The following is a 45,286-nucleotide window of genomic DNA, read 5'->3' as shown; positions in this document are numbered from 1 at the left end:
CTGATCCCGGTTCTGTGCATCGGTGAAACCGAAGCAGAAAACGAAGCGGGCAAAACTGAAGAAGTTTGCGCACGTCAGATCGATGCCGTTCTGAAAACCCAGGGCGCAGCCGCTTTTGAAGGCGTGGTTATCGCTTACGAACCAGTTTGGGCGATCGGTACCGGCAAATCTGCGACCCCAGCGCAGGCTCAGGCCGTTCACAAATTCATCCGTGAGCACATTGCTAAAGCCGACGCGAAAGTGGCTGAGCAGGTTATCATTCAGTACGGCGGTTCCGTGAACGCAGCTAACGCCGCTGAACTGTTCACCCAGCCGGACATCGATGGCGCGCTGGTTGGCGGTGCTTCCCTGAAAGCAGACGCTTTCGCGGTGATCGTGAAAGCAGCAGAAGCCGCTAAACAGGCTTAATTTCCCGCCATGCGAATAAAACCCGGACAGCGCCTGCGCTTCCGGGTTTTTTTATAGTTTCCCCAGCACCTGATACCACGCATAATCCAGCGGCACCAGCAGTAGATAGCTCGCCACCGCCAGCGTCAGACACAGCAGCATTCCGGCCCTGGCCGGCACTTTTCCCAACGCCATCGCGACCACAATCGGCGACGCCTGATAGGGCAACAGCGGCGTGGAGTACCCCAACACCTGAATCATGATGACGCTGAGCAGAGGAAAGCCCGTCGCATCGGCAAAGCTTTGCGCAAAGGTGGTGTAGAGCGCCGGTACGCCGTTGGCGGTCATAATGAAGTTCAGCGCGGTAGTGATGCCGGTCAGCGCCAGGAAACTGGTAAACGGGCGTTGTGCATCGAGCGGCATCACCTGCAACAGCGCCTTACCGACTGCACCACCAATGCCGGTTTGCGTCACGGTGATGGCGAGTCCCAGGATGCCCGCCACGTAAATACAGGTTCGGATATTCACACCCGCTGCAAACTCTTCACCGCTGATGAAGCCCACCCGTGGCAGAAGCGTTACGCAGGCCGCCGCTAAGCCCGTCCACGCCGGGCCAATGCCGTGCCAGCTTTCGCTAACCCATAGCCCCAGCACGACGGCCAACAGCCACGACAGGCGCTTCTCTGCCGCGCTCATCGGCGCTGGTGGAGTGACATCGCCCGGAGGATGTGGTTTACCGGGGAACAGCCAGCAAATCAGCGCCACCAGCAGCGCGCCTTTCAGCCAGCCAAGTACCGGCGTGTGCAGCAGCAGATAAGGCAGATAGTTCAGATGAATGCCATATGCGCCCTCTGCCGCGCCGCTCATCACCAGGTTTGGAACGTTGGCCGGTAAAATGGTGGCGGAGAGCTGAAAGGTGCCGAATCCCACGGCCAGCGCCAGGCCATACCAGGCGCGACTTCCTTCCGCTATACCTGCTCGTGATGCCATCGCCGCCACAATCGGCATCAGTAACGCAATGCGTCCCATGTTCGAGGGCATTACGAACGCCAGCGCATAGCTGAGCAGCACCACGCTTGCCACCATGTGAAACCATGAATCCGTTAGCTTCGCCGAAAGCGCGCGCGCAGCGCGGTCGGCAAGGCCCGTTTTGCGGATGGCGATGCCGAGTACAAATCCGCTGAACACCAGCCAGAATGCCGAAGAGGCGAAGCCGCCAAAGATAACGTCCGGTGGGGCGATTTTGGCCGCCATCGCCACGGTAAAAAACAGCAATGCGGTGATGAATTCTGGCAGAAGCGACGTTGCCCAGAGCACGATCGTGACGCCAACAATCAGCGAAGGTAGAAAAAGCGGGTGGGATAGCCAGAGCGACATACCTGTCTCCTGTCGTTTTTTTCAGCAAGTCTACGACGACAGGAGAGAGAGGTAAACGCCAGAAATGAGGGGGTTATTGCAGAATCGTGCAGCGATGATCCTGAATTTCCTCCGCAGAGGCGCGGTTTAAGGTCAGCAGATTGCGTTCCGTTGCCAGCAGGACGAACGTACCGTCATTCTGCTGCGCCATAGCCAGCGCGAAGCGGCCCATATGGTCGCGGGCTTCCGGTACTTCTTCGGCCAGCATCAGGAACGGACTTTTCTGCGCCAGCTCGTTTTCCGTCACGCGGCGGGCAAGATAGCGGTGATTACGCAGCCCGTCGGGTAGCGGCAGCCAGCGACTGCTGATCGAGGCCATGCTGGCATTAAGCTGTTCACGTACGTCCGGGCGCAGGCAAGAAATATGAATATGAAAATGATTCTGCGTACGGCCGGTGCGGGAATTTAGGGTCAGCGATACCGCTGAATCGGGCACAGGTGAACCGTGGCGCGAGCTCATCACCTGCCGGTTCTGCCAGGCCTGCCAGAAGAAGTTAGGCGTATGCGGGTTCAGCAGCAGCGGACTTTCAGTGCCGTTAATACGATAAGTCGGCATTAGCAGGTATTGCAGCGGGCCGTTGCGGTCTTTAAACAGGACATAGCCGCCCTGCAGATTAACTGCTTCGCACGGCGCGGGGGACTGATTCTGCTGCTGGTTCGGCACGCACTGGTCAATAACAAAATGGCGCAACGCATTGGGATTGCCCGAATGCAGCCAGTACCAGCCTCCGGCAGCCGCTACCACGATAATGATTGTCAGAGTCAGATACTTGATGCGCTTCATTTTCGTTCCCTGTGAATGTTCGTGAGCGAAAGGTTAACGCAAAATGATGACCAAATAAAAACGGCCCCGCAGGGCCGATTTTATTAACGTGATTATCGCTGACTAATCTGATCGAAGGTGCCGCCGTTAGAGAAGTGCTCTTTCTGCGCTTTCGTCCAGCCGCCAAACTCCTGATCGATAGTGAACAGCTTCAGCTTCGGGAATTCGCTTTCGTATTTCTTCGCCACTTCTGCATCCCGCGGGCGGTAGTAGTTTTTCGCCACGATATCCTGGCCCTGTGGCGAATAGAGATACTTCAGATAGGCTTCTGCGACGGTGCGGGTGCCTTTCTTATCAACGACTTTGTCCACCACGGAAACGGTCGGTTCGGCCAGAATCGATTCGCTTGGGGTGACGATTTCAAACTTGTCTTTGCCCAGCTCGTTGGTGGCCAGCAGCGCTTCGTTTTCCCAGGCAATCAGCACGTCACCAATCCCGCGCTCCACGAAGGTATTGGTAGAGCCACGAGCGCCGGAATCCAGCACTTCGACGTTTTTATACAGAGCCTTCACGAAATCCTGTGCTTTAGCCTGATCGTTGTTGTTGTGATGCAGAGCGTAACCCCATGCCGCCAGATAGTTCCAGCGCGCGCCGCCGGAGCTTTTCGGATTCGGGGTGATCACCGACACGCCTGGTTTAACCAGATCGTTCCAGTCATGAATTTGTTTCGGATTGCCTTTGCGCACCAGGAATACGATGGTTGATGTGTACGGCGCGGAGTTATCCGGCAGGCGCTTGAGCCAGTCTTTATTAATGCGGCCACGTTCGGCGATGGCGTCTACGTCGTAGGCCAGCGCCAGCGTCACCACGTCGGCTTCGATACCGTTGATCACTGACGTGGCCTGCTTGCCGGAGCCGCCGTGCGACTGGCGGATGACGACATTGTCGCCGGTTTGCTGTTTCCAGTAGGCGCTGAAGGCCTTGTTATAGTTGTCATACAGTTCACGAGTGGGATCGTACGACACGTTAAGTAACTGAATATCTTTTGCCAGAACGCCGGCGGATGCCAGCAGAAGCGTTAACCCCAGGCCAAACTTGTTCATCGACCGCTCTCTTTTTTGTGGTGGTGTGATGCTGGTAGCCTGCCAGAAACCAAATCAATGATTAAAGAATAAAAAAAGATTGGTTATAACCATATGCAATAACACTCCTGCTGTTTCCCCCGGAGATAAAGTTGAGAGAGGGCTGTGGTTGCCAGTTCTTCTTCAGAAAACTTTATATGTGATCGGACAGGCAGGGAAATTTCTTATTTTCAAGCCGTGCAATCATTCATGAAAGTTCGCAATGCATATCTCATGGTGAGTGGAAAAAACTTTTTTGAAAATAAAAGAGAATGAACGATCTGTGCTGTTTTTATTTTATCATTACTGATGAATATGACCCTTTCATCCTGCCTGTATTTTTAGGAAAATTCATATGAACTCGTTAAATTTCAGATCGAATGATGAAATTTCTTATTACCCTTTCATCATATAACCCTCCCCTTTTAATTTAGGAATATTCATGCGACTTTGTGAAAATTCAGATCGAATTATAGGGTTGCTCATTTGCAATGCATTAATAATGCTTCAAACGTAACGGTTAATTGCAAAAGGCTAATTGTCAGGTTATTCTAGCCGCGCTCGCTGCATGCAATACATTGCATGAAATAAATCGCAAGAAATACATGGCCTCAAGGGTTGGCTATGGCTTCAGGTCACTGAAAAAATAATATTTTTACTTCAACTTTCGCAGAAACAGCCTTCATGAAAGCACACTCTATATGTAACGACAGAATATGATGAAGAAATACCGAATTAAACAAGTCGTATCAGTATTATTTTCGCTATTGCTCGCGGGCTGCACGGTGATTCCAGGCCAGCATCTTAGCACCTCGGGGAAAGCACATATAGAGACGCCAGAAGGCCATTACGATATTAATAAACTGGTGAGCATTTACCCTTTGTCGCCTCAGCTTATCGAGCAGTTACGCTCTGCTCCCGTCATTTCGCGTCAAAACCCCGGGCTTGAATCGCTTATCGGGCGTTATGAATACCGTATTGGCGTGGGTGATGTGCTTATGGTTACCGTTTGGGACCATCCGGAGCTGACTACTCCTGCAGGGCAATATCGCAGCGGGAGCGATACGGGCAGCTGGGTGAAATCTGATGGCACTATTTTTTATCCCTACATTGGCAAAATAAAGGTTGCGGGGAAATCACTGGATGAAATTCGGGACCAAATAAGTCGTGGTCTGGATAAGGTTATCGAAAGCCCGCAGGTAGACGTCAGCGTCGCCTCGTTTCGTTCACAGAAAGCTTATGTTACCGGTGAAGTATCAAAGTCAGGCCAGCAGGCGATCACTAACGTTCCGCTTACGGTTATGGATGCCATCAATGCCGCCGGTGGTCTGACGGCCGACGCCGACTGGCGTAACGTCGTGCTCACCCACAACGGTACCGATACCCGAATTTCGCTGTATGCCCTCCTCCAGAAAGGTGATTTAACGCAAAACCACCTGCTTTATCCCGGAGACATCCTTTTCGTGCCGCGCAATGACGATCTCAAAGTCTTTGTTATGGGTGAGGTAGGTAAACAAAGCACGCTGAAAATGGACCGCAGCGGCATGACCCTCGCGGAGGCGCTGGGCAGCGCCGAAGGTATCAGCCAGAGCATGGCAGATGCTTCCGGGGTATTTGTTATTCGCCAGAAGAGCAAAAAGGATGACGGTAAAATTGCCAATATTTACCAGCTCAATGCGCAGGACGCTTCCGCCATGGTGCTGAGCACAGAATTCCAGCTTCAGCCCTACGACATCGTTTATGTCACTTCAGCGCCGCTGGTGAGGTGGAATCGCGTGGTATCTCAGCTGGTTCCCACCATCTCCGGCGTTCACGATCTGACCGAGACCGCCCGCTATTTCCGCACCTGGTAACGCTGATGCCGAGCAAAATTCTGGTGGTTTGTACGGGGAATATTTGCCGCTCGCCAATGGGAGAGCGGTTCTTCCGGGTTCTGCTACCGCATAAAAAGATTGATTCTGCCGGGACGGTCGCACTGATCAACCACGGTGCCGATGCAGACGCTCAGCGCATGGCAAAAAAATTCGGCATCTCGCTCGACGGGCACCGGGGGCGCCAGTTCACGCCGGAGCTCAGCGTCAGATATGACCTGATTCTGGTGATGGAAAAAGCGCACTTAAGACAGATCGCCCACATTGCGCCAGAGGCGAGAAGCAAAGCCATGCTGCTTGGATACTGGTTCAACCAAATGGACATTCCCGACCCCTGGCACAAAAGCGATGAAGCCTTCGACCATATCTTTCAGCTCATTGAGCGGTCATGCCAGGCCTGGGCCAGCAAATTCACCGGTTAACTTTAGGAAATCACTCGATGTCTTCTGCATCAACCGCAACCCAAAAGCCTCAGGAGAGCGTCCGGGAAATCGATCTGCTTGCTCTCTTAGCTGAACTTGCCGAACACTGGAAGTGTATTGCTTTCGTCACGGCTTTGTTCACGCTGGTTGCTCTGCTTTATGCCTTATCCGCAACGCCTCTCTACCAGGCCAATGCGCTCATTCAGATTGAACAAAAGCAGGGAAATGTGTTGTTGGGCAGCCTGAGCCAGATGCTGCCCGATAGCCAGCCGCAGTCAGCTCCCGAAATTACCCTGCTGCAGTCACGCATGCTGCTTGGACAAACTGTCGATGCGCTGAATCTTCAGACGCAAATCATGCCGAGGCAGATGCCGATCGTCGGCAAAATAATGTCAAAAATCACAGCTTCTGAGCCGATGGAGATCAAAATTGCGGAATTTGAGCTGCCTATGACCAGTACAGGGAGCGCAACCGCAACGCTGAAAGTCATTTCAAAGCATGAGTATCTGCTCTCAGGTGAAGGGTTCGAGATTGCCGGCCAGACGGGAAAGCCGCTGCAAAAAGAGGGCGTTTCCCTTCTGGTGACGGCCATCAATGCTGAACCCGGATCCAGGTTCACGCTCACCCGATACACCCGTCTGAAAGCCATTACCGATTTACAGAAAGCCTTTAGCGTCCAGGAACGAGGCAGAGATACCGGGATGCTCGACCTGACGATGGTCGGCGAAGATCCGGAGCTGATTACGGCGATTCTCAACAGCATCAGCGACAGCTATCTCGCACAGAATATCGCCCGCCAGGCCGCGCAGGACGCAAAGAGCCTTGAGTTTCTTGACTCGCAATTGCCGAAAATACGCAGCGATCTGAATAGTGCTGAAGACAAGCTCAACGAGTACCGCAAACAGAAGGATTCCGTTGACTTAAATATGGAAGCCCGGTCAGTACTTGAACAGATAGTCAACGCCGACAATCAGCTCAACGAGCTGACCTTCCGGGAAGCAGAAGTGTCGCAGCTGTACAAAAAGGATCACCCGACCTACCGGGCCTTACTGGAAAAGCGTCAAACGCTGCAAAACGAAAAAGTAAAGCTGAACAAGCGTATCAGCGCCATGCCAGCCACTCAGCAGGAAGTACTGCGCCTGAGCCGTGATGTCGATTCCGGTCGCGCCGTCTATTTACAGCTCCTGAATCGTCAGCAGGAACTGAACGTGGCTAAATCCAGCGCGATTGGCAACGTCAGGATCATTGATGACGCCATCACGTTACCCAGCCCTGTCAAACCGAAAAAGGCGCTTATTGTTCTTGTCGGTATGATGATGGGAGGCGCATTTTCCGTAGCGGGCATTCTGCTAAAAGCGGCGCTTCATCAGGGGCTGGAATCTCCTGAACAGCTCGAAGAGGGAGGGATTAGCGTTTACGCCTGCGTGCCTTACTCTGAATGGTTGGGCAAACATAGCGGCAGAAGCAAAAAGAGCACGCCCGATATCCTTCTGGCAACGCAAAATCCGGCAGATATTGCGATAGAGACTATCAGAGGTCTGCGTACCAGCCTGCACTTCACCATGATGGATGCGAGGAACAACCTGTTGATGATCTCCGGTGTAAGCCCGGGCTCAGGGAAAACCTTTATCAGCAGCAACCTGGCAACCGTGGTGGCGCAAACGCAAAAAAGGGTCTTACTGATTGATGCCGATATGCGAAAAGGTTATTTACATCAGCTGTTTGGCGTGGAAGAAACTCCCGGGCTTTCCGACATTCTCAATGGCAAAGCTACCTTTGCACAGACCGTTGTCACCCTTCCGGAAGCGGACATCGACTTCATTACTCGCGGGCACACGCCTTCCAACCCGGCGGAACTGCTGATGAGTCCAGGCTTCAAAAGTTTGCTCGATGAAGTGTCGCCTCTGTACGATCTGGTCATCATCGACACGCCGCCAGCGATGGCGGTGACAGATGCAACAGTGGTGGGCCGCTATACGGGCACCGTTTTGATGGTCGCGCGTTTTGAAGACAATACAGCCAAAGAAGTTATTGCCAGCACGCGCCGGTTTGAACAGGATGGCGTGTCAGTTGAAGGATGGATCCTGAACGGTATCCGCAAGAAAACCAGCGGCTATTATGCGTACGGTTACAGCCCCCATCCTTACGCTTATCACGATAAAAAATGAGTAAACGCTGGCAGCAAAACAAAACACCCTTCTGACGAAGGGTGTAGTGGGAAATCAGACTTCTTCCATGCGGCCCAGCAGCGCCTGTAAACGCTCCTGCCAGCCGTGCTGCTGTTCTTTCAGCTGGTTGTTTTCGCGTTCCAGATCTTCGCGGCTGTGCGCAGCGTTCTGCACTTCCTGAGCCAGCGTATTGTTCTTCTCTTTCAGCTCTTCGATTTCCATCTGCAGCAGGGTGATGGTATCAATCGCCTGCTGTACTTTAGATTCCAGTTTCTCAAACACTTCTAATGACATCGTCATACCTCTCCTGAATTTGCAAGGCGTTGATCTCGGCCCGGAACCCCGGCGACGCCTTAACGAAAATAAGCGCACTGCTGTGCCTCGATTGTATGGAGCGCCGTGCTCCCTGTCCAGCGCCGGGGCGCGCAGATTGCGGTTTGCAACACTTTTCAGCCTCGTCCTGGAACGTTCGCCGCAAAATCCCCTCAATTGTTAATCTGTTCGTTACATAAATGAGCCCGCTTGCGGATTGACAACGGTCAAAATGCGCACTTCATAGCGCGAAAACGCTCATTTTATTGACGAGGTACACAGATTTTGATTTCGATATTTCTCGTTTTTGTTCGTTAACGATAAATTAACACTATGCCTACATGGCAACATGGTCGTCTCCGACCTCCATGTTCACAATAATCATTAATCCATTAGTCTTCAGGATCCGATCATGAGTCAAACATCAACCTTAAAAGGCCAGTGCATTGCCGAGTTCCTTGGTACCGGGTTGTTGATCTTCTTCGGTGTTGGATGCGTGGCCGCGCTAAAAGTTGCAGGCGCGACCTTCGGTCAATGGGAAATCAGTATTATCTGGGGCTTAGGGGTGGCGATGGCCATTTACCTGACCGCAGGGGTTTCCGGCGCACACCTTAATCCGGCCGTTACCATTGCCCTCTGGCTGTTTGCCTGTTTCGACGGGCGTAAAGTTGTTCCCTTCATTGTTTCGCAATTTGCCGGCGCGTTTTGCGCAGCGTCGCTGGTTTACGGGCTTTATTACAATCTTTTCATCGACTTCGAACACACGCACAATATGGTGCGCGGCAGCGTCGAAAGTCTGGATCTGGCAGGCATTTTCTCCACGTATCCCAATCCGCATATCAATTTTGTGCAGGCCTTCGCGGTAGAAATGGTCATTACCGCTATCCTGATGGGCGTTATTCTGGCGCTGACGGACGACGGCAACGGCGTACCGCGCGGACCGATGGCACCGCTGCTGATTGGTTTGCTGATTGCGGTTATTGGTGCATCCATGGGGCCGCTGACCGGCTTTGCGATGAACCCGGCGCGTGACCTTGGCCCGAAAACGTTCGCCTGGCTTGCCGGCTGGGGCGAAGTGGCCTTTACCGGCGGCAAAGACATTCCTTATTTTGTGGTGCCGCTGTTCGCACCGATTGTCGGTGCATCGCTCGGTGCCTTCGGCTATCGCAAGCTGATTGGCCGCCATTTACCGTGCGACGTCTGCGAGGTGGAAGAGAAAGAGACCACCGCCAGCACCACACAACAGAAAGCTTCGCTGTAATCTGACTACGGGACTTAGCATTATGACTGACAAAAAATACATCGTTGCGCTCGATCAGGGTACAACCAGCTCCCGCGCCGTTGTCATGGATCACGACGCCAATATCGTCAGCGTTTCGCAGCGCGAATTCGAACAAATTTATCCGAAGCCAGGCTGGGTTGAGCACGACCCGATGGAGATCTGGGCTTCGCAAAGCTCCACGCTGATTGAAGTGCTGGCGAAAGCCGATATCAGCTCCGACGAAGTGGCTGCCATCGGCATCACCAACCAGCGTGAAACCGCCATTGTCTGGGATAAAGAAACCGGCAAGCCGATTTATAACGCCATCGTCTGGCAGTGCCGTCGTACCGCTGATATCTGCGAGCAGCTCAAGCGTGATGGCATGGAAGAGTACGTGCGCAAAGCGACAGGTCTGGTGATCGACCCGTACTTCTCCGGTACCAAAGTGAAGTGGATACTCGACCACGTGGAAGGCGCTCGCGAGCGTGCCAAACGCGGTGAGCTGCTGTTCGGCACAGTCGACACGTGGCTTATCTGGCGTATGACTCAGGGCCGCGTGCACGTTACTGACTACACCAACGCCTCGCGCACCATGCTGTTCAACATCCACGATCTCGACTGGGATGACAAAATGCTCGATGCGCTGGATATCCCGCGCGCCATGCTGCCGGACGTGCGCAAATCCTCCGAAGTCTATGGTCAGACCAACATCGGTGGTAAAGGCGGCACGCGTATTCCTATCGCCGGGATCGCCGGTGACCAGCAGGCGGCGCTGTTCGGCCAGCTGTGCGTTAAGGAAGGGATGGCGAAAAACACCTACGGCACCGGCTGCTTTATGCTGATGAACACCGGTGAAACGGCGGTGAAATCCGAGCATGGCCTGCTGACGACTATCGCCTGCGGTCCGGCCGGTGAAGTGAACTATGCGCTGGAAGGTGCGGTGTTCATGGCGGGCGCGTCCATTCAGTGGCTGCGCGACGAAATGAAGCTGATTAACGACGCGTTCGATTCCGAATATTTTGCTACCAAGGTGAACGACACCAACGGTGTGTACGTGGTTCCGGCCTTCACCGGTCTCGGCGCACCGTATTGGGATCCATACGCTCGCGGGGCAATCTTCGGCCTGACGCGCGGCGTGAACTCCAACCACATCATTCGTGCGACACTGGAATCCATCGCCTACCAGACGCGCGACGTGCTGGAAGCGATGCAGGCGGACTCGGGTATTCGACTGCACGCCCTGCGTGTGGACGGCGGCGCGGTTGCCAATAACTTCCTGATGCAGTTCCAGTCAGACATTCTCGGCACGCGCGTTGAGCGTCCGGAAGTGCGTGAAGTCACAGCGCTTGGCGCAGCGTATCTCGCCGGGCTGGCGGTTGGCTTCTGGCAGAATCTGGACGAGCTGAAGGAGAAAGCGGTGATTGAGCGTGAGTTCCGTCCGGGGATTGAAACCACCGAGCGCAACTACCGCTACAGCGGCTGGAAAAAAGCGGTTAAACGCGCGATGGCGTGGGAAGATCACGAGTAGCTGCAAGGGCTGAATGCCCGGTGGCGCTTGTGCTTACCGGGCCTGCAAAGCAGCATATCGCGTTGATATCGCAGGCCGGGCAAGCGTTAGCACCGCCCGGCTTTTTTATTAGCCAAACATCGGCAGCATCAGTAAAAGCAGGTATAAGCCCTCAAAGCGGCGGCCCTTCGTCAGAACCTGAAAAAGCAGAATAAAGGACTGTAGGCTTATTCATCCTTAGTCTATTGAAGGCAACCGTTTGCTTTTGCCTGGCAGTCCGTTAAAATCCCCCCTTTTCCACCACGGGATTGCCTCTGAAAATGTCAGTGAACACCATCGAAGCTGAAAATGCGCAACCGATTGCGCAGAAAAACAACAGCGAGCTTATCTATCGTCTTGAAGACCGTCCACCGCTGCCGCAGACGCTGTTTGCCGCCTTCCAGCACCTGCTGGCGATGTTTGTCGCGGTGATCACGCCGGCGCTGCTGATTTGCCAGGCGCTCGGTTTACCGGCGCAGGATACGCAGCACATCATCAGCATGTCGCTGTTTGCTTCAGGCGTGGCGTCCATTATTCAGATCAAAGCCTGGGGGCCGGTGGGCTCCGGTCTGCTTTCCATTCAGGGCACCAGCTTTAACTTCGTCGCGCCGCTTATTATGGGTGGCACTGCGCTGAAAACCGGCGGTGCAGACGTACCGACGATGATGGCGGCGCTGTTCGGCACCCTGATGCTGGCGAGCTTCACCGAGATGGCGCTTTCCCGCGTGCTGCATCTGGCGCGCCGTATCATCACGCCGCTGGTGTCCGGCGTGGTGGTCATGATTATCGGCCTGTCGCTGATTCAGGTAGGGTTGACGTCTATCGGTGGTGGCTACGCCGCAATGGCCGATCACAGCTTCGGTGCGCCGAAAAACCTGCTGCTGGCGGGCATCGTGCTGGCCATTATCATTGTGCTGAACCGCCAGCGTAACCCGTACCTGCGCATCGCCTCGCTGGTGATCGCCATGGCAGCAGGCTATGCCGCTGCCTGGGTAATGGGTATGCTGCCGGAAACGGCGCCGACCAACAGCCCGATGATAATGGTGCCGACGCCGCTCTATTATGGCCTCGGTATTGACTGGAACCTGCTGCTGCCGCTGATGCTGGTGTTTATGATCACCTCGCTGGAAACCATCGGCGACATTACCGCCACCTCCGACGTTTCCGAGCAGCCCGTCTCCGGCCCGGTCTATATGAAGCGCCTGAAAGGCGGCGTGCTGGCGAACGGCCTGAACTCCTGCGTTTCAGCCATCTTCAACACCTTCCCGAACTCCTGCTTCGGCCAGAACAACGGCGTGATCCAGCTGACCGGCGTTGCCAGCCGCTACGTGGGCTTTGTGGTGGCGCTGATGCTGATCGTACTCGGCCTGTTCCCGGCGGTGAGCGGCTTCGTGCAGCACATTCCTGAGCCCGTTCTTGGCGGCGCAACGCTGGTGATGTTCGGTACTATCGCCGCTTCCGGCGTGCGTATCGTTTCCCGCGAGCCGCTGAACCGTCGCGCAATCCTGATTATCGCGCTGTCGCTGGCCGTCGGCCTTGGCGTGTCTCAGCAGCCGATGATCCTGCAGTTTGCTCCGGACTGGCTGAAAAACCTGCTCTCCTCCGGCATCGCTGCGGGCGGTATTACCGCCATCATCCTGAACCTGGTCTTCCCGCCAGAGAAGAACTGACCTGCATCACGGCGGCGCTCTGCGGGCCGCCGTGAAACCTTCTTATACGAATCCCTCCTTGAGGATTGCGCACAAATCGTGCATAACTCCCTTATGTGCCCTTCACTGGATGGAAGACGATGAAATTTATCGGGAAGCTGCTGCTCTGGCTGCTCATCGCGCTGTTGCTGGTTGTGCTGGCGTTCTACTTTTTGCTGCAAACCCGCTGGGGGGCGCGTGAAGTCAGCGGCTGGATTTCGGCCAATACCGATTACCACATCGCCTTTGACGCGATGGATCATCGCTTCTCTTCTCCCTCGCACGTCCTGCTGAGAAACGTCACCTTTGGCCGCGACGGCAAACCCGCCACGCTGGTCGCCAAAACGGTGGATATCGGCCTCGGCAGTCGCCAAATCACCGACCCGCTGCACGCCGACACCATCACCTTGCAGGACGGTACGCTGAACCTGTCGCCTTCTACCGCGCCGTTCCCGTTTGAAGCCGATACGCTGCAGCTCAGCAATATGGCGTTCAACAGCCCGGAAACCGGCTGGGTGCTGAGCGCGCAGCGCGTCACCGGCGGCGTCTCGCCGTGGGTACCGGAAGCGGGGAATGTGCTTGGCAAGCAAACGCAGATTCAGATGAGCGCAGGCTCGATGACCCTGAACGGTATTCCGGCGGAAAACGTGCTGATTCAGGGCAGCATCGATAATGGCGTAGTCACGCTTGGCACGATTGGCGCAGACATTGCGCGCGGCTCGCTCACCGGAAATGCGAAGCGCAACGCCGACGGCAGCTGGCTGGTCGACAGCCTCCGCCTGACCGACATCCGCATGCAGAGCGACAAATCCCTGAAAGATTTCTTTGCCCCGCTGACCACCGTCCCGTCGCTCACTATCGGCAGCCTGGAAGTGACGGACGCGCGCCTGCAAGGGCCGGACTGGGCAATTGCTGATTTAGATCTCAGCCTGCGCAACCTCACCCTGAGCCAGGGCGGCTGGAACAGCGACGGCGGGCGCCTGTCGATGAACGCCGACGAATTTATCTATGGCTCGCTGCATCTGCTTGATCCTATTTTCAACGCAGAGTTTTCGCCACAGGGCGTGGCGCTGCGCCAGTTTACCTCGCGCTGGGAAGGCGGCATGGTGCGCACCTCCGGAAACTGGTTACGCAACGGTAATGCGCTGGTGCTGGATGACACCGCTATCGCCGGGCTGGAATACACCCTGCCGTCGAACTGGAAAACATTGTGGATGGATCCGCTCCCCGCCTGGCTGCAAAGCGTGACGTTGAGCAAATTCACCGCCAGCCGCAACCTGGTGATCGACATCGACCCGACCTTCCCGTGGCAGGTTACTTCTCTGGATGGCTACGGCGACAACCTGCAGATCGCGAAGAACGGAAGCTGGGGCGTGTGGAGCGGTAATGCTGCGCTGAACGCCGCCGCTGCTACTTTTAACCGTGTGGACGTGCGCCGTCCTTCGCTGAAGCTGGTCGCCAGCCCGTCTCAGGTGAACATCACCGAACTGAGCGCCTTCACCGAGAAAGGGATTCTGGAAGCCACGGCAGGCGTGTCGCAGCTGCCGCAGCGTGAAGCCGCCATCAGCCTCAACGGTCGCGGCGTGCCGCTGAATATTCTTGAAGCCTGGGGCTGGCCGGTGCTGCCGATTAGCGGCGACGGTAATCTTCAGCTGCGCGCCAGCGGGAAGGTGCAGGCCAGCACGCCGTTAAAACCGACCGTTAGCGGGCAGCTGCACGCGGTGAATATGAACAAGCAGGAAGTGACGCAAACCATGACCAACGGCGAAGTGAGCACCGCGACGCCGGTTGTGCCAGCGCCAACGGAGGCGGCTCCGGTTCCAGCCGCTCCGGCGCAGTAATTTCCCCCTCACCCTGACCCTCTCCCTCAGGGAGAGGGGATAAACCTGGTTTCGTCTTCGACTCCTGTCATCTTTTCTCCCTCGCCCCTGTGGGGAGAGGGCCGGGGTGAGGGGAACAGGCCGCACTTTCTTCTCCCTCTTCCCGCTGGGGAGGGTCCGCACCGATAGTTGCCAAAACGTTAAATGCGTCACAGTTAAAATGCTACACTGCGCAACTTTCCTTCCGAAATTGCGCAGGTGAACGATGAGCGAATGTACCGAAACCCTTCCTCGCAGTGAGGCGTTGACCCGCCCAAACTGGTCGGCGGTCTTTGCCGTCGCGTTTTGCGTTGCCTGCCTGATTACCGTTGAATTTCTGCCGGTGAGCCTGCTGACGCCGATGGCGCAGGATCTCGGTATTACCGAAGGTGTTGCGGGTCAGTCGGTCACCACCACCGCGTTCGTGGCGATGTTCGCTAGCCTGTTTGTCACGCATATCATTGGCCGCACCGACCGTCGCTATGTGGTGATCCTGTTCTCCGTGCTGCTGACGATCTCCTGCCTGCTGGTGTCGTTTGCTTCCAGCTTCAGTCTGCTTCTGCTGGGCCGCGCCTGTCTGGGGCTGGCGCTCGGTGGCTTCTGGGCCATGTCTGCGTCACTGACGATGCGCCTGGTGCCTGCACGCCTCGTGCCGAAAGCGCTGTCGATTATTTTTGGTGCGGTGTCTATTGCGTTGGTGATCGCTGCCCCGCTCGGCAGTTTTTTAGGCGGCATCATCGGCTGGCGCAACGTCTTTAACGGCGCGGCTTTGATGGGCCTGCTATGTGTTCTCTGGGTATGGAAAGCGCTGCCGTCGCTGCCGGGAGAAAGTGGGCAAAAGGCCAATATGTTCGGGTTGTTAAAGCGTCCGGGCGTGCTGGCCGGGATGACGGCCATTTTCATGGCCTTCGCCGGGCAGTTTGCATTTTTCACCTACATTCGCCCGGTGTTTATGACCCTTGCCGGGTTTGATGTCGACGGCCTGACGCTGGTGCTGCTGAGCTTCGGGATTGCGAGCTTTGTTGGCACGTCGCTGTCCGCGCCGATCCTCAAATACTCGGTGAAAGCGGCGCTGGCCTGCGCACCGCTTATTCTTGCGGTGAGTGCAGCAGTGCTGATTTTGTGGGGAAGCGAGAAAGCCGTGGCGGCCACGGTGGCCATTGTCTGGGGATTTGCCTTTGCGCTGGTGCCGGTTGGCTGGTCAACGTGGATCACCCGCTCGCTCTCGGACCAGGCAGAAAAGGCGGGGTCGATTCAGGTGGCGGTGATTCAGCTCGCCAACACCTGCGGGGCGGCGATTGGCGGCGTGGCGCTCGACCATTTCGGCCTGCTGTCACCGCTTATGCTTTCAGGTTCGCTGATGCTGCTTACCGCGCTGCTGGTGGCGACAAAAGTCCGGATGAAATAACCCTTTCTGCCCGGATCACATATCCGGGCACTGAATCTGCCCGATGGCATTCCAGTAGTTCTTCTGGTTATTCCGATCCAGCGCGATGGTCGCGTCGCGAACGTGCATTTTGTTCTCTTCACTGGCGAGAATTTTATTGCTGAAGTCAGCGTCGCTCATGTTTTTGCCCGGGGTGCAGGTTTTCTTCACGTCCTTCATCACCTGCTGCTTTTGCTGCTCAAACTGCAGGCTCTTCATCGGCGAATCGGCGAACGCCGCCGGGACGGCCAGCGTCGCCAGCAAACACAGAAATGGAACGGTTTTCATTACGTAGCCCTTCTTCTGCAACATCATCCCTTAACTCTATATCCTCGCATCCTGATGCGCAAATTTTCGCCAGATAATTTATTTTTAAATCAGTGAATTAGGAAAATTATCGTCCAAAGGCATGATTGACAGCCTCTGCCGTCAACCAAGCCGGGCGTGACGACGCGAATCCAGCGAAATCAGGATAACCGAGGAGAGGATCAGCAGCGTGCCAATCCAGTCCGGCAGCGCGAAGCTGACGCCGAGCAGCAGCACCGATAAAAACGCGCTGCTCAGCGGTTCGGCACAGCTGAGGATGCTGGCTTTCGGACCACCGATCATCTGCGCGCCTTTCAGATAGAGACTGAACGTCAGCGACGTGCCAATCACCACCAGATAGAAAAACGCCAGTAGCAGGCTGCCGTTAATCACAAAATGCATCCCGTCGCCCACATAAAACGGCAGCAAAAACGCCCCGCCGATAAGCATGCTCCAGCCAACGATCGGCAGCGTGCCATAGCGTGCGATAAGCGTCGAAGGATAGGTAGTATAGAAGGCGGCAGCGAAGGCCGACGCGATGCCCCAGAACACCGCAGCCGGAGAAACCGAAAGCGAAGTCGGATCGCCGTGGGTCACCAATAAAAATGTGCCGATAAGTGAGGTGAAAATGGCGGCAAACACCAGCCCGCCGGGGCGGGATTTCCGCGCGAGGGCGAACCAGGCCACGATGATCGTCGGCGACAGAAACTGAAGCACGGTCGCCGTCGCGGCGTTGGATTTTTCGATGGTCATCAGGAAAGTGAGCTGCACCGTCAGCGCGCCGACGAGGGAAAACAGCAGCAGGCTCAGCGCATCTTTGCGGTTTTTCAGGATGCGGAAAATGTTATCGCCGTGGACGAAGCCGAGCATCAGCAAAATCAGCCCCGCGAAAATCAGACGCACCATCGTCAGGAACGGCGACGACATCTGACTCTGCTCCATAATGTACTGCGCACACACGCCTGAACTGCCCCAGAGTATGGCGGCGATCAGCACGTTCAGCATCCCTTTGCGGGTGGCTCCCATCTTGTCCTCAACAACCTGATAACGTTGCGGCGATGATAGCACAGGGTGGAGCGGACCGATTGCCGCCCTCTGATTTAGGGTAGTATGAGCTGTCGAAACCATGATGAGGGAGAGCGGCGATGAAAATCGAGGTAAAAGAGCAGATTACCCCTGAGGATCAGGAAGAATTATTTGATGGACTGCGCGCTTATAACAGCCAGTTTATCGATATCAGCGACTGGTACAGCCTCGGCGTCTATGCCCGCGATGACAACGGCGTGATGCTCGGCGGCCTGATTGGTAAACGCAAGGGCGACTGGCTGTGCATTGATTTTCTGTGGGTCAGCGAAGCGGCGCGCGGCACCGGCCTTGGCAGCGAGCTTATCCGTACCGCTGAAGCGCGCATTCTTGAATGGGGCTGTCGCCATATGCTGGTCGATACCGCCAGCTTCCAGGCGCTGCCGTTCTACCAGAAATGCGGCTTCACCCTGCACAACAGCATTCAGGACTTCCCGTATCAGGGCATGCAGCGCCACTACCTGACCAAATCGCTTTAACCGCCGATCCCCTGACCCATGATCGCCAGCGCATGGCGTACGATGGCGTCGGGGGAGATATTTTTCATCCGCTCATCGGTGCGCAGCCGGGAGAACGGCACCAGCACCAGGCTAATCAGCGTGGTGGTGAGCAGTTCCGGCGACAGCGAGCGATTCAGTTTCCCGCTCTCCTGCCAGCCGGTGATGATGCTCAGCATTTTGTGGAACTTCTCATCGCCGAAGCGGGCGTGCATGTGCTGGCGCAGAATCGGCATCTCGCCAATCATCTCCTGCATCCACAGCGGCGCGAACCAGTCGTTTTGCTCCGCGAGCTCCGCCAGCACTCTCACCATCAGCGTTAGTGACCTTACCGGGTCGTCCGGATATTCGCTGAACGCCAGGCTAATACGATTGCGCAACGGCATAAAACGCTCTTCGAGCAGCCTGTCGACCAGCGCTTCTCGGGAGGTGAAATAGTAGTGCAGCATTGCCGGGGTGACGCCCGCCTCTTTGGCAATCGCGTTCAGCGACACGCGCGCGATGCCCTGGCGGGCAAACAGCATCAGCGCGATGTCCATCAGCTGTTCCCGGTTGTCGGCCCCGGCTTTCTTCCCGCGCGGGCGACCGGGACGGCGTGGATTATCGGATTGTTCTTTGTCTTTCTGTGCTGACATTCGCGGAGGATCCCTTGACCGGATTCATAACTTACATGAATATTAATTGTGCATTTAATTAATTTCAAGTGAGCCTTCTATGGCGTCTCAACCCATGACTCAATCCGGACACGTTCCGGCCACCGGCGTAAAATCCATTCGCCTGCTGTTCAGCGCCCTGCTGCTGGTGATGCTGCTTTCGGCGCTGGACCAGACCATTGTCTCGACCGCGCTGCCGACGATTGTTGGCGAACTCGGCGGCCTCGATAAGCTGTCGTGGGTGGTCACGGCCTACATTCTGACCTCCACCATCGTGGTGCCGCTGTACGGCAAGTTTGGCGATTTGTTTGGCCGCAAGCGGGTGCTGCAAATCGCCATCGTGCTGTTTCTGGCGGGCTCCGCGCTGTGCGGGTTGGCGCAGAACATGACGCAGCTGGTGCTGATGCGTGCGCTGCAAGGGCTGGGCGGCGGTGGCCTGATGGTGATCAGCATGGCGGCAGTGGCGGACGTGATCCCGCCTGCCGAGCGCGGGCGTTATCAGGGGCTGTTCGGCGGCGTGTTTGGCCTGGCGACGGTCATCGGCCCGCTTATTGGCGGCTTTATCGTTCAGCACACCTCCTGGCGCTGGATTTTCTACATCAACCTGCCGCTCGGCCTGTTCGCGCTGCTGGTTATTGGTGCGGTATTCCACAACACCGGTAAGCGCAGCGAGCACCAGATTGACTGGCTGGGCGCACTTTATCTCAGCATGGCGCTGCTGTGCATCACGCTGTTTACCACCGAAGGCGGCACGGTGCGCGAATGGAGCGACCCGCAGCTGTGGTGCATTCTGGCCTTCGGCCTGGTCGGTATCGCCGGGTTTATCTATGAAGAGCGCCTGGCGTATGAGCCGATCATCCCGCTCTCGCTGTTCCGCGACCGCAGCTTCCTGCTGTGCAGCCTGATTGGCTTTATTATTGGCATGTCGTTGTTTGGCTCCGTCACCTTCCTGCCGCTCTATTTGCAGGTGGTGAAGGACGCGACGCCGACCCAGGCAGGCTTGCAGCTGATCCCGCTGATGGGCGGCCTGCTGGTGACGTCGATTATCAGCGGGCGAATTATCAGCCGCACGGGGAAATATCGCCTGTTCCCGATCCTCGGTACGCTGCTCGGCTTCTGCGGTATGGTCTTGCTGACCCGCATCACTATCACCTCGCCAACGTGGCATCTGTATCTCTTCACCGGCGTGCTCGGCATGGGCCTTGGGCTGGTGATGCAGGTGCTGGTGCTGGCGGTGCAGAACTCGGTTGCGCCGAATCTTTACGGCGTGGCGACCTCCGGCGTGACGCTGTTCCGCTCGATTGGCGGCTCCATCGGCGTGGCGCTGTTTGGCGCGGTGTTTACCCACGTTTTGCAGTCGAACCTCTCGACGCTGCTGCCGGAAGGTGCAGAGATGCCGCGTGGGATGAACCCGGTTGCCGTACATCATCTGCCGGATGCGCTGCGCGCCGATTATCTGGATGCTTTCGGCGCGGCTATTCATGCTGCCTTCCTGATGGCTGCATGCATTATGGTGCTGGCGTTCGTGCTGTCGTGGTTCCTGCGGGAATCGCCGCTGCGGAAGTCGCACCACTGATCTCCGCCGGGAAGTTTCCTCTTCCCGGTTTCGTTTTCTCACGGTTGTGCCAGGATGAGGGAACATTATTGCCGGAGGATCACCATGCCTGAGTCACGTCCGCCTTTCCCCCCGTTTACCCTTGAATCTGCCATCCAGAAGGTCCGCGCCGCGGAAGACGGCTGGAACAGCCGCAATCCGGAAAAAGTCGCGCTGGCCTACACGCCGGACAGCAGCTGGCGCAACCGCAGCGAGTTTGTGGATGGTCGCGATGCCATCGTCGCGTTTCTCGACAGAAAATGGCGTAAGGAGCTGGAGTACCGCCTGATCAAAGAGCTGTGGGCATACACCGACAACCGTATCGCTGTGCGCTTTGCCTACGAATGGCACGACGACAGCGGCAACTGGTTCCGCTCTTACGGTAATGAAAACTGGGAGTTTGACGACAACGGCCTGATGAGCAGGCGTTACGCCTGCATCAACGATATCCCGATTGAGGAGGGGGAACGCCTGTTCCACTGGCCTCAGGGGCGCCGTCCGGACGATCACCCTGGCCTCAGCGCGCTGGGGCTTTGAGGGAATGAGCGGGGGTTTTTCCCCCGCTAACTGACTGCACTTGCCGATATATCTCGCCTACAGTGGTGCCTGACATCTCATAATTCAAAACGATGAAAGGTACGTTTATGCGCAAAATGAACACGTCACTCTGTCTTCTCGCCCTTTGCCTGGGCTTCTCACTGCAGGCCAGCGCGGCCAACGACTGCGGCGTACCGCAGCTCACCACCTGCCCGGCGCCGGTGGATGCCAGACTGCCAGACGTAAAAGATATGCTGACCTGGGACCAGCAGCAGCGCGTGATTGGTTTTCGTAACGACTATCGCTCCTACGCGGGCGACGTGTTTAAGGCCAGCAACCCGCAGCCAATCCCGGTGATGGCGCGCTCGCTCAGCGGTGCCACCTATGAGTATCAGGGCCAGCGCTACGATCTTCAGGATTACATTAAGCGTAACGACGTGACCGGGATGATGGTTATCAAGGACGGCAAGGTGGCGTATCAGTATTACGGCCACGGCAATACGCCGACCACGCTGTGGACGTCGCGCTCAGTCGGGAAATCGGTTGTTTCTACGCTGGTGGGTGTGGCGGTAAAAGAGGGCAAAATTGCTTCGCTGGACGATGAAATCGTCAAATACAACCCGGACGTCAAAGGCACCGCGTGGGAACACGTGACCGTGCGTCAGCTGATGCAGCACACCTCTGGCGTGACCTGGAATGAAGACTACACCAACCCGCAGTCTGACTTTGCGAAACTCACCCAGTGTGAGGCCAACAAAGATACCTACGACTGCGTGAACGCGCTGGTGAAAGATCCGAAACGCCCGGCGTATGCCAAACCAGGCGTTGCGTGGTCCTACTCCTCCGGCGGCGCATGGCTGCTCGGTGACACGCTGGAGAAAGCCACCGGTAAATCCCTTGCTCAGAACCTCCAGGAAAAAATCTGGCAGCCGTACGGCATGGTGCATGACGGCGTATGGCACAGCTACCAGCCGGGTAAACATGATGTGGGCGCGCACGGCTTCAACGCCACGCTGGAAGACTGGGGGAAATTCGGCTTGTTTATCATGAACAACGGCGTATTGCCGGACGGCAGCAAAATGCTGCCGGATAACTGGGTCAAAGATGCCAGAACCTGGAATAAAGCTGACAAATCCGTTTCCGCTGCGCACCCGGACGGCACTTACGGTTACCAGTGGTGGAACAACAGCGTGCCGGCCAACGCGAAAGACGTCAGTCCGAAAGAGGGCCTGGCAAGCCAGGATACCATGTGGGCGTTGGGCATCTTCGGCCAGGTGATTACGGTCAACCCGGCGCAAAAACTGGTGATCGTGCAGTGGTCCGCATGGCCGAAAGCGGAGCCGTCCTTCAGCGCCCAGCCGCTGGAAGCGTCGCTGATGTTTAATGCGATTGCGAATACGCTGGCGAAATAATTTCGCCAAACCGTAGGCCGGACAACAGCTAACGCTGTCCGGCCCGCTTTCTGCCCGGCGGCGCATGGCTTGCCGGGCCTACAACACCCTCAGATGCGAATACGTTGGCGAAATAATTTAGCCAGATTAATGAGGCCAGACACGTAGGCCGGATAAGCGTTAGCGCCATCCGGCATGCATTCTGCCCGGCGGCGCATGGCTTGCCGGGCCTACAAACTGCACCAGGCAATTCCCTCTCCCTTTGGGAGAGGGCCGGGGAGAGGGGAAACATCTCACCTTATTCACCCGTTATCGCGTTTTCGTCTTAACCATTCCTTTTCGTTTTTATCCCCGCCGCAGCAAAATCGCTATAGTCATTTTTCATCCAGGAACACTTTATTAAACAAGGAACTCCGGCGTGAAACTCTCCCTTCCTCATTTTGGCGCACTGCTGCTGGCGGGCCTGCTGCTCGCGGGCTGCGACCAGAAAAGCGATAGCAGTAAACACATCAAAGTTGGCGTGATTAACGGCGCGGAACAGGACGTTGCCGAAGTGGCGAAGAAGGTCGCCAAAGATAAATATGGCCTCGACGTCGAGCTGGTTGGGTTCAGCGGCTCGCTGCTGCCAAACGACGCCACCAACGCCGGAGAGCTGGACGCCAACGTGTTCCAGCATCGCCCGTTCCTGGAACAGGACAATAAAGCGCACAACTTCCACCTGGTGGCGGTCGGCAACACCTTCGTCTTTCCGATGGCGGGCTATTCCCGCAAGATCAAAACCGTTTCGGAGCTGAAAGACGGCGCGACCATTGCCATCCCGAACGACCCGACCAACCTGGGCCGTGCGCTGTTGCTGCTGCAAAAAGAGAAGCTGATTACCCTCAAACCTGGCAAAGGCCTGCTGCCGACGTCGCTCGACATCAGCGACAACCCGCATAACCTGCAAATTATGGAGATGGAGGGCGCGCAGCTCCCGCGCGTGCTCGACGACCCGAAGGTAGATGTGGCGATCATCAGTACCACCTACATCCAGCAAACGGGCCTGTCGCCGGTGCATGACAGCGTGTTTATCGAAGATAAAAATTCGCCTTATGTGAACATCATCGTCGCCCGTGAAGACAACAAAGACGCGGAGAACGTGAAGGAATTTATGCAATCGTATCAGTCGCCGGAAGTGGCAAAAGCGGCTGAAAAGATCTTTAACGGTGGGGCCGTGCCCGGCTGGGAATGAGTGAGTCACCTGTAGCGCAAAGGGCCGGCGGGATGCTGGCCCGCTTTTTTAACACTGGCGCGGATTTTGCAAAATCCAGAAAGCTAATTGTTAAAAACAGAAAGGACCGGAAGTTGAATATCACCGAACTTGGCACGAAATCGGATTTTATTGCCAGCAAACGTCAGCAGCTACAGATGCAATGGAAGCACTACCTGAATACGCTGATTCAGGGCATCACCCTGTCGAAAACCCCGCTGCACCTGACGATGGAGCATTCAGCAGAGAACGCGCTGCGCTTCACGCTGTTTGAGTACTATGCCCTTGAAATCCGCCTGGCGCGGGGCTTCCACACGCAAACGGTGCAGTACACTTTTGAACAGGAAAATGGCGAAGTGGTCATGCTTGGCGAAGCCATGCTGACTGGAGAAGGGCTTATCAACGATCGGATCCACGTTCGCGACCGCCAGAACGTGCTCGAACATTATCTTGAGCTGATCGCCCCCGTCTATGACATGCTTTATCGCGCCACGCAGCCAGATGCCCCTGTCGAACGGCTTGCAGTAGATGTCGAAAACTGTCGAAACGCGTCGAATCTTGTGATGGGATGACGCTTTAACGTCTGCCGGGCCAGCATTCCGCTGACCCGGTTTCTGTTTTTACGAACACGTATAATTGTACGGCCCCGGCTGGCAAGGGCGCAGCCACGACTGAATACGGTCCTGTTCAAAGGTGTACATCCCGCCGGAGAACGGATCGACAATCAACCAGCCAGGCACGCCAAAGAAAATGATATTGCCGAAGGTGTACCAGTGGCTGAAGCGCATGCTCAGCGGCACGAGGGTGGAGTGATACCCTTCAGCTTTTACCGCCAGGCTGTATTCAATCTTCCCAAAGTAGCTGCCATCCGATTTTTTCAGCGTAACCGTCTGCGGTGTGGTGCCCGTCGCCACAATCTGCCCGTGATTATCGGTAATGGTGAAATACGCGCTGGAAGGGGTGCTCTCAACGGTGACCTGTTCCGTGCTGTTGCCGACCAGCGAGGCACAGCCGGTCAGCAGCGGTAGTAACAATAAGACGAGTAATTTTTTCATGCGGGCGCTCCATCGGTGAATACAGTTAAGAGCGACACAATGGGGTGGGGAGTTAAACCGGCAGCGCGGTCATTCTTTCTGCACATGCGCTGCCGTTTATGTAAGAAATTACTTAACCGCAGCCAGCCTTTGTTGAATGTCCGCCAGAGCTCTGTTTGATTCGCGCAACTCTTCAATCAGCCTCTGTTCTTTCAGGCTGTCGGCCATCAGAACAATGCAGCCATCCATCACTTTCACCGCAACAGGGTGCCCGATATTGAATCCTGCTTCGTGCATCCACTTGCCGCAAATCACCAGATTCGGCGTAGTACGATCCTTACTTCGTGGGCGATATCCCACAATGAGCCTGCGTGTGGTTCCGATTACCGAACGGTCTGAGGTAGAATGCTTTTCAGCCATAATCAACTCCTTGATAGTTGGTGCGGTTAGATGCCTGAGAGTGTTCCCGCACTGCCAGGCATCGACAGAAAATAGATTTCATGTGGTAGGTACCATGTGAACATAACCTAGCCTAAGTGGTACCTACCATGCAAGAAAAAAAGAAAGCCGAATTCGACCGTAAAAAAAGCACCATGAAGAACATCCGCTTTGAAGATGAGCTTTTAGAACAGATTGAGAAAGCAGCTGGAAAGGGGAATTTCAGTAAGTGGGTGAAAGAGGCTTGTAAATTTAAACTAGAAAATACTCAGTGAATTGAGGGATGGAAATGCAAAAATATCTGTCTACAAATCGGCATCGTGAATCAACATCGAAGCATTCGAAAATACAAGTTGCACATACACGATTGTTGGCCGCTACACAAAGTGACCGTGCAAGGTTAATTTACTCAGCTGCTTTTAGGCGGTTGCAACAGAAAGCACAGGTCTTTTCATTAGAAAGCAATTCAGCAGTTCGCTCTAGATTAACCCATTCAATTGAAGTTTCTCATATCGGTCGTTATATCGTTGCTACTATTACAAATATGGTAATTAATGCCAGACATATTAAGAGAAATGAAAAAGAGTGTTGGGCGCAGAACAGTCTTGCGATTGCAAATATGGTCGAGATATCATGTTTAGCTCATGATATTGGTAATCCACCATTTGGCCATTTTGGCGAAGCCGCTATCAAGGAATGGGCTACGGCAGAAAATATTAAAATGGCAATTTCTTCGTCTTTTAATTTAAGGAAAAGTAAAAAAGAACTCTCAAAATATGAGTATTTATTGGATGATTTCTCACTTTTTGATGGTAATCCACAAGGGTTTAGAATACTAACAAAACTGCAAGGCGAAGATGGTCTTAATGGACTCAATCTAACATATAGCCAATTAGCTGCGTTTTTGAAGTATACATATAGCCCAAGTGAAAAAGCAAAAGATATGGAGCCGAAACCGCCGTTTAGTAAGAAAATAGGCTATTTTGATTCTGAAAAGGAAATAATTTATAGTACCTGGAACGACCTTGGTATCGAAAGAAATAAAAGGCATCCTTTAAGTTTTTTAATGGAAGCCTCGGACGATATTTCATATTGCATTAGCGATATTGAGGATGGGATAGAAAAAGGAATTATTGACAGAAGAGAATTTGCCGATTTTGTTATTTCTGAACTCAAGCTTGTAAAGTTAAAATATAAAGGGAGGAACAGTATTTGCAATGTTCTTATTAAATCCCTTACTCACAAGGACAAAATATTACCCATCAGCAATTTTCTTTCCTTTAAAACGGTATTGTCTAACTATTTAGTCGAGAAGGTTTCAAGGATTTTTGTCGACAAATATTATGACTACATGGATCTTGGTATTACAAATACATTGATTTCAAAAGAAACAATAGAATATGATTTGCTTGAAACTCTGAAGAAATATACCTCAAAATACCTTTTTACTTCATATGATGCAGAGAAAGTTGAATTATCCGGATTTGCAATAATAAAAGGAATTTTGGATGAATATATAAAAGTTTTATCTCTAACCAAAGATGAATTTTATGCTTTATTGATTAATGATGTAAAGTTTATTAATGAAAAAAATCTTCATATCGAAAGAAGACTTTTTAATAGATTACCAGAAAAGCATTTGAATGCATATAAGGCATCTATTTCTAAGATTTCTGTTCGGGATAAAAATTGGTCAGATAATTATTTTAGTAAAATGTATAATGCTGAGTCTAAAGAAAAAGAATGGCACTTAAGGACACATTTGATCATTGATTTTGTTTCTGGCATGACAGACCAATTTTCAATGGAAGTTTACCAATTGCTGAAAGGGATACATGTTAAATGAATGAGCGTATATCCGGGCATATTAAAATTAATAGACATCCTATTCTTTGGGTCTGTGATCTTATGAATGCCTATCAGCGTTGGAATGTTTTAACCTTGAATGCTGAGTTAACATTTAGTAAATACAGATATAAACCACATTCTTTTGAAGATGATAGGGAAATTTTTAAAATACCTATCCGAGCATTAGACAGATCAAGTCTATTTGATATGTTGATTGATCTTGAGGATGGGCAGGAGCTGTCGCTTAACTCAAACATACATGATTATAATAATGAGTATTATCTTCCGTTGATAGATTTTGGTGGTAAAGACAGCAAGTCGCTGGAGTATTCATTTAGAGAGTTTTGTTCATATTGGAATATGGAATTTCAGATTTACAGTAGCGGAAGATCATATCACGCCTACGGTAATAGACTCTTGACCTATTCTGAGTGGATAAAATTTATGGGGAGTTTATTACTTCTAAATATACCAGGATCTTCTAAAATAATAGATGATCGATGGGTTGGACACAGAATATTAGCTGGGTATTCTTCATTGAGGTGGAGCAAAAATACATCTCAATATAAAAAATATCCTACACATGTTGGTGTTCTTAATTCTTTAGGGTTTCATGATGGGCAAAGCAATGGGAGTACTTTTAACCTATTATATTAAAGGTTTTTATATTAATTTTTTCTTGAAGATAGATATAAGTTTAGATTAAATTTTGGCGGAAGATCACAGGAGTCGAACCTGCCCGGGGCCGCTGGCGGTCCCATCTGGATTTGAAGTCCAGCCGCCTCACCGGAGACGACGACCTTCCGCGCCTCGATTGCTACATGGAGGCGGGCGCATTATAGCTACTTTCAGGCAGTTACCCCACTCTTTGATGTAAATATTTCGCCTGTCTGTGTAGCAAATCATCACCTCTGACATAAACCTCCACAAAATCCGCGAGTTACATTTTTACACATTCTTCGCATGAATCTTATCTGCCCGTTGCAGGTGTTCGACGTAGTCACAGTGCGACGTGCGCGAACGCATCTGGCTGCTGGATGCACCGCCGTTTACGCTGTGATTTGTCTTCTCGTGGGAGAAGGAGGGAGGAGAATATTCGCCAAACGGTTTTGCATGTTCCCCTCACCCTAACCCTCTCCCCAAAGGGGCGAGGGGACAGATCGGAGAGGGTATAAGATCGTGCCAGCCAGGGACTTTTGGCCTCCTCGCCCTCAAGGGAGAGGGGATAGATCGGAGCGGGTATAAAGTTGTGCAGCCAAGGGTTCTGACTCCCTCTCCCGTGGGAGAGGGTTGGGGAGAGGGCATCAGCCTGCATAAAAGCTAAGCCGCATCTCCGCGCGCAACAGGTGCCAGTGAGGCGGCCAGATGCTTCGCTTCCTGCACCAGCGAATCCCGCGAGATTTCCCCGATGGATTTCGCGCCGGTGAGCGTCATGGCCACCTTCATCTCTTTCTCAATCAGGTTCAGCAGATTGGTCACGCCCGCGCGGCCCTGGCTTGCCAGCGCATACAGGTACGCGCGGCCCAGCAGCACGCTGTCTGCACCAAGCGCAATCATGCGCACCACGTCGAGGCCGTTTCGAATACCGCTGTCGGCGAGGATGGCGATATCCCCTTTTACCGCGTCGGCGATGGCTGGCAGGGCGCGTGCGGAGGAGAGCACGCCGTCCAGCTGGCGGCCACCGTGGTTTGACACCACAATGCCGTCTGCGCCGAAGCGCACCGCGTCGCGCGCGTCTTCCGGGTCAAGGATCCCTTTGATCACCATCGGGCCGTCCCAGAATTCACGGATCCATTCGAGGTCTTTCCAGGAAATCGACGGATCGAAGTTGTTCGCCAGCCAGCCGATGTAATCTTCCAGCCCCGTCGGTTTGCCAAGATAGGCGGAGATATTGCCTAAATCGTGCGGGCGTCCGTTTACGCCTACGTCCCATGCCCACTGCGGATGCATCACCGACTGCCAGTAGCGGCGCAGCGCAGCGTTCGGGCCGCTCATCCCGGAATGGGCATCGCGGTAGCGCGCGCCCGGCGTGGGCATATCCACCGTAAAGACCAGCGTGGAGCAGCCCGCTGCTTTGGCGCGCTCCAGTGCGTTGCGCATAAAGCCACGGTCGCGCAGAACGTAGAGCTGGAACCACATTGGGCGCTTAATCGTCGGGGCGACTTCTTCAATCGGGCAGACGGAGACGGTGGAGAGCGTAAACGGAATGCCTTTGGCGTCCGCTGCGCCCGCGGCCTGCACTTCGCCGCGACGGGCGTACATGCCGCACAGCCCGACAGGTGCCAGCGCAACCGGCATGGAGAGCGTCTCATTGAAGAGCTTCGTTTCGAGGCTCAGCTCAGACATGTTCTTCAGCACGCGCTGGCGCAGCGCCACCTCAGAAAGGTCGGCAACGTTGCGGCGCAAAGTGTGTTCGCTGTACGCGCCGCCGTCGATGTAGTGAAACAGGAACGGCGGCAGGATACGTTGGGCAGCGGCGCGGTAGTCGCTGGCGGCTGAAATGATCATCAGTGGTTCTCCCTTGAATTATGGTCGCCGGGCAGGCGGGTGATCCGCGCCTGGCGAGCCCGATCTTCATCAAACTGTTTAATGGTGGTGTGAACGAAGCCGAGGTGCGCCATCATCGCCTGGCGTGCCCCTTCGGCATCGCCCGCCAGAATGGCATCCAGCACCGCCTGGTGCTGTTCGGTGAGCTTCGCGAAAACGGGCGGCACGAGATACATCCGCTGGCGGCTCTGCTTCACGGACGATTGCAGCAGGTCGAAGAACCCGCGCATGGTCTGGAGCAGCACCACGTTGTGTGAGGCTTCGGCGATGGCGAGGTGGAAGCGCACGTCGGCCTGAGAGGCCAGATCCGGATCGTCGCTCAGGGTGGCTTCAAAGCAGAGGCGGATTTTCTCTTTATCGGCTTCGGTGGCGCGCAGGGCAGCATGCCAGGCGGTGCTGGCCTCTATGGCGTGGCGGGCTTCGAGGATATCGAAACTGTAGTCCGGGTCGTCGGCGAGGAGGCTTTTTAGCGGCTGGACGATGTTCTGTTCCGACCAGGGTTCGTGCTGCCAGCGCACGAAGGTTCCGCCGCCGCGACGGCTTATCAGCAGCCCTTCGCTGACCAGTTTCGCCAGCGCTTCCCGCAGCGAGTTGCGGGAGACGCCAAGCTGTTGTGCGAGCTGGCGTTCGGCGGGGAGTCGCATCCCCGCCTCCAGCCCTTGTTCTTCAATCAGCGTCCGCACACGGGTTGCAACCTCGTCTGACAGACGCCGGGGTATCACTATCATGGGATCATCCAGGTTAAGACGTAGGCCTGAAGCGTAGTAATCACGCCCACCATACAGGTGAAAATCAGGCTGTGTTTGACCGTAAAGCGGAACAGGTCAGACTCTTTCCCGACCAGCCCCACCGCCGCACAGGCAATGGCAATGGATTGCGGTGAAATCATCTTTCCGGTTACGCCGCCGGTGGTGTTTGCGGCAACCAGCAGCACGTCTGAAACGCCAATCTGCTGGGCGGCCGTCGCCTGAAGTGCGGTGAACAGTGCGTTCGATGAGGTATCAGACCCGGTCAGGAACACGCCGAGCCAGCCGAGGAACGGCGAGAAGAACGGGAATGCGCTGCCGGTATGGGCGAGCGCCAGCGCCAGCGTTGACGACAGCCCGGAATAGTTAGAGATAAACGCGAACGCCAGCACCATGCCAATGGAGTAAATCGGCAGCGCCAGGTCTTTCAGCGTGTGGCCAAAGGTGACCACCGCATCTTTCGGCTTCATGCGCAGCCAGACCACGGAGAGCAGTGCGGCGAACAGGATGGCGGTGCCGGTAGCGGAGAACCAGTCAAACTTATAGACGGCTGCATACGGCGTAGCTTCGTGAACCACCGGCGGCATGCGGGCGACCATTTTGTCGAGGAACGGGACGGAGATATTGACCACCCAGTCGTACAGCGCACCGCCCGGGGCGAACAGCGCTTTAAACGGTGGCACGCTCCAGATTGTCACCGTCGCGGTCAGGAACAGGAACGGCGACCAGGCGCGAATAATCTGCCCGGCGGTGTATTTTGTACGTGCCAGCGTCATGTCGACCTGCGAAGCGCCCACATCGCCGAAGCGGAAAATACGCACCGGCTGCCAGCGCTTGAGAAACAGCGTCAGGCACACCAGAGACACCAGCGAGGAGATGATGTCCGGCAGCTCCGGGCCGATGAAGTTAGAACTGAGGTACTGAGCAATGGCAAATGACCCGCCTGCGACGATCACCGCGGGCCAGGTCTCCTTCACGCCGCGCCAGCCGTCCATAATCGCCATGATCCAGAACAGCACGATGATTGTCAGGAACGGCAGCTGACGGCCCACCATCTGGCCGATTTCAAAGCTGTCGAGCCCGGTGACCTGTCCTGCGACCAGAATCGGAATGCCCATCGCGCCAAACGCAACCGGGGCGGTGTTCACAATCAGGCACAGGCCAGCGGCATAAAGCGGATTAAAACCAAGGCCGACCAGCAGCGCAGCGGTAATCGCCACCGGTGCGCCAAAGCCTGCGGCCCCTTCCAGAAACGCCCCGAAGGAGAAGCCAACGATCAGCATTTGCAGGCGCTGATCTGGCGTTATCGACAGAATTGATGAGCGGATGATGTCGAACTGCCCGGTCTTCACCGAGATTTTGTAGACGAAAACGGCGGCGATAATGATCCACGCGATTGGCCACAGCCCATAGAAGAAGCCGTAAACCACGGAGGCCAGGGCATGATCCACCGGCATTTTGTAAAACAGCAGCGCGACAACCAGCGCGATGGCGACGGTATAGCTCGCGGCGACGTAGCCCTTCAGCTTGAGCTTAATCAGCGCGAAGAAGAAAAAGAGGATAGGCAGAGCGGCGATCAGGCTCGATAGCCAGATATTGCCCGCAGGGTCGTAGTTTTGTTGCCAGAGGTTCATGCAGGTCTCCAGAGAACCACTCTGCGTTGAGGCAGGTGAATCTGCGTTCAGCTCTGCGTCATACATTATGTAAAAGTGGTCCTGCCAATATTGTGATGTGAGGGTAATGCCAACGAATGGTTAATCATATGTTGCGTTTAAGCAATGCATATGTTTCTTGAGTTGCGGGTTCTGTGAAGGGATGGGCAGATTAGGTTGGGATTGGTAGGGCCAATTTGATGGTGGCAATCTGAGCCCCTCACCCTAACCCTCTCCCCAAAGGGGCGAGGGGACTGAATGGTGCGGCGCTAAGCCCTTTTCCCGGCAGGACGAGGGAACGGAATGGTGCAGCGTTAAGCACTCAGCGCAGGAGGGGCGCTGAATGACAGGGTATTGGATTCCCTAAAGGAGCCAGGAACAAAAAAGGGGTCGGGGGATTGAGTCGGGCAGGTATTTCTCCCTCTCCCCTTTGGGGAGAGGGCCGGGGTGAGGGGGATTTTATCTCCAGCGAAAATCAGAACTCCGTCTTCGCAAACCCGGTCATTTCCTGCAGGCCCATCTCGCGGCCCAGGGCGGTCATCGGGTGAACCACCACCAGACCTCGGACGGATTTCTTCAGCTTGCCCATATCGGCCTGCTCTTTTTTAGTGATGGCGCGGCGGAACGGCAGGTTTGCCAGCTTCTGCGCCTCTTTGCTCAGCTTCTGAGTATGCACTACGCGCAGGCGGGCGATTTCGGTTTCCAGCGTCTCTTTCTCTTTTTCGAGTTCGGCGTACTTCTCGGCATCATCAACCAGAGAAAGGGTTGGCTGCTGGTGGCGGATGGCGTCCAGGCGGTCGCTCAGGCGTTTGATTTCGTTCTTTTCGATTTCTTTCATGGTTGCGGTTTTAATCAGTAAAAGGGGTTCAATGCTCAATAGTATGCGCGGTGAGCGTCGTTCCTGATAGTCAATTATCGCTATTCGAACGATTACGCCGGGCTTTAATGCGCAAGCATCATGCATAAGATATTGAAAAATAAGTTTAATTTGTGAAGTGTCTGCGCGATCGCATTTTTGCCTCTTAACCACACAAAAAAGCACATTTTCCCCAACGTCTGCGAGGGGGGTTGGCCAGTCTTAAAGGAGACAACCGTAAAGGAGGTGTGTGATGGCTAAGTTGGGCGAGAACGTACCGGGAATCCTCGATAAAGCGGTGGATTTCATGGCCTCCAGCCAGGCGTTTATGGAGTACCTGAAAAAATCCCCACGCATTAACCGCGTCCCTGAACAAATTCCGGAGGAAAAAGCCGCACTGTTTCGTGAACGACTGGACTATTACAGGAACCTGTATAAACCGATGTGCGAGCAGGAAGAGAGCGAAAGCGAGAGCTGAACGTATTACTTCTGAAAGGCTTTTTTCAGGCTGATCCGTGAAATCAGCTCTGTGAGGGAGAGCACCATCGTTGAGCGAACCATCTGCTGATAGCGCTGTTTTTGCATGGCGTAGAATTCGGCATCGCTGGTGTCAAAAACGGGCTGCGGCGGCAGGGCGCTAACGCAGTGCAGTTCGCCAAAGGGCCCCAGAATTTCATCGTCGGTGAAAGCGTATTCGCTGCCGTCGTGATTCAGCTCTTCGCGCAGCGCCATCAGCAGCTCGGCGTCTTCGTACTCCGCACGGCTTATCACGCCGAGGCCGTAGATAAGCTTCAGGCGCACCGACAGATCGCCCAGCGGACCTTCGCCGTCCAGCAACGGTTCCACTGCGTATTTCACCGCGTAATCGTCTTTGCGGAAGACCTGAAGCACCAGCATGTTCACCGCCTCGGTTAACAGCTCAACGGCGGCGATCAGAAAGCTTCGTACGGTTTTGCCAGCATTCAGACGCTCAAGCACACGGTTTTCAAAGGCTTGCGTTTGTTCCATTATTGCCTGCATATCTGACAATCTTTTGTTGAGGTGCTGCTCAATGAGCAGCACCGGGTCCTGCATCATGCGCTCGCTTTATAGGCCGCGACCGCCTGAGCGACCACATCGCTGTTGGCATCCAGTCCGGAGACCTGCGCCAGTGCGGCCTGTGGGCCTTTCTCGTCGATAAGCGCAGCCAGTTCCTGTGCCTGCGGATCCTGTTCGCTGCGATAGTGCATCGCGCTGGCAATGCCTTTCACCAGATTGTCGTGCGGCAGGCCGTATTCCAGCGTACCGAGCAGCGGCTTAATCAGGCGATCGCCCGCGCTCAGCTTACGCAGCGGCTGGCGGCCCACGCGCTCAACGTCATCTTTCAGATACGGGTTCTCAAAGCGACCGAGGATTTTCTGGATGTAGGCGGCATGTTTATCGGCATCAAAACCGTAACGCTTGATCAGCACCGCGCCGCTCTCGTCCATCGCGCCTTTCACTACGGCACGGATGTTGTTATCAAGAATGGCGTCGCGGATGGTCTGATGGCCCGCCTGCTTACCGAGGTACGCGGTTATAGCATGCCCGGTGTTCAGGGTGAAGAGTTTGCGTTCCACAAATGCCATCAGGTTATCCGTTAATTCCATGCCGGGGATGTTTGGCAGCGCGCCTTTGAACTGGGTCTTGTCGACAATCCATTCGCTGAAGGTTTCCACGGTCACTTCCAGCGGGTCGTTAGTGGCGGACTCTGACGGCGGCACGATGCGGTCAACGGCGGAGTCAACGAAGCCCACGTGCTCTGCAACCCACGCTTTATCTTCTTCTGCCAGTGCGGCTTCAACGTGGCCCTTCAGCTGCGTGGTACCGCGCACCATGTTTTCACAGGCGATGATGTTCAGCGGCACGTCGTTGCCCGCGGCTTTACGTTTCGCCAGGCCTTTGGCAATCGCCGGCGCGATGCGCTCAAGCACAACCGGGCCGACGGCGGTGGTTACCAGGTCGACCTGGGCAACCAGATCAACCACATCGTCGCCGATGCTGCTGACCGCGTTCACGCCGGAGACGGTCTCCACCTGCTCGTTTTCACCGACCACATGCACCTGATAGCTATGACGCGCATTCAGGGCATCCAGCACCACTTGATTCACATCGGCGAACGTCAGCGTAATACCTGCATCGGCCAGCAGTTTGCCGATAAAGCCACGTCCGATATTACCTGCGCCAAAATGTAATGCTTTCATAGTGTTAACCTTCATCAATGTTTTTACCCGAGAGGGCTCGGGTGAGGGACGGCGAGTGATTCCCCTCACCCGAACCCTCTCCCCGCGCGGAGCACGAGAAGAGGGAGGGAGAACTTACCCGGCTTTGTTACCGGAAATCAGGGCCAGCACTTCTGCAACGCTGTTGGTGGTTGCCAGACGCTCAATAACGGATTCATCGTCCAGCGCGTTGGTCAGGCTGGTGATGACGTGGATGTGTTCGTTATTGCGGGCCGCGATACCAATGACCAGGCGGGCAATGTCGTCCGGCTCATCGCCAAACTTCACGCCATCCGGGTACTGGCAGAATACCACACCCGTTTTCAGCACACGGTCTTTGGCTTCGATGGTGCCGTGTGGAACCGCGATGGACTCACCCAGGTAGGTTGGGGTCAGTTTTTCACGCTCCAGCATTGCTTCCACGTATTCCGGCTCAACATAGCCGCCTTTCACCAGCTGCTCACCGGCGAAGCGGATGGCTTCTTCTTTGCTGAAGGCTTTGCAGCCGAGGAAGATGTTTTCCGCGCCGAGCTTGAACAGATGACTGTCGTCCTGCTCGAAGCTGCCCTGCAGGGTTTCGCGCACTTTCACTTCGTTATCTTCATGACGCTGTGCCGCCACCAGACGCTCGGTCAGGCTGGTGTAGAGGCCGCTGTCGAGGAAGTTGGTCAGCGAGATGTGCTGAGCCTGCGGCACCTGGCGCATTGCACGCTCGGTCAGGTCGCGGTGAGTGATCACCAGGTCGACGTCCGGCGGCAGGTTGTTGATCGCGCTGTTGGTAACGGAGATGTTGGTGAGACCCGCATCCGCGACTTTCTTACGCAGCACGCCTGCACCCATTGCGCTGGAGCCCATACCGGCATCGCAGGCAACGATGATTTTGCGCACGTGGCTCAGATCGTTGGTCACATCGCCCGCCGTCAGCGGCGATGCTGCACCTTTAGACTCGGCTTTCATGTCCTGCATACGACGGGTTGCCGCTTCGATATCGTCTTCTTCTTTTACCTTGCTGGTTTTCAGCAGGATGGAAGAGACCACGAAGGAGACCGCCATGGCTGCAAAGATAGCCGCGATGTTGGCGAAGTATGCGCCTTTCGGGGTCATTGCCAGTACTGCCAGGATAGAACCTGGGGAAGCCGGAGACACCAGGCCACCGTTCAGCACGCTCAGGGTGAACACGCCGGTCATACCGCCGAGGATAACGGCCAGGATCAGACGTGGGTTCATCAGCACATACGGGAAGTAAATTTCGTGGATACCGCCCAGGAAGTGGATGATAGCCGCGCCGCCTGCGGACTGTTTCGCGCTACCGCGACCGAAGAACATGTACGCCAGCAGGACGCCCATACCCGGACCCGGGTTCGCTTCAATCAGGAAGAAGATGGACTTGCCGAGGTCATGAGACTGCTGAATGCCCAGCGGCGAGAAGATACCGTGGTTGATGGCGTTGTTGAGGAACAGGATTTTCGCCGGTTCAACAAAGATGGATGCCAGCGGCAGCATGTCGTGGGCAACCATGAAGTTAACGCCCGCCGCCAGAAGTTTGGACAGCACTTCAACCGCAGGACCAATGCCGAGGAACGCCAGAATGGCGAGGATCATCCCGATGATACCGGCGGAGAAGTTGTTCACCAGCATTTCGAAACCGGACTTGATCTTGCCGTCTACCCAGACGTCGAAGCGTTTAATCGCCCAGCCGCCCAGAGGACCGGCGATCATCGCGCCGAGGAACATCGGCATATCGGCGCCGACGATAACGCCCATGGTGGTAATCGCACCAACCACGCCACCGCGGTCACCGCCAACCAGACGACCACCGGTATAACCGATGAGCAGCGGCAGCAGATAGGTAATCATTGGGCCGACAAGCTTCGCCAGCGTTTCGTTTGGCAGCCACCCTGTTGGAATGAATAACGCGGTAATGATACCCCACGCGATAAACGCGCCGATATTTGGCATTACCATGTTGCTGAGGAAGCGACCAAAGCTTTGCACCTTGATCTTGAAATCGGATGACATAACAACACCCCTTCTTATGTGTTTGCTGACGCGCGGGAATGAAGCCCGAGGTTTCTTGTTAATTGGCGGCGGAAATAGCCGGACCCTGTAGATGATGCGAAATCTGGCACTGAATCGATAAACTGTCCAGCGCGCGCCCCTTGGTGTGATCTAAGTCACGTTAATATAGGGTGTCATGCCGTAATTGAAGTGATCATCGTCACAAAATGGGTGTGTAAAAAAAGTACTAAGCGCAAAAAATCGCCCCGACAAGGCTGTTAATGTGATGTTAATCACATTTATGCGGCGATGCTTTGTTGTTAATGTGTGACTGGAATCACAATATATTTTCATCCGGAGAACGCCGATTGTGACCCGGCGCAAACTCTTCTCCGCACCGGGCAACGCCTTGTAACTCCCTTACAGTGCCTCGTTTTTTATTCTTCACCCGATTGTTGGCATAAAGATGACAATTTCACTGCCAACCCGAACCTGCCAGGTCATACTGAAGGATTCTCTTTTTGTTGGCGAAAAGGACAGAGTGATGAAACTGATTGGCAGCTATACCAGCCCGTTTGTGCGCAAGATTTCCGTTCTCCTGCTGGAGAAGGGCATCGCGTTCGAGTTTATCAATGAGATGCCGTATAACGCGGTAAACGGCGTGGCGAAGTATAACCCGCTGGGGAAAGTCCCTGCGCTGGTCACCGACGACGGCGAATGCTGGTACGACTCACCGATCATTGCGCAATACATTGAGCTACTGGATATTGCGCCTGCGCTGGTGCCGCGCGATGCCAAAGCCGCGCTGCACGTGCGTCAGCTGGAGTCCCTTGCCGATGGCATTATGGACGCCGGGCTGGTTTCAGTGCGCGAACAGGCGCGCCCGGCGGCACAGCAATCCCCCGACGAGCTTCTTCGCCAGCGCGAGAAAATCAGCCGTGGTCTGGACGCGCTGGAAGGATTTGCCGCGGACGGTACGCTGAAAGCCGATGAGCTGAATCTGGCAACCATTGCCGTCGCCTGTGCCGTGGGATATCTCAATTTTCGTCATATCTCGCCGGGCTGGTGCGCCACTCGACCGCATCTGGTCAGGCTGGTGGAAGCCCTCTTCCAGCGCGACAGCTTTGCCCGCACCGAGCCGCCTAAAGCCTGAAGTGAAGGTTTCCCTCTCTTTCCGGAGAGGGAGCCAGCCCTCTTTTATATTCATAAAATGAATATAAACATTATTGTTTATGTATGATCTTTCTTAATGAAAACGCACCACGCAAGAATATATTTTCCCGGCTGATTGTCTTTTAAGGTGATTTCCCTTCGTTATATTGTGGGTGATTTTGCTTATATAAGAATTTTCATGCTCAATGGTTAAATATCACATTGCGAATAATCTTAAGGCTAAATGAGTTTGGCTTTTGGGCCTGTTTTAAAGCCGATAAAGATATTCCAAATAATGTCTGAGTGTGTTGAAATGTGCCGTGAGCGTACAAAATAAAAACAGCATAACAAAATATCTATCAGGATTTCAGGATGAAAGCGTTTCGCCTGCTGGGGGCTTTATTGGTCGTCAGCCAGCCCGTGTTTGCAGCCCCTTTGTCACCCGCTGACAGAGACACTATCGATCAACAGCAGCAGCAATTATTGCGGCAGAACCAGCAACAGCGAGAGTCGCTGGAGCGCGCCACGCCCATTGTCCGCCCGGCAGCGCCGGTACTGCCTGCCACGCCATCGGGGCCCTGTTTTACCATCCAGCGCATAGTGCTGGATGGCTCTACGCTGATAGACGAACGCCAGCAGCAAAAATTAGTGCAGCCCTGGCAAGGCCAGTGCCTGGATATGGCACGAATTAATGAACTCACTAATAACGTTTCCGACTGGTACATCAGCAGAGGATATATCACCAGCCGCGCTTTTCTGACCGAACAGGATTTACGCTCAGGGGAATTACGCTTAGCCATTCTGGAAGGAAAGCTTGAGAAGATCCGCATGGACGGCGCGCCAGAGCGCGAGCTGAAAATGGCCTTCCCGGGTCTCCAGGGCAAAATTCTTAACCTGCGTGATATTGAACAAGGCATGGAGCAAATTAACCGCACGCGCACCACGCCTGTTCAGATTGAAATATTGCCGGCTGATAAGCAGGGCTGGTCTGTGGTGCATCTGACCGCCACGCCGGAATTTCCCCTTTCGGCCTCCGTGAGCTTCGATAACAGTGGACAAAAAAGCACGGGCGTCGGGCAGATTAACGGCGGGCTGACCGGTAACAATTTGCTGGGTCTGGCCGACAGCTGGTTCGTCAGCGGCGGGCGCAGCAGCGCGTTTTCGCATTCAAAAGATGCACAAAATTTTGCGGCGGGCGTCAGCGTACCCTACGGCTACAGCCTGCTGGATTACAGCTACAGCTGGAATAACTACCTCAGCACTATCGATAACAACGGCTACCTCTGGCGCTCGAGCGGCGATACCGAAACGCACCGCGTGAATCTGTCGCACGTGCTGTTCCGTAACGGTGATATCAAAACGGGCGTCTCCCTGGGCCTGAGCCACCGCATCAACCGCAACTATCTCGACGATGTTCTGCTGGAAAGCAGCAGCCGCAAGCTCACCAGCCTGCTGTTTGGCCTGAACCACACCCAGAAGATGTTCGGCGGCGTGGCAACCTTTAACCCGACCTTCAGCCGCGGTATGCCGTGGCTCGGTGCTGAAAGCGACGGCAGCAAAAACGGTGATTTACCGAAAGCGCAGTTCCGCAAATGGAGCCTCAACGCCAGCTTCCAGCGCCCGGTGGCTGAAAATCTGTGGTGGCTGGCGAGCGCCTATGGGCAATGGTCGCCGGACCGCCTCTACGGCAGCGAACGTATGACCATCGGCGGCGAAAGCTCGGTGCGCGGGTTTAAAGAGCAAACCATTTCCGGCGATAACGGCACCTACTGGCGAAACGAACTCAACTACACCCTGTTCACGCTACCGGTCATCGGCCAGGTCAGCGCGCTGGCGGCCCTCGACGGCGGCTGGCTGCACTCCGACAGGCTGGATCGCTATTCCGCGGGCACCCTCTGGGGCTCGGCCGCCGGACTCAGTACCGCCAATGGCCACGTTTCCAGCGCGTTCACCGTTGGGCTGCCTCTCGTATACCCGGACTGGCTCGGCCCGGATCACGTCACTGTTTACTACCGCGTTGCCGTCGCGTTTTAAGGGATTATCGTCATGAATCAGCCTCCCGTTCGCTTAACTTACCGTCTGCTCAGCTACCTGGTGAGCGGCCTGCTCGCCACGCAGCCTTTGCTGCCCGCCGTTGCCGCCACGCTGACGCCAACGGGCAATACCTCCACGGATAAAGCGGCGAACGGCGTGCCGGTCGTGAACATTGCCACGCCGAACGGAGCCGGGATTTCGCACAACCAGTTTAAGGACTACAACGTCGGCAAAGAGGGGCTGATCCTCAATAACGCCACGGGCAAGCTCAACCAGACGCAGCTTGGCGGGCTGATTAGCGGCAACGCTAACCTGAAGACGGGCAAGGAAGCGAAGGGCATCATCAACGAAGTGACCGGCGGCAACCGTTCACAGCTTCAGGGCTATACGGAAGTGGCGGGTAAAGCGGCGAACGTGATGGTCGCCAACCCGTACGGCATCACCTGTAACGGCTGCGGGTTTATCAACACTCCTCAGGCCACCCTGACCACGGGGAAACCTGTCTTTGACGCCAGCGGCAATTTACAGGCGCTGGACGTGAAAAAAGGCAGCATCACCATTGAGGGGCAAGGGCTGGATGCCAGCAGCAGCGATGCGCTGTCGATCATTTCACGCGCAACCGAAGTGAACGCCGCTATTCATGCTAAGGATTTAAAAGTGGTTGCCGGGGCCAACCGTGTTGGCACAGACGGCAGCGTGCAGGCGCAGCAGGGCGAAGGCAACGCTCCCACGGTGGCGGTGGATACCGGTGCGCTGGGCGGGATGTATGCCAACCGTATTCATCTGGTGTCCAGCGAGAAGGGCGTCGGGGTTAACCTCGGCGACCTGAATGCCCGCCAGGGAGACATCACCCTCGATGCCAATGGCAAAATCACCGTGCACAACAGCCTCGCCAGCGGGGCGCTGTCCGCCAAAGGTGAAAGCCTCGCGCTGACGGGGGATCATAAAGCCGGTGGCACTATGTCGCTGAGCAGCCAGGTTGACATTGCCCTGAGCAACGGCTCGCTGAACAGCGACGGCGACCTCGTACTGACCGCCAGTGGCACGATTTCGCACGCCGGTGAAAAGCTGACCGCCGGACGCGATGCAACGCTTACCGCGAAAAACATCAGCCAGGATGCCGCCAGCCAGATTAACGCTGCCCGCGATATCGCGGCTAAAGCCAGCGATACGCTGCAAACGCAAGGGCAGATGACCGCCGGGCAAAACCTGACGATAAGCGGTAACACCCTGACCCAGGACGGCAAGCTGCTGGCGCATAACAGCGCTCAGCTGAATGTCGGCACGCTGAATAACAGCGGCTCCGTTCAGGGGGCTTCCCTGAGCGTGGGCAGCTCCATGCTCAGCAATTCGGGTTCCCTGCTGAGCGGCGGCAATCTGACCGTCAGTACGAAAGATTTTACCCAAAGCGGCAGCACCGGCGCGAAGGGCAAAGCGGACATCACCGCCAGCGGGAAGCTGACCAATACCGGCTCGCTGGTGAGCGACGATGCTCTGGTGCTGAAGGCGCAGGATGTCGCGCAGAACGGCGTGCTGTCCGGTGGTAAAGGGCTGACGGTCAATGCGCAGACCCTGGCCTCCGGCAAAAATTCGGTGACGCGCAGCGACGCCGCGATGACGCTGAATACCGCCACGGCGACGCTGGACGGCGAAACCAGCGCGGGTGGCGATCTTCAGCTTCAGGGCGACAGGCTCACCACAGCGGCGAGCGCACAGCTTCAGAGTGGCAACAATCTTAGCCTCAGCGCGCGGGAAGCCACTCTGTCGGGAACGCATGCGGCACAAAAAGCCATGACGGTGAACGCCCGCGAAAAACTCACCCATAGCGGCAAAAGCAGCGCGGCATCGCTCAACCTCAACGCGCCCGAACTGACTAACAGCGGCGTGCTCGTGGCTTCCAGCCTGAACACGCAGTCGCAAACTCTCACCAACAGCGGCCTGATGCAGGGCGAAAGCGCATTGCTGATTGGCACACAAAAGCTGGATAACCAGCAGAACGGCACCCTCTACAGCGCCGCAAATCTGACGCTGGAGATTCCGGACATCCGCAATAGCGGGCTTATCACCAGCGACAAGGGTTTAACGCTAAGCACAGGCTCTCTCAGCAACCCGGGCAAAATCATTGCTGACACGCTGAACGTCAAAGCGACCATGCTGAACGGCGACGGCCTGTTGCAGGGAACCGGGGCGCTGACGCTTGCCGGTGATACGCTCTCGCAGGGGAGCAACGGGCGCTGGCTGACGGCGGGCGATCTCTCTCTCAGCGGGAAAACGCTGAATACCGCCGGGACCACCCAGGGGCAGAACCTCACCGCTCAGGCGGATAGCTGGACCAACAACGGCTCCGTGCTGGCAACCGGCAATCTCAACGCTACGCTGGGTGCCTCTCTGCTCAACAATGGCGATCTGATGAGCCAGGGCAATGTCGGGCTGAACGCGCCCCTGCTGACCAACCACGGCAGCATCCTCTCGTCAGGTGAAATGTCGCTCGCCGGAACAACCTTCACCAGCGACGGCACGCTTCAGGGCAATACGCTTTCACTGCGCCAGAGCAGCATCGACAACAAAGGATCGGTTATTGGCCTGAACGGCCTGGCGTTAAACAGCACTGGCGCGTTGAACAACAGCGGAGACCTGCTGAGCCAGAAATCACTGACGCTGAACGCAGGAGACGTGACCAACAGCGGTCGGCTTCAGGGGCAGAACATCATCTTAGACGGCAGCAGCCTCAAGAACAGCGGTGCGATTCAGAGCGCACTCGATCTGGCCCTGACCCTGAGCGGCGACGTTATCGCCGCCACCGGCAGCAAAATCACCGCCCTGGGCGACGCCCGACTGACCGGCAAAGCGCTGAGCAACCAGGGATTAATCAGTGCGAAAACGCTGGAGGTGAAAGGCGATTCGCTCAGCAACGGCGGCGAAATCAGCGGCGTCAACGGCCTGAACGTGGCGCTCAGCGGTAACCTGCAACAGCAGGGCAAAATGCTGACCGGCGGGCTGCTTAACGTCAGCGCAAAAGACATCAGCAACAGCGGGCAGCTTCAGGGCGCTGATACCCAAATCAGCGCCAGCTCGCTTACCAACAGCGGACGCGTGCAGGGCGACAGCGGCCTGACGCTCACCCTGCTGAATGCCCTGACCAACCAGGCCAGCGGCGTGCTGCTCAGCCAGAACGCATTAAGCCTCACCGCGCCCGTGCTGACCAACGACGGCACCATTCAGGGCAACGGTAAAACCACCCTCAGCGCGGCAACGCAGGCCCGCAACGGCGGCAAAATTCTCTCCGGTGGCGATCTGACCTTCACCACGCCAGACTACAGCGGCAGCGGCTGGCTCCAGGCCACTAACCTGGTGCTGAACGTGGCGAAACTTGCCAGTAACGGCACCGTGATGGCGGCGAACCAGGCGACGCTCACCGGTAACAGTTTGACCAACGGCGGCACCTTCCAGGCCGCACAGCTAAACGTCAACGCGCAGACCATCACCAACACCGGCACGCTGCTCGGCAATCAGGGTTTGACGCTCAAAGGGAACAGCTTTAACAACGCGGGCGGGAAGGTGTTCAGCGGCGGCGATATGCTTGCTGAAATGGTCTCGCTCAGCGGCGCAGGCCAGCTGGTGGCGCTCGGCAACCTGACGCTGAAGCTCACCAACGGCTTCACCACCCAGGGCGTTATCGCCGCGAACAAGCAGCTGGCCATCAGCAGCCAGGGCGATATCACTAACGGAGCCACATTGCAGGGCAACGGCATCACGCTGAACGCGGCGGGCAAGCTGACCAACAACGGGCAGCTGACCGCAGGCAGCGGCACCACGGCGTTGAGCGGCAGCCAGATTGCGATGAACGCCAGCGGCAGCCTGCAGGCAGGCGGAGACGTCAGCCTGACCAGCCGGGGCAATATCACTCTCGGCGGTTTTACCGGCACGGCGGGCAGCCTGGCGTTAACGGCGGCCGGGTCGATCGTTAACACCGCGCTGCTGTATGCGGGCAACAACCTTTCGCTGTTTGCCAACAGTATCCAGAACCTGCGTGGCGATATGCTGGCGGGCAATAACCTGGTGATGCAGAAAGATGCCAGCGGCACGGCGAACGCCGAGGTAATCAATACCTCCGGGAATATCGAAACCACCAACGGCGATATCACGATTAAGACCGGCCATTTGCTGAATACGCGGGATGGGTTGACCACGAAAACAACGCAGATCGATGGTGCACAAACTATTCCGGGCATGGGTGATGCGACGATTAACGTCGATATCAGTCAGCTTGCTGACGGTACTTACGGCATGACCAGCCGGGTGGCAGAAAGACAGGTTGGGCCGTGTAATGGTCATGGAGCCTGTAACTATATCCACTGGAATCAATTCTATTACGTGATGTATGCCGATTCGGCAGAGCAGAAATTTATCAATAGCCAGACGCGAACTGACGTTACCAGCAATGGAGGTGCATCAAGAATTGCCTCCGGCAAAAATCTCACTATTAATGCAGGTTCACTGGAGAATTTTGCCAGCAATATTCTGGCAAATGGCGATGTCAGCCTGACAGGGAACACGCTCAACAACCAGAGCTGGCAGTCCGGTACGGTCACTGACTGGTTCGTTTATCAGTACGATTCACGTCGATATGGCTACGCAGTCGAGCCTGGTGGACGTTATCCGACGGACGGGAATAATTATCACGATGTTATGCCCGAAAACACGTCTATTGCTTTTACGCTTCAAGGACATGACTCAAGTACAGAACTTGGCGAAATCTTCCGCTCCGTCATCCAGGCTGGTGGCAATGTTATCGCCAATTTTGCCAGCGATATCAGCAACACCAACACCACAGCCAATGCAGGCAAAATCAGTAACACCATCGCCGCCCCGAACCTCAACACGCCTTCAGCGCAAAACATCGGCGGTGGCGCAAGCCAGCAGGCGCTGGCGGATGCCGGAACCCAGGCCATTACCGGTCCGGACTGGAAAGACACCACCGCCAGCCAGGCTATCGGCGGCGGCACGGGGCTGGCTTCAGGCGGTATGGATGGCAACTATCCTCTGCCTTCCGGCAACAACGGCTACTTTGTGCCGTCGACCGATCCGGACAGCCCGTATCTGATCACCGTTAACCCAAAACTTGATGGTCTGGGTCAGCTCGATCCGTCGCTGTTTGGCGATCTGTATAAGCTGCTCGGCATGAACCCGG

The 45,286-nt window shown here is 55.5% G+C and carries 38 protein-coding genes and 1 tRNA gene; 22 read left to right on the top strand and 17 right to left on the bottom strand.

Going from position 1 to position 45,286, the window contains the following annotated elements:
* A partial coding sequence (tpiA, locus tag RTU33_RS19380) for a triose-phosphate isomerase (protein WP_312629533.1) occupies positions 1 to 408 on the top strand: 408 nt, incomplete at its 5' end.
* A gap of 51 nt (positions 409 to 459) precedes the next feature.
* Here tpiA and RTU33_RS19375 read toward each other — a convergent pair.
* The 3 genes from RTU33_RS19375 to RTU33_RS19365 form a co-directional block, all read right to left on the bottom strand.
* Complete coding sequence (locus RTU33_RS19375) at positions 460 to 1,764, bottom strand: SLC13 family permease (RefSeq protein ID WP_312629532.1); 1,305 nt, start codon at positions 1,762 to 1,764, stop codon at positions 460 to 462.
* A gap of 73 nt (positions 1,765 to 1,837) precedes the next feature.
* On the bottom strand, positions 1,838 to 2,587 hold the full coding sequence (locus tag RTU33_RS19370; protein ID WP_312629531.1) for a CDP-diacylglycerol diphosphatase: 750 nt from the start codon (positions 2,585 to 2,587) through the stop codon (positions 1,838 to 1,840).
* A gap of 92 nt (positions 2,588 to 2,679) precedes the next feature.
* Positions 2,680 to 3,669, bottom strand: a complete 990-nt coding sequence (locus RTU33_RS19365; RefSeq protein WP_312629530.1) for a sulfate ABC transporter substrate-binding protein — start codon at positions 3,667 to 3,669, stop codon at positions 2,680 to 2,682.
* Positions 3,670 to 4,406: 737 nt separating this feature from the next.
* Between RTU33_RS19365 and RTU33_RS19360 the strand changes: the two genes are divergently transcribed.
* The 3 genes from RTU33_RS19360 to RTU33_RS19350 are packed head-to-tail and all read left to right on the top strand — an operon-like array spanning position 4,407 to position 8,148.
* Positions 4,407 to 5,540, top strand: a complete 1,134-nt coding sequence (locus tag RTU33_RS19360; RefSeq protein WP_312629535.1) for a polysaccharide export protein — start codon at positions 4,407 to 4,409, stop codon at positions 5,538 to 5,540.
* Between the two features lie 5 nt (positions 5,541 to 5,545).
* The gene (locus RTU33_RS19355; RefSeq protein ID WP_312629528.1) at positions 5,546 to 5,980 is read left to right on the top strand and encodes a low molecular weight protein-tyrosine-phosphatase; all 435 of its coding nucleotides are present in this window, start codon (positions 5,546 to 5,548) and stop codon (positions 5,978 to 5,980) included.
* A gap of 17 nt (positions 5,981 to 5,997) precedes the next feature.
* Positions 5,998 to 8,148 (top strand): polysaccharide biosynthesis tyrosine autokinase, encoded by a 2,151-nt coding sequence (locus tag RTU33_RS19350; protein ID WP_312629527.1) that lies wholly within the window; start codon positions 5,998 to 6,000, stop codon positions 8,146 to 8,148.
* A gap of 54 nt (positions 8,149 to 8,202) precedes the next feature.
* On the opposite strand, the gene zapB is transcribed toward RTU33_RS19350, so the two are convergent.
* On the bottom strand, positions 8,203 to 8,448 hold the full coding sequence (gene zapB / locus RTU33_RS19345; protein ID WP_312629526.1) for a septal ring assembly protein ZapB: 246 nt from the start codon (positions 8,446 to 8,448) through the stop codon (positions 8,203 to 8,205).
* A gap of 424 nt (positions 8,449 to 8,872) precedes the next feature.
* Between zapB and RTU33_RS19340 the strand changes: the two genes are divergently transcribed.
* The 5 genes from RTU33_RS19340 to nepI all read left to right on the top strand — a co-directional run bounded on the left by RTU33_RS19340 (position 8,873) and on the right by nepI (position 16,222).
* The gene (locus RTU33_RS19340) at positions 8,873 to 9,721 is read left to right on the top strand and encodes an MIP/aquaporin family protein (protein ID WP_312629525.1); all 849 of its coding nucleotides are present in this window, start codon (positions 8,873 to 8,875) and stop codon (positions 9,719 to 9,721) included.
* A gap of 22 nt (positions 9,722 to 9,743) precedes the next feature.
* Positions 9,744 to 11,249, top strand: coding sequence for a glycerol kinase GlpK (gene glpK / locus RTU33_RS19335; RefSeq protein ID WP_312629524.1), 1,506 nt, complete (start codon positions 9,744 to 9,746; stop codon positions 11,247 to 11,249).
* A gap of 299 nt (positions 11,250 to 11,548) precedes the next feature.
* Positions 11,549 to 12,937 (top strand): NCS2 family protein, encoded by a 1,389-nt coding sequence (locus tag RTU33_RS19330; protein ID WP_312629522.1) that lies wholly within the window; start codon positions 11,549 to 11,551, stop codon positions 12,935 to 12,937.
* Between the two features lie 119 nt (positions 12,938 to 13,056).
* Positions 13,057 to 14,796 (top strand): AsmA family protein, encoded by a 1,740-nt coding sequence (locus RTU33_RS19325; RefSeq protein WP_312629521.1) that lies wholly within the window; start codon positions 13,057 to 13,059, stop codon positions 14,794 to 14,796.
* 244 nt (positions 14,797 to 15,040) lie between these two features.
* Positions 15,041 to 16,222: a purine ribonucleoside efflux pump NepI gene (gene nepI / locus RTU33_RS19320; RefSeq protein WP_312629520.1), complete on the top strand. Its 1,182-nt coding sequence runs from the start codon at positions 15,041 to 15,043 to the stop codon at positions 16,220 to 16,222.
* Positions 16,223 to 16,237: 15 nt separating this feature from the next.
* On the opposite strand, the gene RTU33_RS19315 is transcribed toward nepI, so the two are convergent.
* Together RTU33_RS19315 and RTU33_RS19310 are read right to left on the bottom strand one after the other, a co-directional pair.
* A complete protein-coding gene (locus RTU33_RS19315; protein ID WP_312629519.1) occupies positions 16,238 to 16,528 on the bottom strand; it encodes a YicS family protein in 291 nt (96 codons plus the stop codon).
* Positions 16,529 to 16,669: 141 nt separating this feature from the next.
* Positions 16,670 to 17,572 carry a DMT family transporter gene (locus tag RTU33_RS19310; protein WP_312629518.1) on the bottom strand — a complete coding sequence of 301 codons (903 nt, stop codon included), beginning with the start codon at positions 17,570 to 17,572 and terminating at the stop codon, positions 16,670 to 16,672.
* A 119-nt stretch (positions 17,573 to 17,691) separates the two neighbouring features.
* Here RTU33_RS19310 and RTU33_RS19305 point away from each other — a divergent pair, with 119 nt between their 5' ends.
* On the top strand, positions 17,692 to 18,108 hold the full coding sequence (locus RTU33_RS19305) for a GNAT family N-acetyltransferase (protein WP_312629517.1): 417 nt from the start codon (positions 17,692 to 17,694) through the stop codon (positions 18,106 to 18,108).
* Here RTU33_RS19305 and RTU33_RS19300 read toward each other — a convergent pair.
* Complete coding sequence (locus RTU33_RS19300; protein WP_312629516.1) at positions 18,105 to 18,761, bottom strand: TetR/AcrR family transcriptional regulator; 657 nt, start codon at positions 18,759 to 18,761, stop codon at positions 18,105 to 18,107. The two genes, RTU33_RS19305 and RTU33_RS19300, sit on opposite strands and share 4 nt — an antisense overlap.
* 79 nt (positions 18,762 to 18,840) lie before the next feature.
* Between RTU33_RS19300 and RTU33_RS19295 the strand changes: the two genes are divergently transcribed.
* The 5 genes from RTU33_RS19295 (at position 18,841) to RTU33_RS19275 (ending at position 24,122) form a co-directional block, all read left to right on the top strand.
* Complete coding sequence (locus tag RTU33_RS19295; protein ID WP_312629514.1) at positions 18,841 to 20,355, top strand: MDR family MFS transporter; 1,515 nt, start codon at positions 18,841 to 18,843, stop codon at positions 20,353 to 20,355.
* Between the two features lie 84 nt (positions 20,356 to 20,439).
* On the top strand, positions 20,440 to 20,910 hold the full coding sequence (locus RTU33_RS19290) for a nuclear transport factor 2 family protein (RefSeq protein ID WP_312629512.1): 471 nt from the start codon (positions 20,440 to 20,442) through the stop codon (positions 20,908 to 20,910).
* Positions 20,911 to 21,017: 107 nt separating this feature from the next.
* Positions 21,018 to 22,322, top strand: a complete 1,305-nt coding sequence (locus RTU33_RS19285; RefSeq protein ID WP_312629511.1) for a serine hydrolase — start codon at positions 21,018 to 21,020, stop codon at positions 22,320 to 22,322.
* Positions 22,323 to 22,719: 397 nt separating this feature from the next.
* Complete coding sequence (nlpA, locus tag RTU33_RS19280; protein WP_312629510.1) at positions 22,720 to 23,532, top strand: lipoprotein NlpA; 813 nt, start codon at positions 22,720 to 22,722, stop codon at positions 23,530 to 23,532.
* Between the two features lie 113 nt (positions 23,533 to 23,645).
* Positions 23,646 to 24,122: a transcriptional regulator gene (locus RTU33_RS19275; protein ID WP_312629509.1), complete on the top strand. Its 477-nt coding sequence runs from the start codon at positions 23,646 to 23,648 to the stop codon at positions 24,120 to 24,122.
* Between the two features lie 48 nt (positions 24,123 to 24,170).
* Here the strand turns inward: RTU33_RS19275 and RTU33_RS19270 are convergent, their stop codons facing one another.
* A complete protein-coding gene (locus RTU33_RS19270) occupies positions 24,171 to 24,605 on the bottom strand; it encodes a hypothetical protein (RefSeq protein ID WP_312629508.1) in 435 nt (144 codons plus the stop codon).
* Positions 24,606 to 24,713: 108 nt separating this feature from the next.
* The gene (locus RTU33_RS19265) at positions 24,714 to 25,004 is read right to left on the bottom strand and encodes a SymE family type I addiction module toxin (protein ID WP_312629507.1); all 291 of its coding nucleotides are present in this window, start codon (positions 25,002 to 25,004) and stop codon (positions 24,714 to 24,716) included.
* 128 nt (positions 25,005 to 25,132) lie between these two features.
* Between RTU33_RS19265 and RTU33_RS19260 the strand changes: the two genes are divergently transcribed.
* Genes RTU33_RS19260 through RTU33_RS19250 form a run of 3 tightly spaced genes read left to right on the top strand, consistent with a single transcriptional unit; the run spans position 25,133 to position 27,527 of the window.
* Positions 25,133 to 25,297, top strand: a complete 165-nt coding sequence (locus tag RTU33_RS19260; protein WP_312629505.1) for a YlcI/YnfO family protein — start codon at positions 25,133 to 25,135, stop codon at positions 25,295 to 25,297.
* Positions 25,298 to 25,311: 14 nt separating this feature from the next.
* Positions 25,312 to 26,868, top strand: coding sequence for a dGTPase (gene dgt / locus RTU33_RS19255; protein ID WP_312629504.1), 1,557 nt, complete (start codon positions 25,312 to 25,314; stop codon positions 26,866 to 26,868).
* Positions 26,865 to 27,527: a hypothetical protein gene (locus RTU33_RS19250; protein ID WP_312629502.1), complete on the top strand. Its 663-nt coding sequence runs from the start codon at positions 26,865 to 26,867 to the stop codon at positions 27,525 to 27,527. The genes dgt and RTU33_RS19250 overlap by 4 nt, the downstream gene beginning before the upstream one ends.
* A 53-nt stretch (positions 27,528 to 27,580) precedes the next feature.
* Here RTU33_RS19250 and RTU33_RS19245 read toward each other — a convergent pair.
* The 5 genes from RTU33_RS19245 to RTU33_RS19225 all read right to left on the bottom strand — a co-directional run bounded on the left by RTU33_RS19245 (position 27,581) and on the right by RTU33_RS19225 (position 32,653).
* Positions 27,581 to 27,675, bottom strand: a tRNA-Sec gene (locus RTU33_RS19245).
* A gap of 515 nt (positions 27,676 to 28,190) precedes the next feature.
* A complete protein-coding gene (lldD, locus tag RTU33_RS19240; RefSeq protein ID WP_312629500.1) occupies positions 28,191 to 29,378 on the bottom strand; it encodes an FMN-dependent L-lactate dehydrogenase LldD in 1,188 nt (395 codons plus the stop codon).
* Positions 29,378 to 30,145: a transcriptional regulator LldR gene (gene lldR, locus RTU33_RS19235; RefSeq protein WP_312629499.1), complete on the bottom strand. Its 768-nt coding sequence runs from the start codon at positions 30,143 to 30,145 to the stop codon at positions 29,378 to 29,380. The genes lldD and lldR overlap by 1 nt, the downstream gene beginning before the upstream one ends.
* On the bottom strand, positions 30,142 to 31,797 hold the full coding sequence (lldP, locus tag RTU33_RS19230; RefSeq protein ID WP_312629498.1) for an L-lactate permease: 1,656 nt from the start codon (positions 31,795 to 31,797) through the stop codon (positions 30,142 to 30,144). Before lldP ends, lldR begins: the two co-directional genes overlap by 4 nt.
* A gap of 493 nt (positions 31,798 to 32,290) precedes the next feature.
* The gene (locus RTU33_RS19225) at positions 32,291 to 32,653 is read right to left on the bottom strand and encodes a YibL family ribosome-associated protein (protein ID WP_312629497.1); all 363 of its coding nucleotides are present in this window, start codon (positions 32,651 to 32,653) and stop codon (positions 32,291 to 32,293) included.
* A 271-nt stretch (positions 32,654 to 32,924) separates the two neighbouring features.
* Between RTU33_RS19225 and RTU33_RS19220 the strand changes: the two genes are divergently transcribed.
* The gene (locus tag RTU33_RS19220; RefSeq protein ID WP_312629495.1) at positions 32,925 to 33,149 is read left to right on the top strand and encodes a hypothetical protein; all 225 of its coding nucleotides are present in this window, start codon (positions 32,925 to 32,927) and stop codon (positions 33,147 to 33,149) included.
* 5 nt (positions 33,150 to 33,154) lie between these two features.
* Here RTU33_RS19220 and mtlR read toward each other — a convergent pair whose 3' ends face one another.
* The 3 genes from mtlR to RTU33_RS19205 all read right to left on the bottom strand — a co-directional run bounded on the left by mtlR (position 33,155) and on the right by RTU33_RS19205 (position 36,930).
* Complete coding sequence (gene mtlR / locus RTU33_RS19215) at positions 33,155 to 33,745, bottom strand: mannitol operon repressor MtlR (protein WP_312629534.1); 591 nt, start codon at positions 33,743 to 33,745, stop codon at positions 33,155 to 33,157.
* Positions 33,745 to 34,893: a mannitol-1-phosphate 5-dehydrogenase gene (gene mtlD / locus RTU33_RS19210; RefSeq protein ID WP_312629493.1), complete on the bottom strand. Its 1,149-nt coding sequence runs from the start codon at positions 34,891 to 34,893 to the stop codon at positions 33,745 to 33,747. The genes mtlR and mtlD overlap by 1 nt, the downstream gene beginning before the upstream one ends.
* Positions 34,894 to 35,007: 114 nt before the next feature.
* Positions 35,008 to 36,930: a PTS mannitol transporter subunit IICBA gene (locus tag RTU33_RS19205; RefSeq protein WP_312629492.1), complete on the bottom strand. Its 1,923-nt coding sequence runs from the start codon at positions 36,928 to 36,930 to the stop codon at positions 35,008 to 35,010.
* A gap of 523 nt (positions 36,931 to 37,453) precedes the next feature.
* Here RTU33_RS19205 and RTU33_RS19200 point away from each other — a divergent pair.
* From RTU33_RS19200 to RTU33_RS19190, 3 genes are all read left to right on the top strand, one after another.
* Positions 37,454 to 38,062, top strand: coding sequence for a glutathione S-transferase (locus tag RTU33_RS19200; protein ID WP_312629491.1), 609 nt, complete (start codon positions 37,454 to 37,456; stop codon positions 38,060 to 38,062).
* A 371-nt stretch (positions 38,063 to 38,433) separates the two neighbouring features.
* The gene (locus RTU33_RS19195; RefSeq protein ID WP_312629489.1) at positions 38,434 to 40,095 is read left to right on the top strand and encodes a ShlB/FhaC/HecB family hemolysin secretion/activation protein; all 1,662 of its coding nucleotides are present in this window, start codon (positions 38,434 to 38,436) and stop codon (positions 40,093 to 40,095) included.
* A 12-nt stretch (positions 40,096 to 40,107) separates the two neighbouring features.
* Positions 40,108 to 45,286, top strand: a 5,179-nt coding sequence (locus RTU33_RS19190; protein ID WP_312629487.1) for a filamentous hemagglutinin N-terminal domain-containing protein, incomplete at its 3' end; no start/stop codon positions are given.

It is taken from the genome of Scandinavium sp. (genome assembly GCF_032012665.1).
Classification (GTDB): Bacteria; Pseudomonadota; Gammaproteobacteria; order Enterobacterales; family Enterobacteriaceae; genus Scandinavium.
Note: the sequence above shows the minus strand (reverse complement) of the source record. Positions and strands in the feature narration are given on the sequence as shown.

Excerpts from the sequence above, each read along its gene's own strand:
- RTU33_RS19375 (WP_312629532.1), bottom strand. The coding sequence starts at position 1,764 with ATGTCGCTCTGGCTATCCCACCCGCTTTTTCTACCTTCGCTGATTGTT.
- RTU33_RS19370 (WP_312629531.1), bottom strand. The coding sequence starts at position 2,587 with ATGAAGCGCATCAAGTATCTGACTCTGACAATCATTATCGTGGTAGCG.
- RTU33_RS19365 (WP_312629530.1), bottom strand. The coding sequence starts at position 3,669 with ATGAACAAGTTTGGCCTGGGGTTAACGCTTCTGCTGGCATCCGCCGGC.
- RTU33_RS19360 (WP_312629535.1), top strand. The coding sequence starts at position 4,407 with ATGAAGAAATACCGAATTAAACAAGTCGTATCAGTATTATTTTCGCTA.
- RTU33_RS19355 (WP_312629528.1), top strand. The coding sequence starts at position 5,546 with ATGCCGAGCAAAATTCTGGTGGTTTGTACGGGGAATATTTGCCGCTCG.
- RTU33_RS19350 (WP_312629527.1), top strand. The coding sequence starts at position 5,998 with ATGTCTTCTGCATCAACCGCAACCCAAAAGCCTCAGGAGAGCGTCCGG.
- zapB (WP_312629526.1), bottom strand. The coding sequence starts at position 8,448 with ATGACGATGTCATTAGAAGTGTTTGAGAAACTGGAATCTAAAGTACAG.
- RTU33_RS19340 (WP_312629525.1), top strand. The coding sequence starts at position 8,873 with ATGAGTCAAACATCAACCTTAAAAGGCCAGTGCATTGCCGAGTTCCTT.
- glpK (WP_312629524.1), top strand. The coding sequence starts at position 9,744 with ATGACTGACAAAAAATACATCGTTGCGCTCGATCAGGGTACAACCAGC.
- RTU33_RS19330 (WP_312629522.1), top strand. The coding sequence starts at position 11,549 with ATGTCAGTGAACACCATCGAAGCTGAAAATGCGCAACCGATTGCGCAG.
- RTU33_RS19325 (WP_312629521.1), top strand. The coding sequence starts at position 13,057 with ATGAAATTTATCGGGAAGCTGCTGCTCTGGCTGCTCATCGCGCTGTTG.
- nepI (WP_312629520.1), top strand. The coding sequence starts at position 15,041 with ATGAGCGAATGTACCGAAACCCTTCCTCGCAGTGAGGCGTTGACCCGC.
- RTU33_RS19315 (WP_312629519.1), bottom strand. The coding sequence starts at position 16,528 with ATGAAAACCGTTCCATTTCTGTGTTTGCTGGCGACGCTGGCCGTCCCG.
- RTU33_RS19310 (WP_312629518.1), bottom strand. The coding sequence starts at position 17,572 with ATGGGAGCCACCCGCAAAGGGATGCTGAACGTGCTGATCGCCGCCATA.
- RTU33_RS19305 (WP_312629517.1), top strand. The coding sequence starts at position 17,692 with ATGAAAATCGAGGTAAAAGAGCAGATTACCCCTGAGGATCAGGAAGAA.
- RTU33_RS19300 (WP_312629516.1), bottom strand. The coding sequence starts at position 18,761 with ATGTCAGCACAGAAAGACAAAGAACAATCCGATAATCCACGCCGTCCC.
- RTU33_RS19295 (WP_312629514.1), top strand. The coding sequence starts at position 18,841 with ATGGCGTCTCAACCCATGACTCAATCCGGACACGTTCCGGCCACCGGC.
- RTU33_RS19290 (WP_312629512.1), top strand. The coding sequence starts at position 20,440 with ATGCCTGAGTCACGTCCGCCTTTCCCCCCGTTTACCCTTGAATCTGCC.
- RTU33_RS19285 (WP_312629511.1), top strand. The coding sequence starts at position 21,018 with ATGCGCAAAATGAACACGTCACTCTGTCTTCTCGCCCTTTGCCTGGGC.
- RTU33_RS19270 (WP_312629508.1), bottom strand. The coding sequence starts at position 24,605 with ATGAAAAAATTACTCGTCTTATTGTTACTACCGCTGCTGACCGGCTGT.
- RTU33_RS19265 (WP_312629507.1), bottom strand. The coding sequence starts at position 25,004 with ATGGCTGAAAAGCATTCTACCTCAGACCGTTCGGTAATCGGAACCACA.
- RTU33_RS19260 (WP_312629505.1), top strand. The coding sequence starts at position 25,133 with ATGCAAGAAAAAAAGAAAGCCGAATTCGACCGTAAAAAAAGCACCATG.
- dgt (WP_312629504.1), top strand. The coding sequence starts at position 25,312 with ATGCAAAAATATCTGTCTACAAATCGGCATCGTGAATCAACATCGAAG.
- RTU33_RS19250 (WP_312629502.1), top strand. The coding sequence starts at position 26,865 with ATGAATGAGCGTATATCCGGGCATATTAAAATTAATAGACATCCTATT.
- lldD (WP_312629500.1), bottom strand. The coding sequence starts at position 29,378 with ATGATCATTTCAGCCGCCAGCGACTACCGCGCCGCTGCCCAACGTATC.
- lldR (WP_312629499.1), bottom strand. The coding sequence starts at position 30,145 with ATGATAGTGATACCCCGGCGTCTGTCAGACGAGGTTGCAACCCGTGTG.
- lldP (WP_312629498.1), bottom strand. The coding sequence starts at position 31,797 with ATGAACCTCTGGCAACAAAACTACGACCCTGCGGGCAATATCTGGCTA.
- RTU33_RS19225 (WP_312629497.1), bottom strand. The coding sequence starts at position 32,653 with ATGAAAGAAATCGAAAAGAACGAAATCAAACGCCTGAGCGACCGCCTG.
- RTU33_RS19220 (WP_312629495.1), top strand. The coding sequence starts at position 32,925 with ATGGCTAAGTTGGGCGAGAACGTACCGGGAATCCTCGATAAAGCGGTG.
- mtlR (WP_312629534.1), bottom strand. The coding sequence starts at position 33,745 with ATGCAGGACCCGGTGCTGCTCATTGAGCAGCACCTCAACAAAAGATTG.
- mtlD (WP_312629493.1), bottom strand. The coding sequence starts at position 34,893 with ATGAAAGCATTACATTTTGGCGCAGGTAATATCGGACGTGGCTTTATC.
- RTU33_RS19205 (WP_312629492.1), bottom strand. The coding sequence starts at position 36,930 with ATGTCATCCGATTTCAAGATCAAGGTGCAAAGCTTTGGTCGCTTCCTC.
- RTU33_RS19200 (WP_312629491.1), top strand. The coding sequence starts at position 37,454 with ATGAAACTGATTGGCAGCTATACCAGCCCGTTTGTGCGCAAGATTTCC.
- RTU33_RS19195 (WP_312629489.1), top strand. The coding sequence starts at position 38,434 with ATGAAAGCGTTTCGCCTGCTGGGGGCTTTATTGGTCGTCAGCCAGCCC.